Consider the following 57671-nt stretch of genomic DNA (forward strand, 5'->3'; position numbering starts at 1 on the left):
GACTGCGCTATACTCCGATGGCTCCTCGAACTGGACTCGAACCAGTGACCCAATGATTAACAGTCATTTGCTCTACCAACTGAGCTATCGAGGAATTAATCAGATTCATACAGAATAAGGTATTTTGAGATAGTTGGTGGGTCGTACTGGATTCGAACCAGTGACCAATTGATTAAAAGTCAACTGCTCTACCAACTGAGCTAACGACCCAAAAATCACAAAAGGAATAAAAAGATGTTGGTGGGTCGTACTGGATTCGAACCAGTGACCAATTGATTAAAAGTCAACTGCTCTACCAACTGAGCTAACGACCCAACTATCAAGTAATGGGGTGGACGATGGGGCTTGAACCCACGACCGCCGGAATCACAATCCGGAGCTCTACCAACTGAGCTACGCCCACCATTACTAATGGTGATGATAAAATATAATGGTCGGAGTAGAGGGATTCGAACCCCCGACATCCTGCTCCCAAAGCAGGCGCGCTACCAGACTGCGCTATACTCCGATGGCTCCTCGAACTGGACTCGAACCAGTGACCCAATGATTAACAGTCATTTGCTCTACCAACTGAGCTATCGAGGAACTAATATTTTATCTTGCTTACAACAACCATCTTCAGAAGATGGCGGAGGAGGAGAGATTCGAACTCTCGGTAGGCTATTAACCTACGCCAGTTTTCAAGACTGGTGCATTAAACCGCTCTGCCACCCCTCCGTTGCGAGCGAGGTGTATAATACTGATTTGAAATTTCAGTGCAACCTCTTTTTTAAAAAAGTTTAACTTTTTTCACTCACATAGCCCTGATCAGGGGAAGAACGGATCCAAACATTAGAATACCAGTAATAATGTTTGCCCGAATTGTCTGGCATAGTGCAGTTAATACGGCCACGGCCAACACTGAATGGTTTCTCTGCAGTCGCCGTCACTTCTGTATCAGACACCCAATCCAGCTTAGCTTTGCCTTGGCCTGCAACGTAACAGGTTAAGTCTTTCAAACGGTACTTACCTTCTTTAAAGGTCAAACTAATAGAAACAGGCTGATCTGTTGCATAGTCACCGCCAGTCTTTTCGGACAACAAAGGCATTGGCTTAGCATTTAGCTTCGTCTTTAACGTAGATAACTTGGCATAAGCTCCTGAAGCGGGGAAACGAGGCAAATTTTCGAAGTCCGAATCCGCACTCACTACACCAGACTGCTGCCCAAATGCCATTATGCCCCGCTCTTTCATCATGGTTCGAATTTGGCTATTAGATTCGCCATAAGGATAAGCCAACATTTTTGGTGAATGCCCAAGGTTTTTCTCTAGTAAACCTTCAACCGTATCTACTTCGTTTGTCATACGAGACAACCAAGCCTCATCAGACTCACCCTTTTCTTTACGCAACATATAAGGATGACTAATGGTGTGATTAGCAAACACGCCACCAGACTGTTCCATTTCTTTCATTTGCTCCCAAGTTAAGAAGCTACGACTTTTACGTTCAACAGGTTCTGTATTAATAAACACTGTAAAAGGAAAGTTTCTTTCTTTAAGGATTGGAAAGCCTGCTTGGTAAATACTGCGGTAAGCATCATCAAACGAAATCGCGACCGCTTTTTCAGGTAATGGTTTATTGGCTTTTAAATCATCCAACGCAGAACGCAAATCCACAACCTGAAAGCCTGCGCTCTTTAGGTAATCCATTTGCTCGGTAAACTGTTCAGGGGTAACAGAAGTCGATTTAGGTGAACTAGCACTTACATGATGGTATTGCAGAACGGGTAGATAATCCTGAGCTTGAGCCGCAATACTGGCGCTCAACGCCCCCAGTAAAATGCTGTAATGAACCTTTGACAACATGTCATTTCCTCTTTGCTTAATATTTACCCACATTCTACGGACGAACGGACAGCAAGACCAGCCTGATCAAAAAGCAAAACTGTTATGCCCGTTTTACTATGTCACTGCATCTACTCATATTGAAGCCGCCCTCCTACACTCAAGTGACATCAAGGAGTTCGCAGCAAAAGGAATACCTATCTCCACAAGAGGAAGAGTCATGAGTAAATCCGTTTTTTACCAAAATCTTGAGAATCAACTCCAAACACTTAAACAAAAAGGTCTCTATAAAGTAGAGCGCCCGCTTATCACGCCACAAGCCAGCCAAATTACCACCGCTGATAAAACGCCCTTAATCAATCTTTGCGCGAACAACTACCTTGGACTAGCAAATGATAGCCAAGTCACAAAAGCCGCTCATCAAGCACTAGACGAATACGGTTACGGCATGGCTTCCGTACGTTTTATTTGCGGCACACAAAGCATTCATACTCAACTAGAAAAAAGCCTTAGTGACTTCCTGCAAATGGAAGACACTATTTTGTATTCTTCTTGCTTTGATGCTAACGGCGGCTTATTTGAAACCCTATTAAACGAAGAAGATGCTGTCATCAGCGACGCACTCAATCACGCCAGTATCATTGACGGCATTCGTTTGTGTAAGGCAAAGCGCTATCGCTACGCCAACAATGACATGCGAGAGCTAGAAGCTAATCTAAAACAAGCAGATGAAGACGGTGCGAAAACCAAGCTTATTGTGACCGATGGTGTCTTCTCCATGGACGGCATCATTGCTGACCTTAAATCTATCTGCGACCTTGCTGACAAGTACGACGCTTTAGTCATGGTAGATGATTCCCATGCGGTAGGCTTTTTAGGCGAAAACGGCCGCGGCAGTCACGAATATTGTGATGTACTGGGTCGCATCGACATTATCACTGGCACATTGGGTAAAGCCCTTGGTGGAGCGTCTGGCGGCTACACCAGCGCCTCTAAAAGCATTGTCGATTGGTTGCGTCAGCGCTCTCGACCTTATTTGTTTTCTAACTCATTGGCACCAGTCATTACCGCCACCAGCTTGCAAATTATCGAGTCCCTCAAACATGGCGATTCAGCCCGCAAGCAATTAAAAGCCAACAGCCAATACTTCCGTACCCAAATGAATGCTTTAGGTTTTAACCTAGTACCTGGTGATCACCCAATCATTCCTGTTATTTTAGGTGACGCAAAACTCGCACAAGAGATGGCAAATGCGTTATATAAAGAAGGGATATTTGTGACAGGATTTGCCTATCCAGTCGTACCAATGGGGAAAGCCAGAATTCGCACACAGATGTCAGCGTCACTAACAACGGAACAGCTTAATCTCGCCATAGCCGCCTTTACCAAAGTGGGCCGCGAGATGGGTGTCATTGAAGGAAGGATGGAAGGAAATAAATAATGAAAACGCTTGCGAAACTTCACGCCGAAAAAGGCATTTGGATGACAGATGTTCCACATCCAGATTGTGGTCACAATGATGTCGTTATCAAAATAAGTAAAACCGCGATATGCGGGACAGACATGCATATTTATCAGTGGGACGATTGGGCACAAAACACCATTCCAGTGCCGATGACAGTTGGTCATGAGTTTGTTGGAGTGATCACAGAAATCGGCCCAGAAGTCTCTGGTTTCAAAATTGGTGATCGCGTTTCTGGTGAAGGCCACATTACTTGCGGCCATTGCCGTAACTGTCGTGCGGGTCGTCGTCATCTATGCCGAAAAACCCTCGGTGTTGGCGTAAACCGCACCGGCGCGTTTGCCGAGTATTTAGTGATTCCTGCTAGCAACGCGTTCAAAATCCCCGACAATATTAGTGACGATATGGCCGCGATATTCGATCCGTTTGGTAACGCGACTCATACCGCCCTATCGTTTGATTTGATCGGTGAAGACGTTTTGATCACAGGAGCAGGACCAATTGGCGCAATGGCAGCAGCTATTGCTAAACACGTAGGCGCTCGTAATGTAGTGATTACTGATGTGAATGACTTCCGTCTAGATTTAGCGAAAAAGATGGGCGCAACCCGCACAGTCAACGTCAGCCGTGAGTCATTAAAAGACGTCATGAGCGAGATTGGCATGAACGAAGGCTTCGACGTAGGTTTAGAAATGTCTGGCAATGACATGGCCTTCCGTTCGATGCTGGAATGCATGAATCATGGCGGGAAAATTGCCATGTTAGGTATTCCGAGTAAAGACACGCTCATCGATTGGAACCAAGTTATCTTTAAAGGTCTTATCATCAAAGGCATTTATGGCCGAGAAATGTATGAAACTTGGTACAAGATGGTTGCTATGTTGCAGTCTGGCTTAGACATTAGCCCAATCATTACCCATCGTTTTAAAGTCGATGAATTTCAGCAAGGCTTCGACACCATGGGCTCAGGTCTATCAGGAAAAGTCATTTTGGATTGGAATTAAATCCTCTTAGGTTATTGCGTCTAGAAGATGATCGCGTTAGCGTAATTCCTTTAGACGCAAACCGAGCAATCACATGTTAGAAATAGGCATTCAAACACACCCGCTTCCCCATCAAGATGCGCTCTACATCTTGTTACATAGAAACCAAGTATTAATAGAATCCGAAAATCAATTTCTTACGCCTTTTACGCACTTCCAGCCTAACTCTAAAATGAGTGCTGTGTATTGTGGCCAATGGCATGGCCAAGATATCTTCGTGTGTCGTTTTGAATCTATTCCCAAAGGCTTTACTGAAATTGGTCTAAGAGAGTTACTCTTCCTACAAGATCAACACAATTACATTTTGTTAAGTCGAGCACACCAGCTATCTACATGGGATCGTGACCATCAATTTTGTGGCCGCTGCGGCACCGCCATGAGAGAAAAGCACGCCACCGAACACACAAAGATCTGTCCGTCGTGCAATCTGCGTCACTACCCTCGAATCTCCCCCTGCATCATTGTATCGATCCGTAAGGACGATCAAGTACTGCTTGCTCGAGGCCCACAGGCGCCCAAAGACAGATTTAGTAATATCGCTGGTTTTGTCGAAGCTGGCGAGACATTGGAACAAGCGGTAGCAAGAGAAATTAGAGAAGAAGTTGGCATAGAAGTCACCAACATTCGCTACGTAAGTAGCCAGCCATGGTCTTTTCCACATCAATTAATGACAGGTTTTTTTGCTGATTATGCCAGTGGTGAAATTACGCCAGCACCTGGCGAAATAGAAGAAGCTAACTGGTATCAAATCGATAATTTACCGAATATACCAAACAACGCAACCATCTCAGGACAATTGATTAACTTGCATGTAGACCATATAAAAAAAACAAGAGAAGTAAAAACGCTATAGTAACGACTCTCTTACTTTCAAACACGCCAGCAATCAAATGGCGTGTTTGAAAGCAGCCATATTCACCAAATCCCCCTTTATCCCTAGAAATCTTTAGGTAAATACCTATACTAGCCCCCCATCAAGCTCAACCATTCACTTCCCATTAAAATAACACTGAGAACCTCGTGGAAGATTTACTGCATTCAATAGAACAAAAAGTAAAACCATTAATCGGTTTAGGTAAAGTCGCAGACTACATACCCGCGTTGGCCAATGTCGATCCTAATCAATTTGGTATTGCCATCTACAGCAACAACGGCGAGCTTTATCATGCAGGCCAAGCCTATACAGACTTCTCTATCCAGAGTATTTCTAAAGTCTTTAGTTTAACCCTTGCCATCAAACACTATGGCGAAGATATGTGGAAACGCGTTGGACGAGAGCCTTCAGGCAATCCGTTTAATTCATTAGTGCAGCTAGAATACGAAGCCGGTGTACCCCGTAATCCCTTTATCAATGCTGGCGCTCTAGTAATCAGCGACATGAATCAGTCCCGTTTTGCCTCACCGCATTACGCCATGCGAGAGTTCATTCGTCGCTTAGCCGATAACCCGCTATTGAACTCAGACAAAATCGTTGCCAGCTCAGAATACGAGTTTCGTGCGCGCAATGCTTCCATGGCGTATTTGATGAAAGCCTTTGGCAATTTTGAAAACGACGTAGAAGATGTGTTGCATAGTTACTTCGATAACTGTGCCATGCGCATGAACTGTGTGGATTTAGCTAAGGCCTTTAGTTTCCTTGCCAACAAGGGCTACTCACAGCTTAGTGGTGAACAAGTACTTAGTGCGCGAGAAACTACTCAGGTAAACGGTCTACTCGCCACCAGCGGCCTATACGACGAAGCAGGTAACTTTGCTTATCGAGTAGGACTGCCAGGAAAAAGTGGTGTTGGTGGCGGTATTCTTGCCATCGTCCCTAATCGTTTTTCAGTGTGTGTTTGGTCACCCGAACTGAACAAATCGGGCAATTCACTAGCGGGCATGGCAGCGCTTGAAGCACTATCGGAAAGCATCGGCTGGTCAGTGTTTGGTTAAGCTCAAAACCAGAGCAAGAACGCTCACAGCTAAAACAGAAAAGGGCTTCACGAGAAGCCCTTTTTTACATTAGAAGTCTACAGATGGCGTCACGAGCACAGTAGCCATCCTATTAGTCTGTGATGACTTTATAACACGGCACATACGCACTGCCCGGCAACTTCATACGTTGCTGACGAACAAAAGCTTGTAACAAGGCATCCAGTTTCGCTAACAAAGCTTTATCTCCATGAATCTCGAATGGCCCAAACTCTTTGATATACGCCACGCCTTGCGCTTTCACATTACCGGCAACAATAGATGAAAACGCTCGACGTAAATCCGCGGCAAGCAAATGCGTTTCTTGATTAAAATGTAGATTCAGCTCACGAACTTTTTCATGGGTTGGTTCAAACGGATACTGAAACTCTTCTGGAATATGCAGTTTCCAATTGTAGTAAAACGCATCTTGATGGGCTTTACGGTATTGGCGAACTTCTTCCATACCTTGCTTCATGGCGCGAGCCACTTCCACTTCATCTTCAATAATAATGCGGTATTTGTTCTGCGCTTCCGCACCTAGTACATCACCAATGAAGGCATGAATTTGCTCAAAATAATCCGCACTTTCTTTTGGTCCAGTAAACACCAAAGGAAATGGTACATCGGCATTTTTCGGATGTAACAAGATACCCAAAATATACAAAATTTCCTCTGCGGTCCCGGCCCCACCAGGGAAGACCACAATGCCATGCCCAGCACGTACAAAGGCTTCAAGACGCTTCTCTATGTCTGGCATAATCACTAGCTGATTCACGATTGGATTCGGTGATTCAGCGGCTATAATGCCCGGCTCCGTTAAACCTAGGTAAATACCATTTTTGATACGTTGTTTTGCGTGAGCAATGGCAGCGCCTTTCATCGGCCCTTTCATTGCCCCTGGTCCACAACCGGTACAAATATTCAGTTCACGTAAACCTAATTCATGGCCGACACGCTTGGTGTAATCGTACTCGTGACGCGCAATAGAATGGCCGCCCCAACACACAATCATATCTGGATTTTGAATACGTCGAAAAACATTAGCGTTACGTAATAATTCAAACACCACATTGGTTAATTTATCTGAACTCGCGTTTTCTAAACCGCGAGCAAGAATGTATTCGTGCTGAGTAAAAATAATATCTCGCAATACGCTAAACAACATTTCGCGTACGCTGCTAATCATCTTGCCGTCGACAAAAGCACTGCCCGGTGCATTTTTCAGCTGCAGTTTCACGCCTCGTTCTTGTTGTACGATGCGGATTTCAAAATCTTTAAACTCTTCCATGGCTGCTTGCGGATCATCAGAATCACTACCGCAGTTCAAAATAGCCAAAGCACAACGATGAAATAGTTCATGAAGTGGACCTGTTTCTTCTGACAAACGAGAAATCTCATCTTGAGACAACATTTCTAACGAACCTTTCGGTGCGACTAACGCATCAACGCGATCTTCATACTGCATGATCGCCCTCCTTATTGTCATTTTATTAATGTCTTTTAAATTCATTGCTTTTAAATATAGTGGTCGCGCATTCTGGTTTTATCAAGCTTTTACGAAAAACTTAGCAAAAATAGTCAGAATGAAATCAACCATTTAACCCGTCTATTTGGTCAATAAAGCTTGCCATACTACTTATTCATCAGACTTATTCGTAATGCTTGATAGTAATGAGATTTCATTTCAATTAAACGACTGTATGTACGACGAAACTCAAACAACAACGAACCGTTTAAATACAAGTTATCCAAAGGTACGTCAGCGTTCAGTAACAAAACCACCTGATGGTCATAGCACTCATCCACCAAACTAATAAAACGACGCACAGCATCATCATTAACACCTAATGAAACCGCGCGTTCACCAGTTTGCCCTGAGCCAATAGCGCCGTCTTCTGTGCCTCGCGCTTTGATGTGTTCATAAGGTTCGCTGCTTAGTTCTGGAATACCTGTCAGCATTATCAACGGATAAGTTTGCGCTAGCTCAATGTAATCCAGAGACGATCGAGGGCCATCACACAAAGCATAAAAGTCAAACCAAGCAATGTTATCCGCCGATTCAATCACCGCAATAGCTCGACGACAGATTTGCAGCGGCTGTCGGTTGATTTTTCCCTTTGCCAGCTGCTTAAACAAGAGCGACATATCTTGCTCGTGTTTGACAAAATAAATCGGCGTAAATCCTGTATGACGTAATCGATGATCCTCTTCACCGCCAAGATGAATGCTATTTAAATGCGCTTGTAACAAGGCAATAGCTGGCGCGAAGCGTTCTTTTTGCAACTGGTTTTGAAACAAGTTTTCCACCGCAATATTCGATGTTGCCACCAGCATCACACCTTCTTCAAACAAGGCTTCAACCAACCCCCGCAGTAACATAGCATCACCAATGTCAGAGACAAAAAACTCGTCAAAACATAGCACTTGGCATTCTGACGCCAAGCGTTTGGCAATGCCTTTTAAAGGATTTTTCTGACCGCAGGCAAGATTCAACTCTCGGTGTAAACGCGCCATAAAATGATGAAAATGCAGCCTTAACGCCATTCCATCAGGCAAACAGTCATAAAACAAATCCATCAGAAACGTCTTGCCACGACCCACATCGCCCCAAAGATAAACGCCTTTGATTGGCTCTAACACGTCGCTATTTGATAGGTTCGACAGTAACGATTGATAAACACGTTCTAACTCATTTAGCGCAGGCTGCTGACGCTCATCAAACGTCACTTCGTTCTGCTCTAGACGAGTTTGATAGACTTGCAAAGGAGTCATGTACTATTTCCTTGTTTAGTATTGCCTTCTTACTATTGCCTTTTTAATTATGGGGCTTTCAGACTGCGCCTTCAAAACACTTAAATTGAGTGGTCCACAGAATACTGATGAATCGCAATTTTGATCAAATCCAATACAGGTTGCGAAGTAAATTTACGTGGCATAGTAATGGCGTAAAAGTTTTCGAATGCTTGAGGAATGCTTTCATAATCCTGTAGCACTTTCGATTGAATCTCGTCTTTTACCACCACCGGCGGCAATACGGACAAATAACCACTGTCCCTTGCTAACAATCGCAACATCGCCATGTCATCCACTTCGGCCTTGATATCTGGCTGATATTGATGCGTGGCGCAAAAGGATTCAAATGATGAACGAATATCGGTATTGCGTCCCGGCACTACCCATTTTTTATCTTCATAGCCCTGTGGAAAAGGCGTCTCGGGCTTTTCGCCATAAGGCCCAACAATCGCCACAGCTTGTCTAGCGACTAGCTGGTTTCGCCATGTCGTGTCATGACTTTCGCTTAAAATGGCACGATTGGTCAGCGCCAAATCCAACTCGTGGTTAACGAGACCACTGAGCAAATCCGTCATGCCTCTCGAAGCAAGTGAAAAATCCACGTTCTCGCTTTTTAACAAAGGCGCAATAAAGCTTTCGATGAAATTTCTCGATAAATTGCTCTGTACGCCGATGGTAATATGCTGAACCTGCGTCGCACTGTCCTTCTGGATAAACTTTTCTAGCTCTTCGCCGGTATTAAAAATATCTTGCGCATAAGCCAACACCCGACGCCCAACATCGGTCAGTACCAGCTTACGCCCTTGACGAATAAACAATGCCACATCAAGACTCTGTTCAAGCTGCTTGATCTGCGCCGACAGAGCGGACTGAGAGATGTGCAAGGTTTCTGCCGCTTCCGTCAGACTCGGGCTCTTGGCAACCCGCCAAAAATAATACAAATGATGATAATTCAACCGACTCATTGCCTATCATCCTTTAAATACATAACTAAAAGTGAACGTTACATAACAATATATGTATTTTTATTAACAAAATAAAGACTTCATAATCGCCTCAATTTATTAAATCCAATAAACGTAGGTTATGTATGTCCTTAGTCGTGTTAAGTTTCTTACCGATTTTCATTCCCTTTACGCTGTTTTTTGGCGGCTGGTATCTCGGCCGTGAGAAAACCCAATACGTGGCACAAAAAGCGTCTCGATTAAGCTTTGTCTTGCTGATTATCTTTCTCGCCACCTTTCCGGTCAGTTACTTTTTCACTAATGCTTGGCAATCTTCTACTTTGATTCGTCACACAGCACTCAATCAGATCATGCTTGGATTGGTGACTATCATGGGTTGGGTGCTGATCAGCTTCTCGCGAAACTACATGGCAGGACAGGTTAATCTGAATCGTTACTATCGTTGGTTAATGTTTACCTTGGCGTCCGTAGCCATAACAGTGACCACCAACCATTTGGTGATTTTCTGGCTCGGCTGGTTAGGCATTAGTTTGTCACTCAACAACTTATTAACCTTCTACGCGGATCGTCCACGAGCCATTCTCGCCGCCCACAAGAAGTTCATGCTGGCACGCATTGCCGAGCTGTCTTTGTTTGCCGCTTTTGCCTTGCTTTACCAGCAATACGACAGTTTATACATCAACACTATTATCGATACCGCTGTTGCCCAATCTAGCGCCGGATTGGCATTACACTGGCAAGAGCAAGTCACAGCCTGCTTGATCGCACTGGCTGCGTTAATCAAATGTGCCCAGCTTCCTTTCCATGGTTGGTTAATTCAGGTGGTTGAGTCGCCAACACCAGTCAGCGCCTTGTTGCATGCAGGTGTTATCAACTTAGGTGGTTATCTACTGCTTTTGTTCACACCGTTAGTTGCCCAAAGTTCCGTGGCAATCTGGCTATTGTTAATTGTGGCTGGCTTATCGACGCTCGCCAGCGCCTTGATCATGACAACTCGAATCAGCGTCAAAGTTCGCCTTGCTTGGTCTACTTGCGCGCAAATGGGCTTAATGTTGTTGGAATTTGCCTTAGGGTTGTACGAATTAGTCTTGCTGCACTTGCTCGCCCATTCTTTTTACAAAGCCTACTCTTTTCTCAACTCCGGCAACGCGGTGAATGACGCCATTCGATTACGTCTTTCTAGTGCCGCAAAAACCAATACTCAGTCTTCACTGACGAACAAAGCCGTCGTGCCAAATGCACAAACCTGGCTGCTTTCTCTTGGTTTAAGTACCGCGATTGTGGTGATTGTGCGAACTTTATTTGGCTTCGATAGCGCGTTTAGTGCTTGGTGGTTATTCGCTCTCGCACTCACTATTCTTATCGTGCAATGGCGCACGTGCGAGCACTCACCTTCGGTTGTTTACACCTTCATGATGGGCGTGTTTTTGTGTGTGATTTATGCTGCATTAAAATACGCCATGCATTACGCATTACCGACCTATTCAACTCACACGATTCAGGCTTTTTCCCTAGCCGATATCTGGGCGATGGTTTTATTTAGCCTGCTCTTCATCTTAAGTGCGCTGCTGCATTATCAAGTACGCTGGCGCGCAGTTCGTCGCTTATCTATTGCCCTGTTTGCAGGGCTTTATCTGGATGAATGGCTCACACGTCTGGTGCTTAAATTCTGGCCAGTCACCTTACCCGCCAGAGCCAAAGAACAACATCACGCATTAAGCAAAAATAAACCGTCGCTAAAACCTTAGGAGAATCGCATGACTATCAAGGCTACAAATACATTAAGCATGCAACAAAAGGACCTATTGCTCGATGCGACTCGTACTATTGCTCCCCATTGGCCATTGGATAAACTGATCGCGGTCAATCCACTTTGGTCATTGGTTGATAAACCCTTTGATGACATTTCTGATGAATTATCAGCCTTGGCAGGCATCAAAACCTATATGTCTAATGAGACGTATCGCGCTTGGTTTGATGAAGGGAAAATTTCACACCATTGCCTAACCAAAGCTTCTGAACACTATGACCTCAATGAGCAAGACGCCTTACTTGAGCATTTGTCTCAAGCCAATAATTTGCCAGATTCTTGGCGTAATATTGCAGACCTTGCCGATCAACATAGACCCGCTAATAAGATGTCTTGGCACGATGAAATCACCCATCAAGTCAGCCAGTTTTGCGCCGCGCATTACCAGCAGCAAAGCCCAACCTTAAGACAGCAAAACATTAACAACGAGCTCGATCTATACAGCCATTGGTTAGAAGTCACCAATGAAGACAAAGGTCTAAGCATTATCATGGGCGAATCAAAACTCACTGACTTCTTCCATAACTTACCCACTGACAAAGAAGCCTTATTTGCTCTGGCCATCGAAGAATTGGCCTTGGATGATCAAGCGCTACATTTCTACGCACAAGCATTATTGCTCGATATTAATGGCTGGAGCAGTTATCTGGCTTACTTAAATTGGTCCAAAGGCGATAGCAATGAAAACCTTGCGCAAGAAAACCATGTGGAGTCTTTGCTCGCCATAAAAATGGCATGGGAATTGGTTGTTTGGCGTTACTTAAAACACACATCCCAAGCATTACATAGCGCAATAGCTAACAAATGGTCAGAACAAAAAAATGCCATCCCAGCGCTGATTCAAACACATCAAGACGCTTTATTAACATCCAAAACTTGGGCCTTGGCACTGGAATACAGTGAGCAAAAAAGCTTACATCAAACTCTGATCTCTACACCGCCTTCATCTTCTTTAGCAGGCTCAGCAAGACCTGAACTGCAAGCTATATTTTGCATCGACGTTCGTTCAGAAGTATTTAGACGTGCGCTGGAAAAACAATCCGACAAGATTCAAACACTGGGTTTTGCGGGCTTTTTTGGTTTGCCTATCGAATACAAAGCAAAAGACAGCCACTATGTTCGCCCGCAACTTCCCGGCTTATTACAAGCGTCCATAACCGTCACCGAATTGACGAGCGATAAAAATCACGTTCACCACCAGCAAAAAGAAGCCCGTTGGCATCGTTGGGGACACGCCGCGCCAGCATCCTTTTCCATGGTGGAATCCATGGGTTGGTGGTACGCCTTTAAAATGTTCAAGCAAACACTTTTCTCCCAGAGACAAGAACACCCAGCCAATCGTTTAGCGCCAAATACCGACTGGCAATTGACTCAGCATGGCCTTGCACTGACAGATCAAGATAAAGCCAATTTAGCAAAAGGCATTTTAGATACCATCAAGCTAACCACCTATGCGCCTATCATCATGTTAGTCGGTCACGGTAGCCATACCAGCAACAACCTTCATGCTGCCGGATTAGAATGTGGCGCTTGTGGCGGACAAAGTGGCGAGGTCAACGTCAAGGTTTTGGCGTCACTATTGAATGACGACAAAGTGCGCGCCTTGCTCAACGACATGGGCGTCAATATTCCTAGTGACACACGGTTTGTCGCAGCGCTTCATAATACCACCACAGATCAATTGACCTTTTTTGATCAAGTAGAAGGCTCGAAAGACGTCGACAACAAAATGGCTAACGGGTTTAAAGAAACAGGCTGGTTTGAAAAAGCCCAGTTTCTCGCTCAACAAGAACGTGCAACAAAGTTAGATACGGCCTTGCTGAATGCTTCGGACAAACAACGCTCAAAAGCTTTTAGCAAACGTGCCAACGACTGGTCACAAGTTAACCCAGAATGGGGACTTGCTAACAATCATTCTTTTATCATCGCTCCACGCCAGAAGACCCGCCACCTCGATCTTGAAGGACGCAGTTTTCTACACGATTATAATCAACACAATGACTCAGGCTTTAGCATTCTAGAACGTATTCTTACCGCGCCAATGCTGGTGACTCACTGGATCAACATGCAATACAACTTATCGGTGACTGATAACTTCAAATTCGGCTGTGGTAATAAAGTGCTGCACAACGCCGTTGGCGGAAACATTGGCGTATTTGAAGGCAACGGCGGGGACTTGCGCATCGGGCTTTCCATGCAGTCTTTAAACGATGGTCAGAAATGGATGCACACACCGGTTAAACTCGCGGTTTACGTTGCTGCACCAAAAACGGCTATCGAGAAAATCGCCGCAAAGCACAATATTGTTAGACAACTGATCGATAACGGCTGGCTGTATTTGTTTCAATGGGAAGGCGACAAGGTTCAGCGCTTCTACCAACAACAATGGCAAGCACAAGAATAGAAGCTAAGGCTCTTAGTTTCTATTCTTTATATCACTCAAGCCACAGCGGCACGAAGACGTGCCACTGGGCGCTCGTCGATTAAGATATGAATCAATGCCGTAATCAGGGCGATAATACAAGCTGCCCACCAGACAACATCGTAAGAACCTGTTTTATCGTATAAATAACCGCCTAACCAAACGCCGCTGAACGAGCCAAGTTGATGACCTAAAAACACAATACCGTATAATAACCCCATGTAACGCAGGCCAAACATTTGTGCGACCAAGCCAGATGTTGGTGGTACAGTGGCCAACCAAAGCAATCCGGTTACGATAGAAAATACATACACTGACGTGGTGGTCATTGGCAGCGTCATAAACAAGGCAATAGCCAAGGCTCTTAACGCATAAATTATGGTGAGTAATTTTTTCTTCGAATACTTCCCAGCCCAGCTACCAGACAACAAACAGCCAAAAATATTAAATAAACCAATCAGGGCCAAACTGGCTACCGCAACGTCGGGCAAAAAACCTTGATCAGATAAAAACGCTGGCATATGCACAGTGATAAAAGCCAATTGAAAACCACAAACAAAAAAACCAACTACTAAAAGCCAGTAATGAGAGTAAGCACTCGCCTCACGCAAGGCTTCTTTCATGGTTTGCGTCACTTCTATTGTGCTAGCGTTCGCATTCATACCGTCTTTTTCTTGGCGAAATGGGCTCGATAATAACACCATCATCAAGGCACACACCGCCATCAACAATAAGGCGTTGCTCCAACCATAGGAAGCAATAAAGTCTTGAGCAATAGGTATAACCAATAACTGTCCAGCGGACCCTGCCGCACTACCTAAGCCCAAAGCAAAGGAACGTTTTTCAGGGGACACCATGCGTGCCATCGCTGGCAATACCACACCGAATCCCGTCGCCGCGATGCCCATTCCCATCAGTACACCGGCGCCCATATTGAGCCCCAACACACCTTCTGCACCCGATGTCACATACAAACCCAATGCATACAAAGCCGCACCAATGAACAAGGTTTTCAAAGTACCGTAACGATCGGCAAAGGCACCAGCAATCGGCTGAAACAAGCCCCAACATAAGTTTTGTAATGCCAAGGCAAAAGCAAACACTTCGCGCCCATAGCCAAACTCTTGGGAGATCGGCGCCATAAAAAAGCCCATTGATGAACGTAAACCAAAGTTCAACGCCAACAGGAGACAGATAAGACCAATAGAAACACTGAGTAATTTCACGGGACGCGACATGAATGCTTTCCTAACTAAGACAGCTAACTAAGACAGATCACAATGATAGATTGATTTCATAGTATTCATGACTTACTCATAAGTCGAGCAACAAGCCACCTTTTAACTAACCTTTAATGTTAAAAAAATGCCCAACAATCTCATTGCTGGGCATTTTAAAGTGTTGTTAGATTAGTTATTGAATGATTAATCTATAGGGCGATAAAACCCTGTCACTCTATTGGTAAAGGTTAATGTATCTACCAAGGCTTTTAGCTTCGCCACCGTTAAACCGGACTTCAATTGATCCATTTCATCAAGATAGCGGGCATCACCATAAAGTGTTTCGCTTAACTCAAGACGATGTAACAAGGTGGATTCAAAGGCTTTCCCCAAACGGTTCTGCTCAACATCGGCGAAGGCATCCTGTATTTCCTTTGCCCATTCTTCTGTCACTATGTCTGGCAAATCAGACAGCACGGTTTTGGTCATTTCTGCCAAATCGTCTAATCGTGCTGGAGAGCTGGAGTACTGAATACTTAACTCAGCACGGTTGGTATCTTTGTTCAGATCCAAGCCTACCCTGACACTGTAAACACCTTGAACCTCACTACGCAGCCGCTGTTTTAACTCTGCCTCTAAACGCTCACCCAAATAGGTCAACTGAAGCGCTGCAACAGGCGACCAAGGCAAAGATTGATAGGCATACAAACGATATTCGGCTTTCGGTTCCGTATTCAATGACACATCAACAATCGCTTCACCGGCTTGCTGCACAACAGCCTTAGTGTTATCTGTGGAAGCAAGCGGATCACGAGGAATATTGGCCAAATACAAAGCCGCCAAGCGAGTCACATCTACCTCAGGCAAACGAGACACCATAAAATAATGCACTGGCAAGGCGACTTGTTGTTGTCGTGTTTTTTCTATCTTTTCTAACGACAAAGGTGCTAAATGCGGCAAACTCAACGTCGTGTCACTTTTCCCAAAGCGCGCTTGTGCTAAACGTCGTGAAAACACTTCAATCGGACGTACAACATCAATACTGGCGCTTCTTTTTAAGCTTGCCATTATGCTGTCGTAAACATCGATATCGATTTTGGGGGTAACTTGGTTCACATGGTAAACGTTCAGTAATTTATCTAAATTATCACTATCAATTGACCCTCGATACGCAAGGCTTTGCGCCTTCTGTTTAGAGGTTAAAAACACACTATTTTCTTTACGCCATTGTTGAAACTCTTCATCAGTCCAACCATAAACACCGGTGGCATCAGACATTTGCACGGCAATTTGCTCTGCCCAAGTAGAGCCTTGCTTTACGCTATAACCTGCGTCAGAAATCGCGGTGAAGTAAGTTTTATTGTCTATTTCGGATTGATCAATTTGATAACGCTCAGCCAAAACACTCGGGTCTAGCACTGTCAGTTTATCGCCATTTGATAAAGACCAATTTGATACACCCAATTCTGCGTTTCGCGATGTAAGTGCCACCGAGCCACTTTTCGTTACAACAGGCAATGCTTTCACCGCCACTATTTTTTCTTTTTCTAAGGCACCAAGCTGGCGAGATTGCATCTCATCAAACAATGCTTCAACAGATTCCACCGTACCTATATCTACATACTTCCCGCCCACGGCTTGTGTATAAAGAATACGATCTGGCGAAGACAGCCACTGCTTCAAGCGAGCATTTACATCCTCAAGCGAAATCGTCTTAACAAGACGCAATATTTGATCATTACTTTGTTTAGGGTCATGAAGGGATTTGTCAGACGTTACCGCCTCGACCATTTTCACTGACCAAATGGTGCCTCGGCTCTTTGCCGCGTTTTTATTGCGTTTAGCAACATCAACAACCTTTTGATAGATTTGATCAAAATCTTGCTGAAAAAATCCCTGCGTCTCTATTCGTTCAATCTCTTGAATTAAGGTTTCCAACCCTAGAGCGTGATATCCGTCGTCCACATTGACTGAAAAACCTAATATCGCCACATTTGGAGAGACCGTTCCTTTTGTACTCGATAATACCCGTACATGCTCAGGTAATACCTCTCTCTGACGATAAACCTGCTGAGTTAAAAGATTGCGAGCCATGTAATCAATCAAGCCGTCACGACGTGCTTCGTCAGTGCTACCTGCTTCACTTTCAAATCGGTATAAAAAAACCACTCGGTTCACTTTATTACCAGAATCATTAAGCTGACCAATTTTTAGATTCTCATCCAGTACAGGGTCTTTTGGGTGACGCTTTGGAAGCTCTCGCTTACGTTCAGAACCAAAGACACGCTTAATTTGTGCTTCTAATACAGCGGTATCCATAGGTCCAAAAACCACCAACGCCATGTTATTTGGCGCATACCAATGTTGATAAAAAGACTGAAGCTGTGTTGCTGGGGTGTGTTGAATGGTTGCCTGAGTACCAAGCACTGGACGTTCTGGATACAAAGAGCCAACTCTCAGTAAGGCTTTTTTCTCGTCATTAACGCGGGAACGATGGCTCAACTTGCCACGCCATTCCTCTTGAATAATTAAACGCTCTTTATCCAAAGACGAGGCTTTGATTTCGGCATGAAAAGCAATTTGCTGATAAATATCCAACACATTGTTCAATCGATCTGGCGTGGTGTTTTTCAAATTCACCATATAGCGGGTATTTTCGCTGTTGGTCATGGCATTAAAATCACGACCTTGCTTAACCCCCATATCAGTAAAGGCTTTTCGCACGCCATTCGGCAACCCCTTACTTTCGTGGAATACCATGTGTTCCACCATGTGCGCCACGCCTAACTGATTTTCTTCCTCATCAATGGCACCAGAAAGTACGACTAAATTCGCTAATGTCAGCCCTTTTGGCGCGTCTTTTTCTTGTTTTGAATCGAATAAATAATAGCGGAAGCCATTATCCAAAGTCCCCTGCACAACACGCTTATCCCAAGGTAAACCCTTATCATTGGCATATACTGGAGTGACAAAAACAAACAAACAGGTTAATCCCATAACACACAGGATTTTTTGTAAAAAAAGCATAAAACAGCTCACAAAAAAATCATTCAAAAACAGCCATAAACAAATGCTCGACAGAGCATTTGTTTACAAGAAAAGAAAGGAGATAAAAGGAACATCAGCTTAAAACCGCATGCCGACTTCTACACTGGTCGAGCGCCCTAATGTATAAGAATAACTTCCTGAATTAGTAGATTTATCAATGTAATCGTCAAAAACGTTATTTATAGAAAGTTTTAGATAACCTTCAATCTCTTTAAAAATAACTGGCTTCCATTCAAAAGACGTATCTAAAGTAATTAAACTATTAAACTCTAGATCATCATAAATATCATAATTACCGGATAGGTTAGTATAATTATCTCCTGTATCCTGAGCTATTTTACCGCCAGATTCGACATTAATTCGATTAGCCCAAACTAGATTCCAATCTGGAATAGCCGTTGATGTAGAGAATTCTATGCTAAACGGAATATTAAAGTCAGACTTAGGTAATTGTGAGTTATAAATAACATTACCTTTATAATAAATCTGTTTAGAGTTAATTTCATCCTCATAAGATACGTCTGACAACGTATTTGTTTTACTTTCTTGATAACTAATAGAAAATTTACCATCAGTCTTTGTTCCACCGAACTCAAAAGGTTTTCGAGTTTCTATCTTTAAAGAAATAGTATCGGTAGAACTACGACCAAAATTTGAATAGTAATTCAATCCTGATGCAGTCTTAGAACGAGTTACCATGTCACGAGTTTCACGGTTCACATACTTTACAGTAACATCAACATTACCTACTTGCTGAATCACACCCAATACCAGCTCATCAGAGTAAGGTGTATCAAGATCATAATCATAAAAGGAATTATCTGAATAAGAGGTAAAACGGTTAAGTGTACCATTGGTATTATATCGATATGTCGTACGCCAAGAACGCAACTGGCTATTAACCTCATATTGAAAAAAATCTCGTCCGTAATAACGATTTGCCCCAGTGATTAAACGGGTTTCATTGTCACTAAACACATCCCATTGCACATTAAATCGTGGCGAGAAATTTAAATTCCCTAAAGTTGATTCATAATCCGCACGTAATCCTAAGTAATAAGTCCAATCTCCATTTTCAATAGTATCAGATAAGTAAACACCTTCTGAGTGAGATGATTTTTCCAGTTTATTTGCATCGATAATATTAAGAATACGAAGATATTCATCATTATAGTCAATAACACCATCACTATTTGTATCACCGCAGCGACTGATTACACACTGATAGTTTTCACTGACAATTTTGTCTTCTACTTGATAAAACTGTTTTTTTCGATTCAACTCAGCACCAACTCTAAAGGTGTGTTTGAAAGAGCCAACATCAGATGCTTTGTGTAGCCAGTCGAATTTAAGAGTCGTCGTATTCTGTTGCTGATTTATGTTTCCATAACCACCAGTATAAGGCCATCGTCCATTATAATAATCGGCATAATGGTATATGTACTCTGAATCATCAGAAGACAAAGTGTCTCTTGCCTCATCGTAAGAAAATGTCGTTTTTAATATTCCAGAATCTGCGTTATATATAACCTCGGAGCTAATACCTGATGCTTTATGTGATTTTATAAATGCAGAGTCATATGAGGCATTAGTAACTCCATCATGGTAACGATTTGCATAAAGGATAGACACACCAATATCTAAATTTTGATTAGCTTTATAGTCAAATCTAGCCATTAAGTTATCAATAGTATCATCGTAAGAAATGCCTTGTTTTCCATAAACCGTATTACCAATATTTTTCACATAACTTTGATCAAAATTAGAGTTCGCACGTGAAGCAGTAAATGTCATACCAAGCTTGTCTGTAATTCCTTGCGCACCGGTTAATGTATACCTCTGCTTTAAATACTCCGGTGTATACTCTCCTTCTAATGAATCACCATCAGCCATATCACCCGCTAAAGATTCATCAGCGTGCATTTCATCCCACTCATCCTTAGATATCCCATATTTTACTGACAAATAATCTTCGCCATCATATCGCTTTAATTTGGCTGAAATAACACCGCCTAGAAAGCCACCAAATTCGACTGGAATATTAGAGTCATAAACAGTAACTGACTCCACAGCATCAGGATCAATATAATAGCTTTGAGATGAACTGCCGGACAGCATGCTCAAATTACTCGGATTAATCGGATTGGAATAAGTATCTTCGGAGTTTCCAGGATTTAAATCATTATTAGCAGACATCCCATCGATAACAAACGAGTTTTGATAATGTGACTGACCATGAATAGACACCTCATCAGGGCGCATGCTTGCGCTACTTGCTGAAGTGCTCGAAGAACGACTATAACGGACCGCACCATTTCCTCTTAGTAAATCAGTAAGATTTCCAGTCTCTCCAGCCATACTTTCAATTTCACTTGCGTTTAGTGTGCTCGCACCTAAAGTGGTTACAACTTTATCTTCACGAACCAACAAGGGTGACATGGTGATGCCATTCTCACCTTCAGAAACAGACTCAGTATCAATAAGAACGATACTTCTGCCTTCCCCTGCTTCATATGACAAACCTGTACCTATTAACAATAAATCCAGCGCTTGCCCTGCAGAATACTCGCCTTCAAAACCCAAGGTGTTTTTTCCTTTCAGGAGCTCACCATTGCCGCCTAAATACATACCGGATACAGCTGCGAAGGCATTCACTGCCTTTACTAAAGGCCCAGCTGGAACTTTATAATAGTGTGTTTCTACTGCTACCGACTCCGCATACGCTGGCGAAGGAAATACCATACTAGTTACGCCAACAAAAACAGCACCAGCTAAAAGCAATGACGAGGTCATTCGAGCGTTCATTCGTCGCTTAAGCAAACAAGAAAGGGTCATGGAAACTCCGTAATAATAATACTTCTTATTACTATTACCGAACATGAATGAGAAAAGGGACATGACAAAACACTTTTTTTCGAAAAATAGCGTTAAAAGACGTTTACAAGTAAATGTCCGAGAGCACTACGCGGCGGAAATACTCACCCACCAAGACAATGGATGCTTTATACGAATAGGAAAAGATTTAGATAACATAGAAAGCACAAGATCCATATCGTGAATAGGAAAAGTCCCTACAACACGCAAGTCCGCTACACTAGGATCAAGATTAATATGGCCATAGTGATAGCGACCTATTTCCGCCATAAAATTTGCTAGCGGCATATCTTCAACAATTAATAATCCATTACGCCAAGACTCATAAAGCAAAGAAGCTGGCTGTGTATCAGCCATAGCATGAGAACTAAAAATCACCTCTTCCCCAGCATGAAGCGCCCTAGATAACTGTGAACCAAAAGGTGCAAGAGAAACCGCTCCTTCATAAACCGCTAGCACAGTTTGTTTATCCGATAGCTGGCGTACACAAAAACGAGTTTTGTCTACACCAGAGCGTATAACGCCATGAGCACAGGAAACAGAAAAAGCGCGGCTGTCAGAAGAAGCTTTAGTTTGTACCAAGATTTCTCCCGTCACGAGGGACAAATCTCGATAATCACGGCCATAGGATCGATTCATTGCACTATTGGTATTCAGCCAGGCCTTAGTGCCATCCTCTAAATCGTAAGCCGACACCTGTCCAACTTGAGTATGAAAATCAGCCATCCAAGCTGACGCTATTCTTGGCAATGGTGTTTCGCTCCAGCCAATCCAGCCTAATGCAGCTACACCAGTTACTCCTAGCACACCTTTCATCAACTGACGACGATTCATTGAACTGCTACTCATTGACCTGCTATTCATTGAACTAGTAGTGTCTAAAACATAGCGTGCCGACTGTTGGGATCCATTATCTTGAAAAGAGGAAAACATAGCGCCAACTGATTCAACTTGCAGCCATGCTTGCCGGTGTGCCTCATCTTCATTTAACCACTGCTGCCAAGCCAGCTGATCGGCTTCTGCAACGGGTTTATCAGCCAGCACAGCAAACCATTCGGCAGCTGCTTCTAAATGAACATAATTTGAAGGTTGGGAAGATGCCATAAAATCTAAAGAGACCGATCGGATTTAAACAAAAGACACTGCAACATCGCCTGTGCCATATAGCGCTTCACCATGCGCTCTGATACGGACAAACGCTCGGCAATTTCTCGGTAGGTCAAACCATGGAGCTGAGACAAAATAAGCGTATTTGCCACTTTTTTAGGTAACTTAGCGATCATCGCATCTAGTTCGCAAAGCAATTCAATCATAGAGGCTGAATGTTCTGCTGAAGGAACAAACTCTTCTTCGATATGTGCTAACGACTCCAACCAAGCCTGCTCAACCTGCTTTCGTCGCCAATGATCAATGTACAGGCCTTTGGCAATCGTACTCAAAAAGGCTCTCGCTTCGCCCATGTTAGAAAAGTATTTCGGTCTTTTAAGCAATCGCACAAAAGTATCTTGTGCAATATCTGCTGCCAATTCATGACAACCAAGGCGGCTACGAATCCATCCAGTGAGCCATGAGCTATGCTCAGCATAAAGCTCACCAACCTGTTGAGATTTTTGACGCTCAGGATTCATTGAACCGTTCAACCTCATTTCAATCAAAATATATTTTAGAAGCAGAAAAGTACAATAAATGAGAATGAATATCAATAAATGAAAAATATTTAAACATCAAACTAAAGACTATTATAAAGAATCATCTCTAGTTTGATGTAAGCAATACTTTAAAAAGAGACTACAAAGTAGTAAAAGCACCACCTTTTGCTAAAGCTTGTTGATAAGCTGGCACCGCTTCTACTTGCTTGATAAAACGAGCAATATTCGGAAACTCGGACAAGTTCATTCGAGTGCTCGACGCTTGCAATGGAAAACTCATCTGAATATCTGCAGCGCTTAATTCCTCACCGACAAACCATGTATGCTCACCCAGAGTTTTTTCAATAAACTGCATTTGAGGATTTATGCGCGGCATAATGAATTTTTCTTGGATTTTACTCGTTAATGCTTTTGCGATCGGCTTAATAAAGAAAGGCATCGGACTTTGTGGCACCTTCATCATCACCAACTTCATCACTAGCAAAGGCATCAAAGAACCTTCAGCAAAATGCAGCCAATAACGGTAATCCAATAACGCTTTGCCATCCGTCGGCCTCAGACGCTTTTCCGTATCATATTGATCTAACAAATATTCAATAATCGCTCCAGACTCAGCCACGGTTAAATCACCATCAGTAATTACTGGAGATTTACCCAGCGGATGCACTTTTTTCAAAGATTCAGGGCCAGAAGCGGTTTCAGGATCACGCTTGTATTCCACAATCTCATACTCAAGCCCAAGCTCTTCCAACAACCATAAAATACGCTGAGAGCGGGAATTCTCTAAGTGATGAACCGTAATCATATAATCTCCTTATTGTCTTATCAGGAACGAATATTATTAACTTTTACACTACAAGCTATACGCAATAAAGCAGAAAAGAGATGACTAGCTAAAAATAAAAACGTCAGTAGAAAATAAGAGCGCTTATGAAAGACTAAATAGTAAAGGCCACAAAAATCAAAAAAAGGCTTCCCAGTGGAAGCCTTTTTATAGATAAAATAAACTACACTCGATAATTTAATGACGAAAATGCTATTTTTCCAGCTTTTACGGCAGAAGCAACACACTCTTAGCAACAGCTTGAGTACGAGGCACAAAGGTATCCAACAAACAAAGCTCGCCATCAGTATGCATTTTTGCGCCTACGGGTCCTGTTCCACATAAGGTCGGAACGCCCATCGACGAGGTAAAACCAGCATCCGAACAACCACCAGTGAATTCCCCTTCTACGGTGAACCCCAGTGACTCTGCTTGTTTTTGATAGTGCGCCAATAAGACATCGCTCATGCTTGATTCAAAAGGATGGAACGCCGATATCAATCGCACAGAAGCGGTCACACCATTCAGTCTAGGCGTATCAACAATAGCCTGAATGGCGTCTATAGCATCGACCATTTGTTCTTTGGTGATATAGCGTAAATCCAATTTGGCGGTGGCATCTGAAGCCACAGTATTGGAAGACATACCACCGCTAATTAAACCAACATTGGTCGTTACACCGGTTTCGTAATTAGTCAACGCATGCAGCTCAGTGATGATCAGAGCCAAGCCACCAATTGCGCTGGCTCCATCGGCGTGGTTTACGCCAGAGTGAGCGGCTTTGCCTTTGACTAAAATTTCAAAGCTCGCACCGCCTTTTCGGGCCGACACAACATTGCCACTGATACGACCAGGTTCGGCATTGAATACGGCTTTTGCGCCCTTAACCATTTGCTGAATAACGTGTCGACCTTCTGGCGAGCCAATTTCTTCATCACCAGTGAACAAGCCAACAACGGGATGAGGCAATTCGGTGAGATCAGAGTTATTCAACAGATACTGCAAACCTCTTAAAACGAAGCAATTCAATACCAAGCCAGATTTCATGTCAGCTACGCCAGGCCCAAACGCCGTCATGCCGTCACGAGTAAAACCTCGCGTTGCCGTCGTTCCTTTGGGAAAAACTGTGTCCCTATGTCCCATAAGATAAATAGCAGGCTGTGCGTCTTTTTTATCAAATCCAGAAGCAATACGTGCTTCCAATACATCGCCAGAGCTAGCAGACTTATGCCATCGACATTCGATACCATCGGCTTCTAACCAAGACGCCATCAGCTTTCCTGCCGCATCAACGCCATCTTTGTCATAGCTGTTCGAGTCGGTATCGACTAATTTCTGTAGACATTGGATCATCTCGTCTTCTTGTGTTGCCAACCAGTCACAGAGTAAATCCGCATAAGGTGCGAGTGCGCTGTTGCTTACCTTTTTTGCTGTCGATAATGTCATTTTGCTCTCCTTAACGTTTGGCCTGAATTGATGAGCCTTGTTCGGATAAATCCCAAAAAAGTCCCGTCATTATCTGTAAGGCTTCACGACACACTGGCGCTAGAACGTGTTCATTTGGCGCATGTTGACTGCACGCTGGGTACGAATGCGGCACCCAAACGGTAGGTAAATTAAGAATATTGGCAAACACATCATTTGGCAGCGAGCCACCTAAATTAGGCAGTAACACAGGTTTCTTACCGGTAGTTTGAGCAAGCGACCCCAAAGCCCAATCCACCCAAGGGTCTTCAGGATCAAGACGCGTTGCCTCCATGATATGACCACTATCAGTGACTTCAACATCGCTGAAACCATGACGATCAAGATGGTCACGAATATGTTTTAAAAAGTTTTGGCTGTCGCTTTCTACCACAAAACGCAACTGACAATGAGCGCTAGCGTAACCGGGAATAGCATTTACAGGCATATCTGGATTACCAGTTTTGCACGCCAACATTTCCAAAGTGTTCCACGCAAACACACGCTCAGCAGGGGTTAAATCTGGCTCGCCCCAATTAGGATCAATGGCCGGGCTATTTGCACCCTCACCCACGGGAATGTCTTTTAAAGCAGCACGAACCGATTCAGGCAAGCGCGCAGGCAACAAGCCTTTGACAAGAATCTTACCTTTGGCATCCACCATGGAAGCCCAAGCATGGGCCAAGCGCGTACCAGCGTTGCTCAATAAGCCTCCCCAATTACCTGAATGATGGGCACCATCGCGCAACAGAACTTTTAAATCGAAACTAAATCCTCCTCGAGAACCGAGGAAAATTGTCGGGTGCTCAGCACTTAACCTTGGACCATCGGACGCAATAAACAAATCTGCCGCTAGTTCCTCTTTATGCAGTTCACAAAGCTCAGCCAATCCGGGTGAACCTGCTTCTTCGCCCATTTCTAAAATCACTTTAACGTTAAAGCCTAGCTTGCCTTCTTTCGCATCAATAACCTGTTTCAATGCAGCAAAATTGATAGTGTGCTGACCTTTATTATCCGCCGTTCCACGTCCATACCAACGGTCGCCATCTACCACTACTTTCCATGGCGATAATCCAGCTTTCCATTGATCGTCATAACCGCGCACGACGTCGCCATGACCATAGGTCAGCAACGTCAGTTGGGTTGGATCTTCGATTCGTTCGGCAATCAGAAATGGCCAAGAGCCCGGCTGTTTTGCTTCGGTAACTGGATTGGTAACAATACGTGATTGAAAGCCCAATGAAGCAAGTTCGGGCATAATAATGTCTTGCAAATAAGCATGTAATTGATCAAAGGCATCGTGGTTCTGGCTTTCACTGTGAACGCTAACACGTTGCTCTAAGGCAGTAAAAAAGGCACCGGAATCAAAGTAAGACTCCGCACCTTGAATGGTGGATTGACGACTCATGTTCTCTCCTTAAGTAAAATAAAAAGCAGGCTAAAGTGGCCCTTAAAAAATGAAAAAATTACGAAGCCTTATCCCATGTACTAGAGTCCAACACTTCAGGCAAACCTAGAGCGGGCTCTGGTGTTAAAACGGAAGACAACAAAGCTTGTGTATAAGGATGTTGTGCATTTTGAAAGATTTGTTCTCGGGTGCCCTGCTCGACAATTTTCCCGCGATACATCACTGCAACTCGATCCACCAAATGCTCAACCACACCAAGGTTATGACTGATAAATAAGTACGTCAGTCCTAGCTCTTTTTTCAGATCCATCAATAAGTTAAGAATTTGTGCCTGAACAGACACATCTAGCGCCGAAGTCGGCTCATCGCACACCAAAATGCTAGGTTTTAGAATCAAGGCTCGGGCAATAGCAACACGTTGACGCTGACCACCTGACAATTGCCCCGGATAATTTTTTAATAACCGCTCAGGCAAACCCACCAAATCGCTGATGTCTTTCACGGCTTTTTGCTGGCTTTTAGCATCGCCAATTTTATGCAGCTGCAATGGCAAACGAATAATTTGCTCAATAGTTTTACGTGGATTCAAAGAGGAATATGGGTCTTGAAAAATCGGTTGAAGCTGACGAGACATCGATAAACGAGAACTTGATCCTCTCGCCTTATCATTAATCAATACGTCGCCATTAGTAGGCTCTAATAAACCTAGAATCATTTTCGCCAAAGTACTTTTCCCGCAGCCTGATTCGCCAACCAAACCCAAGGTTTCACCGGGACGAATACGTAACGAAATGCCGTCTACTGCTTTCAGTAATGTAGGCTCTTTGAAAGCCCCATTTTTTAGATAAAAATGGCGCGACAAATTTGATAACTCCAAAGCATATTCTGACATTACACCGCCTCCCGAAATGACGACGCTGTAGCAATAGAACAACGTACTTGATGATCTTCTGAACCTAGGTGATTTTCTAAGCTAGGCGAACGGTAACAACACTCTCCAATAGAGACGCTACAACGGTTTTCAAAAGCACAACCTTTTAGTTCACCAATCAGACTCGGAACCACGCCCGGAATAGACTCCAAATGACTACCAGGTAAGGTTTTACCAGGAACAGGAATACAGTTGAGCAACCCTTTGGTATAAGGATGCTGTGGATCAGAAAACAAATCTTGCGCAGAAGCCGTTTCTACTACTTGTCCGGCATACATCACCGCTACACGATCGGCAATGCGTGCGACCACACCAAGGTCATGAGTGATAAAAATAACGGCGGTGCCAAATTCCTGCTGAAGTTCACGAATTAAACGTAATATCTGTGCTTGAATCGTCACATCTAGTGCCGTGGTTGGTTCATCCGCGATGATCAAGTCTGGCTCGCACATCAGCGCCATGGCGATCATCACTCGTTGACGCAAACCACCAGACAATTGATGTGGATACTGATCTAAACGCTTTTCTGGATACGGCACACCAGCGCACTCCAATAAATACACTGCGCGTTTTTTGGCTTCGTCTTTACTCACTTTTTTGTGCTTGATAATGCCTTCGCAAAGTTGATTACCTAACGTATAAGAAGGATTAAGAGAGGTCATCGGCTCTTGAAAAATCATCGACATACGCATGCCGCGCACTTGATTGCGCTCTTTTTTCGATAAGGATAATAAATCCATACCGTCAAATTGCATTGCGTCGGCGGTCACTTCAGCTCGCTTCGGCAATAGGCCCATCAGCGCCATAGAAGTCATGGATTTACCACAACCAGATTCCCCTACGATGCAGAGCATTTCACCTTTATTTACATGTAAATCGATACCACGCACCGCTCGCAAATCGCCATTTGGCGTTGGCAGACTGACTTGTAAATTTTTCACGTCGAGTATTCGTTTCATGATGTCTCCTCTGGCCTCAGTTCCGGCCTTCTGGTGCGTTCATATCACGCAAACCGTCACCCACTAAATTAATCGCCAATACCAACACCATCAGCGCAATACCGGGAATAGCAATGACCCAAGTTTTAAAAAACATGTACGCTTTGCCTTCCGAGATCATTAATCCCCAGGATGGCATTGGCGGCTGAACACCCAATCCTAAAAAGGACAAGGTCGCTTCTAGCAAGATTGCATGTGCCATTTCCAAGGTCATAACTACAATCAACGCGCTTAAAATATTAGGTAATAATTCCCGCACTAGGATGTAAGTTGTTGAAGCACCTAGTACTTTGGCCGAAGCTATGAATTCAGCATCCCGCAATTGCTGAGTCGTGGAGCGCGCCACCACCGCAAATCTATCCCACAACAACAACCCCAATAAGATGATAACCATTTGCAAGGAGCCACCTACCAAAGCAGACATAGCTAAAGCCACAAGAACAACAGGCATAGCCAAACGCGTGGTAATGATGTAGCTGATTACTGCATCGACTCGGCCACCAAAATAGCCAGCCAGAACACCCAAAGTCGTACCAATTAGCCCAGAAATAAGTGCTGCGGACAAACCAATCGTCAGCGAAATCCGCGCCCCGTAAAGCAAGCGACTTAGGTAATCTCGGCCTAATTTATCGGTGCCAAAGATATGCTCCCAAGAACCTTTTTCGTGCCAAACAGGTGGGATCATGCGCTGAGAAATATTTTGTAAATAAGGATCATGAGGTGCCAACCAAGGCGCTAATATCGCCAGCACCACAATCAGACCAAGAATAATTGAGCCCATTAACAAACCACGGTGACCCAAGAAGCGATTCATCATTCGGCGCCACTCAGGAACCACTGGCAAAAAAGTATTTGCGCTAGGAGCGGTTGAAACAGTAGAAGTAGAATCAGACATAGTAGACACCTCAGCGAACACGCAAACGTGGATCAAGCATGGCGTTGATCACATCTGCTAGAAAAGTTAACAGGATATAAAACACCGCAATAATCAACACCACGGCTTGCACCACTGGATAGTCATTACGGGTGATCGCATCCCACGCGAGCTGCCCCAAACCTTTTAAAGAAAACACCGATTCGATAACCACCGAGCCGCCTAACATAAAACCCAGTTCAACCGCCGCCAAGGCCACAACAGGAATCACCGCATTGCGCAAAGCGTGTTTAAAGATGACAGAAGATTCATTCAAACCTTTAGAACGAGCGGTACGAATGTAGTCAGAATTCAATACTTCAAGCATGCCTGTACGCGTTAAGCGCATCATGGCTGGCATGGCGTAATAGCCCAAAGCGATAGCAGGTAAAACAAAGTGCTGCCATGTCTCATTACCGCCAGCAGGTAACCAATGCAAGTTAACCGCAAACACCACAATCAGAGTTAAACCAAACCAAAAGCTCGGCATAGCTTGACCAATAACCGCGATGGTCAACGCCAAGCGATCGATCCAAGTATCTTGCTTAATAGCAGCAATCACACCAAGAGGGATGGCAATTACCGTTGCTAATCCTAATGCTAAACCACCTAGTGTCAGAGTTACCGGTAAACGATCACTAATCAGTGACATTACGGTATCTTGAAAATAATAAGAGCGACCAAAATCCAATTGAACAGCTGACCATAGCCAATCAAAGTATTGATAAACCATCGGCTTATCCAAACCAAAATCGATTCTGATTTGCTCCACCTGTTCAGCGGTAGACTCAGGTCCAGCAATCGAAATAGCCAAATCACCAGACAAATGCAGCAACATAAAGCTCACGATAGACACAGTGATTGCCACACTCAACGCCACCAGTAATCGACGAAATATAAATACCAACATAAAAAACCTCACAACCGCCTTTGTGACTTTGAACCTTTGTACCCTTTATCACTAGGCACAGGAGCAAAGGTTCAAACTAGCGACGCTTACCACAAAGTAGTAAGCGTCTTACTAATTACTTCCAGCTTGATTCTACGAAGCGCGGTAACTCATCAGGGTAAGGTGTGAAGTTCAACTCTTTACTGAAGGCGTAATTACTTGAATAAGAAAACATTGGCGCCCAATAAGCCTCTTCAGTAATTTTCTTAATCGCTTCACTGTAATTCTTTTTACGAATTTCAGGGTCAACGTTGGTATCCGCTGCATTGACTAAAGCGATCACCTCTTTGTCATGGTTCATGTCATCCGCGCCACCATTAAAATAAACGCTGGTCATGGCGGAAGCATCGTTCACAGAATAAGAACCCCATGTTTGGAAAGCCAAGGGAACGTTTCCTGAACGCTGCTCTTTGCGCAATGCTGCATAGGTCAACATGTGCATTTTAGCGGTGATACCAACTGCTCGAAGGTTACCTAGAACAGCCTCAGCTAAATCCATATCTCGGTAAGCATAAAAATCAGTTTGGAAACCATTTGGGTAGCCAGCTTCTGCAAGCAAGGCTTTCGCTTTGGTTGGGTTATAGTCGAATTTTTTCGCAGCGGACACATCACAACCAAACTGGGAAGGGAAACACGGCGTATAAATGGCACGACTGCCGCCACGAACTAATTCATTTGCTAGCGCATCACGATTAATCGCGTAGTTCACTGCCTCACGAACTAGCTTATTGTGGAATGGCGAATCTTTTAGAGCTTCGCTGCTGGTATCCATTGCCAAATAGCCAACTCGCATAGTTTCGGAACTAATTACTTCCAAATTTGGCATCATTTTCATTTCATCCGCCTGATCGGACGGTACACGCCATGTCCAATCCACACCGCCGGTCATCAGCTGAGCAAGGCGAGCATCAGGATCAGGAATGACTTTGAATTGAATTTTTCCGATTGCAGGTTTTTTAATCGGACCACCGTCAAAGTAGCCTTCATAACGTTCTAGGTTCGCGCCTTCACCACTCAGTACTTCAGTGATTTTATAAGGGCCTGTACCAATAGGTGCTTTGGCATAGCCTTCAATGCCAACCGACTTAAAATATTTTTCAGGATAGATAGGCGTTGGGCCAGACAAGTATTCCAATGCTGCGGGGAAAGGTTGCTTTAGTACCAAACGTACAGTGTATTCATCTACTTGCTCAGCATGATCGATCCAATCGACGTTTTGACGCGTGACGATTTTAGACTCAGGAGACGTAACATAATTAAAGGTGAAAGCCACATCCGCCGCGCTGAAAGCATCACCATTTTGGAAAGTGACGCCCTTACGTAAAGTAAAAAGCAAATGCGTTGGATCTTCCCATTTCCAGCTGGTCGCTAACAAAGGCTGATATTCGCCGGTTTCCATATCTCGATGAATCAACGTATCCCAAGCAAGATGAGACAGGATAATACCTTCCCTCACATTGTTGTGATAAGGACTGACGTTTTCCGGCTCAAGCCCTACAGCGTACACCAAGGTGTCATTTGCCTTATTCGCTAATGCTGGCGCTGTCACACCAACCAAAGAGCAAGCGATAAGAGCACTGACCAGCGTTCGACGTGGAGCGCGGTCTAATACTTGACGTCGAGAAAAATGGTTATGACTGAGTTTTTTCATCGTTTCGTTCCTTTTACATTTTTTTAATGTGATATTCATGCAGTGCAACTTTCATTTTTCATTCACATTATGCAAAAAATACCATTGCCACAATTAAAAAAAATGCAAAGAATCGTTGCCAAAAAAGCATGGCTATGGCGAAATGATAAAAAATATAAAATCTAATAAAAATCGCCAACGTTCGTTAAAATGCAGGAAAAACACGATGGAAGCCGCATTAAGATTACAAGATACCGCGCTACGCTATTTTTTAGAGGTCGCAAGATATGGATCGATAAGCGAAGCTTCTTTGCACTTAAATGTGGCAGCAAGCGCAATTAGCAGGCAGATAAATAATCTAGAAGATATTCTCAGTACAACCTTATTTGAGCGCCGCCCTCGAGGGATGGAATTGAGTGCAGCAGGTGAAATGCTCGCGGTTTACGCTCGTAAAAACGCACTAGAATCGGACAGAATTGTATCGGAAATTGCCGCTTTGGAAGGTCTTAATCGAGGCCATGTGAAAATTTCTTGCTCGGAAGGTTTTGCAATGGAATTCTTGCCTCGTAACATTGCAAGTTTTCGAGAACAACATGAAGGCATTCATTTTCAGATCAATGTCAGCTCGCCTGGGGAAGTATCACGACGCGTTAGCCATGGCGATGCCGACATAGGAGTGACCTTAAGTTTATCTCCAGCCAAAGATATTCAAGTCGCCTACCGACAACCTTCTCCGATCCTCGCTGTGGTAAATCCAAATCACCCATTGGCTAACAAAAAAAACGTCTCCCTAGCCCAATTACAGCCATATCCAATAGCCCTACCGGAAGAAAGCACCACTGTCAGACAGCTGTTTGATATCTGCTGTAGCCGTTTAAATTTGTTATTCGATCCTGTTTTAGTATCCAACAATATGGCGACTTTAAACCGCTTTACGACTTATGACGGCGGTATTCATCTTGCGGGTGAAATTTCCATACGTCATCAACTGGCCAGTAGCGAATTGGTCGCTATCCCGATTCGAGATAGGGGGATGGACATCCGCAACATTGAAGTACAAACCCTATCAGGACGAACCTTGCCCGCTGCAGTGAGAGTATTCTTAGATTATATGATCGAAAAAATGCAGAATGAAAAAAGCATCTAAGACATAGACTCAGCACTACTTTCAATTTTTAAGATATAAAAAAAGAGCCAAAGACGACCTTTGGCTCAATTCATCAAAACAATAATGCTGTGCCTTTTTTCTAGAAACCTCTACCCTTTTCCAAGAGAGCCTTACCTTTCTGATAATAGGCTTTTCTTTCTTCTTCTGGCACCATGTCGCCGCCAGTTGCCCACATAATATGTGTCGCTTGCGACATTTTTTCTTCGATTTGGTGAGCCGTTAGGTAATCATGCCCTTCGGTTAAAATTCGCAGCACACCACTTGCACCAGCGGCGCCAGACGGCTCTACAGGAATACCTTCAGCATCCACCAGCATGGCTAAATGGCGATACATATTGTCATCAGATACGGTATAAACACCGCTGAGCAGTGAATCCATCATTGGGCCAACAAAAGCAGAAGGTCGGCCAACGGCTAAACCATCGGCACAGGTTTGATTATCGATACCCAGTTCTTGTACAGAAATGCCGTTATGCAAAGCCGTTTCCATTCCTAACACCATACAAGGAGAATGCGTCGGTTCTGCAAAAAAACAATGCACATGATCACCAAACACCTGTTTCAGGCCAAAGGTAATACCGCCAGGCGCGCCGCCGACACCACAAGGCAAGTAGACAAACAAAGGATGATCTTTATCGACGACAATACCCTGCTCGACCAGCTGCTTTTGCAATTGTAATGCCGCCACGCTGTAGCCTAAAAACAATGACTTAGAATCTTCATCATCGATAAAATACGCCGTATCCTTTTGCATGGCTTCCTGTCGACCTTGTTCCACTGCCACCCCATAATCAGCAGTATGTTCAACGACATTGACGCCTTTGCTTCTTAGCAAGGCTTTTTTCCATTCACGGGCATCAGACGACATGTGAACCGTGACATCAAAGCCCAATTTGGCGCTCATAATGCCAATGCTTAAGCCAAGATTTCCGGTTGAACCGACAACTATTTGATGCTTTGAAAATAACTCTCGAAAATGCTCTAAATCACAAGCCCGATAATCGTCACTGGTTTTTAATAAGCCATTTGCTAGCGCCAAACGCTCGGCATGCAATAAGACTTCATAAATACCACCACGAGCTTTAATAGAGCCAGCAATCGGTAATTGATTGTCGCACTTCACCCATAAACGGCCGGGGATTTCTAGATTCAGCGAATCCGACAAAGCTCGCTGCATAGCAGGAATGGCCTTTAACTCAGATTCGATGATGCCGTTAGTAACCGCCGTTTCGGAAAACACTTGAGCAAGATAAGGCGCAAAACGCGTGAGTCGATCAGAGGCATCTAGCATGTCTGACATTTGCAGAGACAGCTTAGATTGCACTTCATCAAACTGCATTTTTTTCGGATTAAACCAAGTGATTTCCTGCAACGCAATGAGCGACTGCACAACAGGGGTAGAAATATAGTCGGTCACTTAAATACTCCATGAAAGCTTTCGATAAATTAAAATCCCATAAAACCGTCTGTATTTTTCAACGCTGGCAAACGAGACAACATGGCGATATCGACTCTGGGGCGCGCGAGATCAGGTGTTTTTTCTAACAAGGCTTCTAACGATTTGGCAAACGCCAAGGTGGATAAATCGTCACCTCGTCGACCAATAATTTGCAAACCAAATGGCATGTTGTTTTTGTCTCGGCCCACTGGCAGAGTCACAGACGGATGACCTGTTAAAGTCGATGCGTACGCCATAGAAAGCCAGTGATAATAGCTTTGTGTCGGCTTGCCATCAATCTGCTCTGGGTAAAGTTCATGCCAATCTCGTGGGCTAATCGTCGTGGTTGGCGCCAAAATAAAATCATACTCATCAAAAAACAGCTGCCACGCACGATACATCACGCTTTGTTTGTTTAGCGCACTGACTACATCTAATGCGCTGTATGACTCGCCTTCTTCAATATTCATCAAAATATTTGGCCCCATTTGATCTGGGTATTTGTGGGACAAATCGCGGTGATGACCAGAAAAGTTAAGCGCTCTTAACACAGCAAAAATATGATCGGCGTTGTCGCAATTAGGATGCGCATTGTCACATTGGGCGAATACAGAACCAAACTTGTCGATTTTTTCTTGGAAGGATTCTTTGATCAAATTTTCCGTCATGGCAAAGCCAAAGTCGTTGGTAAAAGCCACTTTAGCGCTACTCAGATCAAAGTCCGGTAAGTGACGATAAGCATCGGCATTGTGTTGCCCAACGCCCTCCACCACAGAGACCCAAGGATCACGACGATCAGAGCGAATCATCTGCGATAACATCAAGCCAACATCTTCGACTGAACGAGCCATCGGCCCATTGGTTGGTAGAGGAATTAAGCCGATAGGCCGACTATGTCCAGGCACCACGCCTGGAGAAGGACGAAAGCCAACTACGCCACAAAAGGCCGCTGGATTACGCAAGCTGCCGCCAGTATCCGATCCGGTTGCTAATGGCGTCATGCCACAAGCCAAAGCCACCGCCGAGCCGCCAGAAGATCCGGCCGCCGAACGAGTCACATCAAACGGGTTCGCCGTCGCACCATAAACAGCATTGCGTGTATTGCCACCCGCACTCCATTCCGGATTATTGGCTTTGCCCAGCGGCAAAGCGCCTGCTTGGCGTAACTGCGCAACCATTGGGTCATCGGATGTAGCCATATTATCTTTGTAAATAGTACTGCCGAATGTCGTTGGGAACCCCGTTAGGTCAACCATGTCTTTCACGCTCAATGGCAAACCATGCAGCACACCCAAGGGCTCACCTTTATCGATGGCTTTTTGAGCTCGCTTAGCTTGAGCCATTAGATCGTCTGGGTCACAAGCAACAATCGCATTCACCGCATGATTCACTGCATTCATTCGCGTAATACAGCTTTGCGCCAACTCCATAACAGACAATGACTTTTGCGCCATCAATCGGCGCGCTTCGGCTGCATTTAGATCACAAGCTTCCATCCATACCTTCTTAGTGAGTTATTCACATCTTAATTAAATTAAAACGATGTTAAGCCTCAAAAAGGCATCGAAAAAGCGGAATAATTCGAAGGTATCCATGCATTTTAGGCAAAGCAAGTGGCCTCCTTAAAATAATAAAACACTCTCGATAACTTCTTGCCCATGCGTCTAAACCTAGCTAGCTCCAATCGCTTAATTTTCCATGTGCTTTCTTAAGCATCCTTAAGGAAAGTGCTTTTCTTAAGCCTCTAAGAGGCTTCAATAAAATTAAAAATAGAAGATAAGCACATGATATTAAAAGGTTTATTAATTACTAATCACGTGGAAAACTTTTTTATTATTATTAATAAAATACTTTTTCGACGTAAGTTTTTCTTAATTCTAAGTCTCTAATCTGAAGCTATACAAATTGAGGTGTTTTCCACTATGCAGCATTCAGATTCATTACAGACCAACAAAGAGCGAACCATTGTCGCCACCCCAACCATGCCCTATGAGTTTGTTGCTGCTAATGCAGACGGTTACGCTCGACGGGATTTAGAAACTTTTGTCAAAGACGGTTTTGCGAAAAAATACCAAGCGGATGTGAACACTTTCATGCCGATTCTGCTTGGTATTAAAGCACAAGGTTTAAGAGCAGTGATGGGCGTTCGTCGCGGCACTCAGCCATTATTTGTCGAACAATATTTACCTGTTTCAATCACCGAGAGCTTAGAAAAACACGGCATCTGGACCGAACGCACCAGTGTTGCAGAGTTAGGTAATCTCTATAGTCAAAACCAGCGTTTTACCTTGCCCTTATTAATGACGGTAGTGATGGGTCTATACCTTTCCGAGGTGAGCTACTTAGTTTTTGCCGGTACAGATAAGGTGCGCCAGCTACTGGGAAAACTAAAACTGCCACTTACCTTTTTAGCCGATGCAAACCCTAACTTGCTAAAAAATGACGGCACTCAATGGGGCAGTTATTACGACAACAACCCCAAAGTAATGTTTTTGGACGTGAAAAAAGCAGTCGCACTAGCACTGCAGCAACCTGAACTAGAAGCCTTAATGGATCTTGTTCAAGCAAATTTCCAACACCTATTGCAGCAGCTAAGGAACGCATAATGTGGTATTTCTCTTCACCAGAATGGGCAAATAAAATCGCCCTAGTACAACAAGACAAACAGCTAACCTATCAAGCGCTAGCCAATGCTGTGACCGCTCGTAAAAACTGGCTGATAGAGCAACAAGTGTCTCGGGTTGCCGTCGCCATGGATAACACCATTGAATGGGTATTGTTTGACCTAGCATGCCAAGACGCAGAGCTTTGTTGCGTGCCAGTACCGAGCTTTTTCAGCCCTCAACAAACGGCTCACTTGCTTAATGAAAGCAGCATCGAATTGATGCTAACACAAGACAACAATAGTCCCAGTAACAGGAACAGCCCAGCTAACAATGATGCGACGGATAGCCCGTTTGCAGGTGTTTATGCCACTCGTTTAACGGTACAACATGAGCCCAAAATTCCAGCTGGGACGAATAAAATCACCTTTACATCTGGCACCACAGGCAGTCCGAAAGGCGTCTGTTTGAGCAACGAAGCACAATTAAATGTCGCGCACTCTCTTGCTGATGCAGTAGCGCTACAAGACGTTCGCCATTTGTGTTTATTACCTTTGGCGACTTTGTTAGAAAATATCGCGGGTATTTATGCACCTCTTTTAGTTGGCGGCACCATTATTTTAGCAAGCCAAGAAGAACGTGGTTTTAGTGGCAGCCGTTTGGCTCAACCGCAACAATTACTAGCACTGATCAGCCAGCAACAACCAACCAGTTTGATTTTAGTACCAGAGCTGCTTTCGCTGTTTGTTGGTGCCTGTCAGCAAGGTTGGAAGCCTCCACAGTCCTTAAGATTTATAGCTGTTGGCGGCGGAAAAGTCGCTGCAGGTTTAGTGCAAAAAGCACACGTTCTTGGTTTACCTGTTTATCAAGGTTATGGCTTGTCTGAATGCGCGTCTGTGGTGTCATTAAATACACCTATGCAAGAAGACCAAGCCTCTGCCGGAGCCGTGTTGCCCCATAATCAATTACATATTGAGCAAGGAGAATTAGTAATCACTGGCAACCTTTTCCTTGGTTACCTAAATCAACCAGAAAGCTTTTATCCACAAGAAGTACGCACTGGAGATTTAGTCAGCTTAACAAACGGTTTTCTGAACATTGATGGGCGCCAGAAGAACATCATCATTAACTCTTTTGGTCGCAACTTGTCACCAGAATGGGTAGAAGCCGAACTCATGGCAACGGGTTATTTCCGCGAAGCATTGGTGTTTGGTGAAGCAAAACCTTATTGCGGCGCATTACTCAGCCCTGCAGCAGCGCACATAACCGAAGAGCAAATTCAACAAGTGGTTTCCATGGTGAATCAACACTTGCCAGATTACGCTCGTATTGGCACTTGGCTTCCACTAGCGCAGCCATTGATGAGCATTCCAGGCATGGTCACCGCTACAGGAAAACCGATTCGCGATAAAATTTTGGCGCATTTTGCCGACCAAATTGAACCCTTATACCAAGACACTTTTTTACAATTAAACACCGCATTTGGAGAATCACTATGACACTTTATCAACGCCTACAACAAGAAACCCTAGCCGAAAGACAATACTTGGTGACATCACCTATTATTCAGCGCTGTTTCCATGGCCAAATTACTTTAGAAAACTACATCGATTTTTTGACTCAGGCTTATCATCACGTCAAACACACAGTGCCATTATTGATGGCTGTGGGTAGTCGTTTATCGGAAGAAAAAGAATGGCTACGGGAAGCTGTTGGCGAATACATTGAAGAAGAAATGGGCCATCAAGAATGGATCCTAAACGACATCGCAGCCTGTGGTGCGGACAAAGAAACCGTACGCAGAAGCCTGCCAGCAGCGGCAACAGAATTGATGGTAGCGTACGCCTACGACGCAGTAAATCGTATCAATCCATTGCGTTTTTTCGGCATGGTTTTCGTGCTTGAAGGCACCAGCATTGCCTTAGCTGATAACGCTGCAGAACAAATCAAAAACAAACTCGACTTACCTGCGAATGCCTTTAGCTACTTGCGTTCACATGGCTCATTGGATCAAGAACACATCGTCTTCTTTGAAAACCTGATGAATAAAATCACTGACAAAAACGAACAAGATCAGATCATTCACAGTGCAAAAATGTTTTTCAAACTTTACGCCAATATTTTCCGCGAGCTAGACAGTACAGCAGCTCAAGCCGACGCGGCATAGGAGAAGCATGATGCAATGGCAACAACAAACCTGTTTATTAACTGGCGCGACGGGCGGCATAGGTCAAGCAATCGCGAAAGCCTTAGCCAACAAAGGGGTAAGCTTGATACTGCAAGGTCGAAGTGAATCTCGCTTGCAACAACTTAGCGATTCTTTGACTGGCGAACATAAGATACTCGTGGCGGACATCACCACAATACAAGGCCGTGAAAAAATCTGCCGCATGGCTGAATTGAACGCAATCAGTATGTTGATTAATAACGCAGGCGTTGGGCAGTTCTCTTTACTGGAAGAGACAGAAGAAGCCGTCATTGTAGACACCTTAGAAATCAACTTATTAGCACCAATTCTACTTATTCAAGAATTACTGCCTTTGTTGCAAAAAGCCGATCAACAGCAACCAGCACCGTCATACGTGATCAATGTTGGCTCAGCGTTTGGCAGCATAGGTTTCGCTGGACAATCGATTTACTGCGCCAGCAAATTTGGTCTACGAGGTTTTACTGAAGCCTTGTACCGTGAATTAGCAGATACGAATGTTCATATTAGTTACTTTGCGCCACGAGCAACCGCCACCAGCATTAACAGCGATCAAGCAATGGCGATGAACAAAGCCTTGGGCAATAGCGTAGATTCACCAGAAAGCGTTGCTAACGCCCTTATTCAACAACTTGAAAAAGGTCACGCCAGACTGTTTGTCGGTTTTCCTGAAAAGCTCTTTGTCAAAATCAACGGTGCTTTTCCACATATTGTGGACAAAGCTCTGTTTAAAAAACTTCCGATTATTAAACGCTTTCTACGTCGTGAAAAAGACGTCGAGCAAACAGCACAAGAGGTATTATCATGAAATCATTTATTACTGCTAGCCTACTCACTCTCGGCTTAGTTTCCTCTACTTGGGCCGCTGGCACCTCTAGTTTGTTAGAGATTCAACAGCGTTGGGCGCAAATTAACTATCAAATGGAAGACGATGCCAAAGAAGCAGCGTTTAACGACCTTGCGATCAAAGCGCAGGAACTGGTTAATGCAGAACCGAATAATCCAGACGATCTGATTTGGCTTGGTATTATTCAATCGAGCACTGCGGGTGCAAAAGGCGGATTAGGTGCGTTATCTTTAGCGAAAGCGGCGAAAAAGTCATTCGAAGACGCTATTACGATTAATCCTAGTGCTTTATCGGGTTCCGCAATGACAAGCTTAGGCGTGCTTTATCATAAAGTACCAGGTTGGCCGATTGGCTTTGGTAGCGACAAAAAGGCCAAAGAATTACTGGTGCAGTCTTACAAACTGAACCCTACAAGCATCGACAGTAACTACTTCCTTGCAGAGTTTTTATACGACGATGGTGACTATGAAGGAGCGAAACAACACCTAGAAAAAGCCCAAAAAGCCGCTCCTAGACCAACTCGCCCTATCGCAGACATAGGTCGCCACAAAGAAGTGGATGCTTTGATGGAAAAAGTAAATCAGAAGCTATAACACAAACCAAAAAGCACAAATAAAACCACAGTAAAATCATCACAGCCAATATTCCATCTAATACTGGAATGTTGGCTGTTTAGTTTTTTGCCTTGTGCTATTTACACCGTTAGCGCGGCATAAGGCGATGTGGTTTCCCGATGTTGAAAGGATAAGATCAGTGGATTTTTAATCACGCCTTCATCGATGTTTATCGCGCGACGAATGGTTTCGTTTTGCTGCCAATGCTCGCGGCCTTCTAAGACGTTTTCTAAGTAGACAATCAAGGCCGCTGAAATGGAGCGCGTAGCGCTTTCCCACAGGTAGCTTGGCGTATGATCGACGGCGTAATAGTCGATGGTGTTGTACTGAAACATTGGCTCTTGGAAGCTGGTCGGCTTTGCAAAGAAAAAGCCCATGCCTTCGTCACAGCTGACGTCGATGATTAAACAATTTGGTTTCAACGATGCCGCTTCGGATTCGATAATAAAATTGGTCGGATGATCTGTTTCTTGGAAAGTACCATTCACGATAATATCCGTTTCACCAATCAGCTCAGTCAAAGGACGAATCGTGCCGTCGTGTTCAACCACCACCATGCGCGCTTCACCTTTTTCTCCTTCGCGTACTTTTACATAATGACAATCAAGTACTTCTTCACGTACTTCATGATCTGGTCGCTGAATACAAATGGTGATATCACGAAATCCGTGGGCTTTAAGCGCATAAATCGCACCGCGACTTACTGCTCCAAAGCTAAAAATAACCACTTTACGCTGGTTGCCATAATGTCCGTCGATGCCTTTTAACTGCAAGGCATGAATCACCGCACAATAACCGGCCATTTCATTGTTTTTATAAAAGGTATGACGACCAACTTGTCCCGTTGGAGACCAGACAAACATGTCTTCGAAAGCAATCAAGGTGAGCTTGCGATCCAGTGCCGCTTGGGTAATCTCCCGTTGTTGCACGCAATGAACATAACCCCACAAAATGCCGCCTTCGCGTAATTCTTCTAAATCGGCCAATACCGGTTTGGCTATAATTACCGCACCAATGTCGGCAAGTATTTCATGACGTGTGGCAATGCCGCCAGTTTGTGCTGCAATCTCGTCGTCAGAAATATTAAACGCTGATCCGTAGCCTTCTTCAAAAATTAAGCGATGACGAAGATATTCAGGAATGCGAGCTAAATGCTCCGGATGGATAGGATAACGTCGCTCATCTGTTTTTCTAGATGTACCGATCACGCCAAAAGTTAGTTGACTCATACTGTTTCCTTTTTAATAAAGAATTTAATAAAAATATAAACTTGTTTGAGTTCACAAACGCGTGATCAACCACGCCAATAAACTGGTTTAGATCTGTTAAATGTCGTTAGAATTATTATTAATACTGCTGATGTATAAAAGATACGAAGTGGTCTGAGAGGGACATCCAATCTTGCAAAAGTAGACATCCATTACGGGGTGTGGATCAGTGCGAAGACAGGTCATGGTAACACCAAAGCCTATCAATAACTGGCTTAACCTGACATTACCAACAAAAAAGGTGGCACAATGTGCCACCAAGGGAGATTTTCTTTATGCTGCGAATAGATGCCCGAACTGATCTCGCAATAGATTTTTCTGTACTTTGCCCATCGTATTTCTTGGCAACTCCTCGATAACAACAAACTTCTTCGGTTGCTTAAAACGCGCCAAAGTCTGAGCAATATTTTTCTCTATCGACTCTAAATCTAGCGTCACACCTGATTTTGCAATTAAAACGGCAACAACCGTTTCACCAAAATCTGCATGTGGCACACCAATCACGGCACTCTCTAATACACCTTCTTCTTCGTCGAGCAATAACTCCAACTCTTTTGGATAAATATTGTAGCCGCCAGAGATAATGAGGTCTTTATTACGTCCGACGATATGAACATAGCCATCTTTATCGATAAGTCCTAGGTCTCCTGTAATAAAGAAACCATCTTCACGCAGCTCTTCAGCCGTTTTTTCTGGCATTTGCCAATAGCCTTTAAAGACATTAGGTCCACGTACCTCAATTTGGCCAATTTCACCCTGAGGTAACGTTTCGCCAGTATCCATATCAGTAATTTTCACCTCGGTTCCCGGTAGAGGAAGACCAACAGTACCTGCACGACGCTCCCCGTCATAAGGATTAGAGGTATTCATATTGGTTTCCGTCATGCCATAACGTTCCAAAATGCGATGCCCAGTTCGTTCTTCAAACTCAACATGAGTATCGGCTAACAAAGGCGCGCTACCAGAAATAAACAAACGCATAGGCTGCGCAAGTTCTTTGGTAAAACGAGGATCACTCAATAAACGTGTGTAAAAAGTTGGAACCCCCATCATAACCGTCGCCTGGGGCATCAAATTCAACATGATATCAAGATCAAACTTTGGCAAGAAGATGATTTTACTACCTGCAGTCAATGACACGTTTGTCGCAACAAACAAACCATGAGTATGGAAAATAGGAAGTGCGTGGAGCAGAACATCTTGCTCGGTAAAACGCCATTCATCGGCAAGTGCTTGAGAGTTGGATAACAAGTTACCATGAGTCAACATCGCACCTTTTGAACGCCCAGTCGTACCTGAGGTATAAAGGAAAGAAGCCAAGTCATCCTCTTCACGAGGTACCGTATCAAACACTGTAGGCATAGTTTGAGCTAATACAGAAAACTCACCGGAACCATCTTCGTTTAGCGTTTTTAATATAGCGCCACAAGCGGCGGCCACAGGTTGCAATGCGGCGGCTTGTTTCTCGTCACAAAGTAGCACTTTCGCGCGACTGTCTTCGACAAAGTAAGATACTTCATCCGCGGTATAAGCCGTATTCAATGGCAAGAAAACAACACCGGCTTGTGCACAGGCTGCATACACAGCTAAGGCTTGGGGAGACTTAGCAATTTGTACCGCTAGACAATCATCAGGCTGCAAACCTAACTGAACCAATGTATGGGCGTATTGCGAGGCCAATTCAAGAAACTCATTATGAGTCATAGTAGAGCCATCAGGCTGCTGCAAAAAAACGCTTGTTTTGCCTTTGTGCTTACCAAATAAGCGATCGTATAGTGGATTTGTCATTGTTATTCTCCTTTTTTTCTAGTCGCGATAGAAGCACTTAACGCATGTACCGCATCCGATGCCACTACTTTTTGTTCCGTGACGAACTGTTCGTGATTTTTGGAAACCTGAGTTAGGTCGTATAAATAATTTACCATGGCTCCGTTTGACTGTTTCAAGCCGTTTGACGAAACGTCTGCATCGGCATGCACCGCTTGAATCATCGCGCCATTACCGAGGTGAAAACGCGTAACAGGATCTAAAGGTTTACCATCAGGACGCTTAGCATTCAGCAGATAATAAGCAGCTAAAGCTTGGTCTTTCCCCTTCCCTAAAGACCCCATTCCAGCGCTATTAGCCCACTTAGCCAAACCTGGAATAGGTGACAGGGTCACAAAGGTATTTAGATTATCCAAGTCTCTAGCAAGGTTTGCAGCAACTTGTTTGATGAGGAAATTACCAAACGATATTCCCGCTAATCCAGGCTGGCAGTTAGAAATAGAATAGAAAACTGCGGTGTCAGCTTCGTCAGCTTCAATTATTTCTCGATCGGTCGTCAACAAAGATTGTATGGAGCTCGCAGTGCCTTTGGTTAAAGCGACCTCAACAAAAATTAATGGGTCGTCCGCCATAGAAGGATGAAAAAATCCATAACAACGACGATCTGAAGGCTTTAAACGTTGGCGTAAATCATCCCAGCTATCGATGGCGTGCACCGCTTCATAAGCTATGATTTTTTCCAAAATACTGGCAGGACTGTCCCAATTAATTGGGCGTAGCACCAAAAAGCCACGATTAAACCAGGAAGTGAATAGATGGTTAAAATCTACGTCTAAAATCCCTAATGAGGCATCTTCTTTAGTGGCTTTTAATAAGTCTTCACGCATTTTCACCAATTTTGGCGTAGCGCCAGGAACTTGATTAAAGCGACGAATAAGCTCTTGTCGTCTTGGCTCACAAGCAGAGGCAAAGGCCTTATAAGTCTGCTTGCTTGGTTGCTTTTGATATTCCGTCAAAGCGGTAATCACTTCATCAGTAACCACTTCTAAACCGTGAGTCATAAATTCAAATAATTCACGTTTTTCATCGCTGGACATTTGATCATAACGATCGAGGATATTTCTCGCTAATGCGCCACCAGATACTTCACCATGACGAGTAAGTAAATCCTGACACATGGCTTTTACTGTTCGATTATCCTCTTCATTCGATCGAGCTTTGCGATAACGACGATCAAAAACAGAAGAAAACAGTTCTGTAAAAAAATTCATATAATTAGCTCTCGTTATTTTTATTCGATTCCATTCTTATAAGATTCACCGTCACCATTGACGAAGTGAAGCTTAAGGATACTAATCTTTATGAAGACACCTAAAAAGAAGAGTTTTGAGATAATATCCTTGCCATTTAAGCAAAGCAAACAAACGTATCTTTATGATTCATTGAAACAATATTCAATTAAACTAAGCTATTTTTCTGCTGACAAGAACTGACATTAAGCGATGATAAGGTTACGCTGTTGCCCATTACTCAGGAAGATCAACGCATGACAGAACCTTTTAAAAACCTCTTCAATCACAATGTTATTAACGAGATAGCGAAACATTTTCAGCGCCATTGGAAAGACTTCGATAAACAAGGTTTTGTTGACGCGGCATGCGATCAACTTGAAGAGTTAGAACTAAAGGCCCGCTCACAACAAATCACCGCAGCCATGAGTCGTTATTTGCCGGATGATTTCGAACACGCAGGGCAAATTATACTCGCAGCCTTGGCACCAGAATCAAAAGAAACGGCACCAGAAGCAAAAGAAAAACCAGCAACTGAGAGTGACGGTATTTCTGGCTGGGCGATTATGCCAATGGGCGATTACGTGGGGATGCATGGCCTTGCGCATCATGATCTATCCATGATTTTGTTAAATGCCATGACGCGTCGTTTTACCTCCGAATTTAGCATTCGTTTTTTCTTATTGGCCTTTCCAGAAGAAACGCTTAATACCCTTAAAAACTGGCTCAAAGATGACAACAAGCATGTACGACGTTTAATTTCAGAAGGTACTCGACCACGCTTGCCTTGGGCCATGCAGTTACCGAGTTTTATTCAGAATCCAACACCCGTAATTGAGTTACTTGAAACGCTTAAAGACGATCCAGAAGAATACGTACGTCGCTCAGTTGCGAATAATCTCAACGACATTGCCAAGGATCACCCTGACCTTGTAGCAGATATCGCCAAAAAATGGATGCAAGGCGCGGATATAAACCGTCAGAAGCTGATTCGCCATGCCTGTAGAACCTTATTAAAACAAGGTAACCAGAAGGCACTAGAAGTATTCGGTTATGGCAAACCAAAGTTAGGCAGTATTAAGTTGGAAATCCATGAAGAACAGGTGAAATTGAACGGCAATTTGGAATTTTCACTGTTAGTCGAATCAACCAACGAGGGAGATCAAAGCTTAATGATCGATTACGTCATTCATCACCAAAAGAAGAATGGTAAAACAACACCCAAGGTATTTAAGTGGAAGAAAGCCACTTTACTGGCTGGAAAAAGTCTATCCATGAGTAAGAAACACCCTTTCAAAGCCATCACCACCCGAGTGTATTATGACGGCCTGCATGAGGTAGAGATTCTTGTTAATGGTCAATCCATTGCCAAAAATAGTTTCTTTTTATCAATAGACTAACCAACGACTACTCGATTACGTCCTGCGCCTTTAGCCTCATACAGTAAAATATCGGCGCGTTTTACAATCCGAGTCTGATCATCAAAATCTTGGTAATCGGTCACTCCCAAGCTAATGGTGAATGGAGGCATACCATTTTCATTCAGATGGTCAATCTTCTTGCGTAGCTGCTCTGCCAATACACCTGCATCTTTGAGGTTAGTATCTCTTAGTAATATGGCAAATTCTTCACCACCAATTCTAAACAATACATCGGTTTCACGCAGGCGTTTTCGCAACGTGTTAACCAGTAATTTGAGCACATTATCTCCGACATCATGGCCAAAGCCGTCGTTGATTTTTTTGAAATGATCGACATCTAACAAGATTAAACTAAAATGATGGCCACGATTCGCCAGCGCAAGTTCATCTTTAATTTGCTCGTCCCATTTGTGGCGATTAAACGTACCAGTCAACTTATCTCGTGTTGCTAGCTCAATCAACTGAGTTTCGACTTTATGTCGATTGCTCATTTCTTTCGAAAACTGCCCTACTAATGCCTTTAAGTCTGTTTCTAATTCGTCAAGTTCATCTAAGCCTTTGTAGCTTAGCGAGGTATTGTCATGTTCGATAACAATTGAACGATGCAATGACTCTATCTGCCCACGTAGTGACCAAATTCGTTTACGAAAAGTAATGATGATATATAAGGTTAGATAAGTACCAATACCAAAAGCAGATACACCCAAAATAGCATTCATAATCACAAAATGACGTTCTTGACTTTCAACCGTTGCCGAAACATTCATGGTTAATTGGTCAATTTTTCTGAGCATCTCATCAGCCTGAGCATCTAAATCTTTATCCTGCTGTTCTAATATTTGCCAAGATGTTGAAAACCCTTGTTTGTCCTGCTCTAGAAAATCATCTACAAGACGATCAAAGCTCATTCGATGTTGGTGCAGAAGGTTAATTTGTTCAATTAAAGCTTTATGATCCAGTAATTTAATTCTTACGCTACCGAAACCAAGCCCAGTGTGTAGTATTTCCGTAGACTTATCTAACTGAGCGGCAAGCTGTTCGCTAAATTCATCAAAACCTTTTACGCTTTTCGCTTGCATGGATTTATTAGCAAAAAAAGCATCACCTTGTTGACGAATACTCTCCATCAATAAATGCTGTTTAAGCTGCAGCATTTCGATGTCAGCCATTACTTCAGAGAGCGGCACATCAATTTCTGCTACCTCATGCATTTCTTTATAGATACGCTGAGATTGGTAAGCAGAATAAAAAATCACGACAAATAAAAATGACAAAAGAATAAACGACAAACTGCTAATTTTTCGCGTCATAGATATATTTAACCAATTAAACATATAAAGCTTCTTGATAAATGTTGCATAAATAAGGCTAAAAGTTAGCCGATCATAACTCGATTTCGTCCAGCACCTTTGGCCTCATAGAGTAAGATATCGGCGCGTTTTACGATACGACTCTGATCATCAAAATCTTGATAATCAGTCACGCCTAAACTGATGGTAAATGGCGGCATGCCATCTTCATTCAAAGTTTCAATCTTCTTGCGTAACTGTTCAGCCAATACTCCAGCATCTTCACAATTTGTATCTCTTAGTAATACTGCAAATTCCTCACCACCGATTCTGAACAACATGTCTGTTTCACGTAGACGTTTTCGCAAGGTATTAACCAGTAATTTGAGTACGTTATCACCAAAGTCATGCCCATAGGCATCGTTGATTTTCTTGAAATGATCAACATCTAACAAGATCAAACTAAAATGATGACCGCGATTGGCAAGCGCCAGTTCATCTTTGATTTGTTCGTCCCATTTATGACGATTAAACGCACCAGTTAGCTTGTCTCGTGTGGCTAACTCAATCAGCTGAGTTTCAACTTCGTCACGATTATCTTTTTCCAACGAGAAACGCGCCATCAGAATCTTTAAGTCTTTTTCCAACTGATCCAATTCATCAGAACCTTTATTATGTATTGCATCGTTACTTTCATCAGGAGAAATAGAACGATGCAAAGACTCTATCTGACCACGCAACGAACCCACTTTCTGACGAAAAGACAAAATCGTATAAAGGGTTAAATAGCCGCCAATGGCAAAGGCTGATAAACCCAATATTGCATTCACAACCATAAAATCACGTTCTTGTTTTTCTACTGTCGCGGCGACCTTCATCGTGAGTTGGTCAATATTCACAAGCAACTCATCGGCTTGAGAATCTAATAAATTATCTTGTTTTTCTAGCTCATCCCAAGATACCGAATAGTGCTCTTCGCCTTTGTTCAAAAACCGAGAGAACAAACTTTCGAAACCTACTCTATGGCTATGTAACACACTAATCTGCTGAATCAAGGATTGATGTTCTTCTACTTTGATACGAATGCTGCCGAATGTCATGCCTGTATGAAGTATGCTAATACTCTTATCAAGCTGTGCAGATAGCAGCTGACTAAACTCATCAAAGCCTTTGACACTTTTGGTCTGTGATACTTCATCAGCAAAAAAAGCATCGCCTTGTAGACGAATTCCCTCCATCAATAAATGCTGTTTAAGCTGCAAAATTTCTATATCAGCAATGACTTCGGAAAGTGGAATATCAATCTCCGCAACTTCTTGCATTTCTTTGTAGATTTTTTGTGTCTGATACGTTGAATAAAGAATCACCACAAAGAGAAACGATAAGAGAACAAAAGACAGGCTGCTTATTTTTCGTGTCATAGAGACATTTAACCAATTAAACATAGAGGGTTCTTGATAAGTGTTGTACAACTAAAGCTAGGATATAAGGCATAAAAATCAATCCAAACAATGAACTTAAATATTAACATAGTTAGATACTGTAAAAGTTAGGATATAAAACCTAAGTTTTTGAAAGGGCTTAACTACTTTAGTGTTTAAAAGTGATCATAAAACACTTTTTTGATGACGACATGCACGATCTGTTATGTAAAAATCAGGAAATAGCACAACTAAACAGGTTAACTTTAAGCAAGGTCGATCTATAAAATATTTATCAATAATGAAACAACAATAAGACCAATGGATGAACACATTCAAAATGCGCTATCTGACTATTGTAAAACTACTTACTCTTCTGACTTTTTTTGCTCAAAACAGTGCTTTTGCAGAGAAACAAGCGACCATTATTTTTGATGCTGAAATGTCGACAATTAACGATGCAAAAAATGGCAGCTATGCTCAGTTAGCAACTCTTATTGATGATTATAGAGAAAAAAGTACCAGTACGTTTTTCATTTTCGGTGGCGAAAGCTTAGGACCAAGCATGCTATCCTCTATGGACAGGGGCGCCCATATTATTGATGTACTTAATAGCCTCGAACCTAATGCTATGGGAGTTTCAAAACGGGAATTTAGCTATCAAGAAGATGAACTGATATTACGTACCTATGAAGCCGCTTTTCCAATAGTATCAAGCAACTTATATGATCCTATCTCCAAGCAATCACCAGAAGGCATTGAAGCCTATACTTTGCTAAAACAAGGTGAGGTGAAACTAGGGTTCATTTCCATACTAGACCCAGTCGTTACCGAAAAGTACCCAACAAAAAGACTAGTAATTACACCGCCACTAGAAGCAGTCTTGGAAATAGCTAAATTACTTAGGAAGCAAAATGTAGATTTAATTGTTTTACATTACTCCACTTTTTCTCCTGTTATTAACCAACTATTGGGACAAGGCATCATTGATCTTGCTCTTTTTGAGGATCAAAATTTCCACTCTAATACTTATTCAAATTCCCCACGACATCCAAATAATCTTGTGCTGGCAAAAAAGAGTGACGCTGCGGTTATTCAACTTACCTGGCAACCAGATCACCCTCACGATAGTTTGGTCATCGAAGAGATCAGTGTTGATCTAACTTCTCTTCCTGCAAAACCTAAAGTATTGCAGTTGGAAGAAGAATACGATAATAGACTCAACTCATTATTAAACGAAGTAATAGGTAAAACCGACACACAAATTAATTTACAACGAAAAGTACTGCGTACTTCTGAAAACGGCTTTGCCAATTTGGTTACAGATACATTAAAAGATTTTACCGATGCTCAAATTGCTCTTATAAATAGCGGTACATTACGAAGTGAAAAAATACTCCAAGCAGGGTCACCTCTTACAGTAAGAGACATTCGCGCCATGCTACCCTATCGCAATACCCTCCAGTTAATAGAAGCAACCGGGCAACAAATAATGGACGCACTAGAGCATGGTCTCAGCAAATTAGAATCACAAAGTGGCCAGTTTTTACAAGTCGCTGGAATTAAAGTAACTTATGACTCGTCACGCCCCATAGGCAAACGCCTGATTTCTGTTAAATTAAACAAACAACCGCTACAACCAAAACAAATCTATAAAGTTGTCTCGCTCGACTATCTAATAAATGGTGGCGATGGATTTACTATGTTTAAAAACAGCAAAGCACTGACTTATAAACAAACCAACAGCTTAACCCTATCAGACATCATGAGCGTTGAAATTCACCAGAAAAAAGTCATTGCGCCTAAAATTGATGGTCGATTAAAAAATCTAGCGGTAGAAAATTAAACATGAACAACAAACCGCTATTTCCCCCTATTTCAAAGACAAGTAACAATCGGCGATTAAGCTTAGTAAAACAACTGGGCATATTACTAGTTATCGGTTTATTGCTTTTTGTTAGCGTTGGGTATGTATTGCAAACTAGGTTAGAGCAAACTCAATCCATACTTAATGACTTAACTCTCAATACTATTCCAGCGATGAATAATGCCACTAGAAGCGCGTTAAAATCAGGTGAATTGATGTCTGCACTTGAGTCCTTAACCTCCGCAACAACACCGGCAGAAAGAAGAATTGCCGAATTAGAGGTAACAGAAAAGCTCAAAGCACTAGAAAAAGAAACCAGCAAAATAACCGATAACCAAACTGTCATTATGTTGCTCAAAACCTCTCAGGAAGAAACCGAGCACCTCAACGTCTTAATTGATCAGAAACTAGACCTAGCCTATAAAATAAAAGTTAACTTGAAAAAAATATGGGATCTGAAAATTGAAGCAGATCAAATAAACCCACCCACTAATATCTTGCCATTGGAGCAAACGTATTTTATGCAATGGCAGATTGCTTTATTACAAACACTCTCATTTGCCTATAAAATAGAAAACACTGAACGATTAAGCGATTTACAAGAAATACATCGTTTACTCGAACTCAACTTACAGAACATGGATGTGGTTTCGACAAACCTTGCTGCCCCATTAAAAAAACAAGTTGAACAGATTAATACTGATCTTAGATGCATCCTTTCAGATCCTGAAAATCTTGCAGAACAACAGGCAAATTATCTTCGAATTATCGGTAGAACTCGCGGGCGCGAGCATTTCATCCATAATATGATCAGCGACTACAGCAACATAACAAACCAACAGTCCCTTGTTGAATATAATAATTTAAACGGCAAAATAGCCTCACTGGCACAAGGGATGACGACACAGAAAATATGGTTCATTTGTGGTTTTATTTTATTATCCACAATGATCATTGCGACATTAGGACTTTATAGTTATGCGGTTAAGCGCTTACGAACCTTAACTCAAAAAATTAACCTAATGACCAAAGGCTCACACAACCTTCCTTCAAATAGGGATGAGATTGATGAGTTATTTCAGGCTTTTGATGAGTTCTCAAACACGATTAATACGCAAACACGCCGCTTGGAGAGCCTGTCTCTCACAGACAGTTTGACCAATATAGCTAACAGACGGGCGTTTGATCAGCGCTTGTTAGTTGAACTGTCATCAGACAAAAGTAGCAGGTACGACCTGTCCATCCTGCTAATAGATGTCGACTATTTTAAACAATATAATGACACATATGGACATATTAGCGGTGATGAAGCATTACAGAAAATTGCCTCGTCACTAGAAAGTATAATTAACAAAGAAACCGATTTGCTCGCTCGCTATGGCGGAGAAGAGTTTGTTGTCATCCTTCCAAATAAAAGCGCAAAACAAGCGGAAGAAATTGCCCAGCAAATGAAACAGGTAATTGAGTTAATAAACATAGAGCATAAAACAAGCAAAATAGCAGATGCCATCACGGTAAGTATAGGTATTGTAACTAAAGTAAAAAATGGAAAAACTGACACCGACACGTTAATGAAAAATGCTGATATTGCACTTTACCATTCAAAAGCCCAAGGTCGGAATCAAGCAACGCATATTGATGATATTAACTGAATTTAAACTAAGTACAGATACACTTTAGTATCTGTACTTAACAACGCTCATAGATAAAATTCTATACTGCGGCAGGCTTACCAATACGTTTTAGTAGCGTCACAATCACCGCTAGAGCACAAACACCTAGAATAGCACCAGTGAAACCGACACTCCCCAAGCCAACAAATTGAATGACCTGATTACCAATCAAAGCACCCGCACCGATACCCAAATTTATAATGCCAGAATACAAAGACATAATAATATCAGCGGCAGTATCGTCTACTTTCAGCACTCGTATCTGCATGCTCAAGCCAATAATCATCAGCGACGCACCCCACAACAAAACGCTGGTAATCAGCAAAGAGCCACTTGGTGCGACAAAGTACAAAGCACTCATACACAATGATGCGATGACGACACTAGAAACTAACATCAAAGTATTCGCTCTTTCACCAAAGTAGCTAAACAGTACACTTCCAACAATCCCCGCCATACCAAACAGCAATAATACCAACGTGGTGAATTGACCACTGGCTGAACCGATCTCTTTTAAGAAGGGCTCTATGTAGCTGTAAGCCGTGTAATGAGCAGAAAAAATTACGAAGATAAACAAATACATGCCTAGCAATACTTTATTACGAAGCACTTCTGGTACCTTACTAAGAGAACCCGAAAACAAACTAGGTAAATTAGGTAGCAAACGGTACATGGCTAACATGATAATTAATGCGATGACCGCAATAACAGCAAAAGTGGCTCGCCATCCTAAAAGCTGACCAATGATACGACCCGCTGGCACACCAAGCACCATCGCCAGACCTGTTCCCGTTGCCAGTACACTCAGCGCAAAGGTATGTTTTCCTTGCGGAGCAACACGAATTGCAATGGAAGCGGTAATCGACCAAAACACCGCATGAGCAAAAGCGATCCCAATACGGCTCACCAACAAAGTCGTAAAATTCCACGCCACTACCGTCAAAATATGGCTGGCAATAAACAAGGCAAACAGACCTAGCAATAACGTCTTACGCTCTAGCTTACGCGTCAACAACATCATTGGCAGCGACATAAGTGCCACAATCCACGCATATACAGTCAGCATCCAACCAACCTGTGCAGGCGGAATCGAAAAGCTTTGCGCAATATCCGACAACAACCCCACAGGAACAAATTCTGTGGTGTTAAAAATAAAAGCACTGAAGCCCAGCACAAAAACGCGCAAGTATTGAACACGGCGAGAAGCCGTATCCTCAGTAGAAGGAATTGATATCATGATGACCTGCAGGAATGAGAGCGACAAGAAAGACCGCTATTGTCCACTTTTTTAAGCATAACGGAATAGTGAAATATGGATGTTTATTGATAGTTATCTTAATGCTAGCTCTGATCAATTTAGAAAGTCTAAACATCCCCTTCTCCCTTACCAAATAATTTTTCTTTAAGAAGAATTACTTTGATTTTTTATGGAAAATGCCATACAAACTACGCACCAAAATAACGCAAAAAACAGCACCAAGATCACGCGAGATAATCTATCAACGTTGAAGGAACCGACATGAACAATTTATCCGTAAAAGCGAAATTCATCACCCTCATTTTATCTATCATCATTATATTTTTGGTGGCATTAAGTTTAATAAAAGCAAAAAGTACAGAATTAGCAACTCGCTTTGACCGATTCTATGAAGAAAACCACAATGTTTCGCTCAATTTAGAACGAGTGAAAGAAGCACAGGTTAATATCGTCCTCAATGTCAGAGGTTTACAGATTGCTTATCTACTATCACTCGACCAGCAAATCCCAGGTTATCTAGAAGCTATTTCTAAGAGCTACAACACAACACCGTCTCTTATTAATGAACTTAACAAAGGTCTTTCAGATAAATCCGACGAATCTAGAAAGCTGCAAACACTGCTTAATAATTTTCAAAGTAAAACAAAAGCTTTCGTCAGCGCGATGGAAAATTCAACCGATAACAAAGCGCCCTTCCCAGTGTTTTCTGCTTTTATCGGCTCATACAATGACCTGATGACATACTTCGCGCTTCTAACAGACAAGACAAACGCCGAAGTCATTGAAGCAAAAAAACAAACGGAAAGTCTTGTTGCAGAAATTGAAATCGGCTTTTGGATTTCTATCGTAATCGCACTGATTATTTCCATCACGCTTAGCTACTTGATATCCAACAACATAGTACGTGGTATTTTGGCAGTTCGTAACGCAGCACAGAATATGGCGCAAGGCCACCTCAATAAGCCGGTTCAAGTGTCAGGAAGTGATGAAATTGCAGAACTTGGTAATGCCATTAATACCTCTGCTCAAAATCTACGCTCTGTCATTGCTGGTGTTCTTAGTTCGGTAAACAAAGTAAATGAAAATAGCCAAGAAGTATTAAAGGTAAACCAAGAGGTAAGCGAATATTCTGTTCACATTATGGACAACACCACTCAAGTGGTTGTGGCACTAGATCAGATGTCCGCTAATAACCGCACCATTGCTGACAACACTCAACAATCAGCCGACGCCGCCAATAACATTCGCACTGTGGCACAAAACAGTTTAACCACAGCAAACGGTACCTTAGACGCAATAAACCAGCTGGTTGGCTCCTTAAAAGAAACAGGAACTGTTGTTACTCAACTACGCCAAGAAACAACCAATATAGAAACCATCTTAGATGTTATTCGTAGTATTGCAGAGCAAACCAATTTACTTGCCCTGAACGCTGCGATAGAAGCAGCTCGTGCAGGCGAACAAGGCCGAGGATTCGCCGTTGTTGCAGACGAAGTTCGAACTCTAGCGCAACGTTCACAAGATAGCGTAAATGAGATTGAAACACTTTTGGCTCAACTTAGTACTGCCAGTGGGCAGGCCGTCAACCGTATGGAAGTCAGCTTAAAATTAGTGGAATCGTCAAAAGACCAAGTCGAAAAAACCAACGAGCTTACTGGTAATATTCTAGCTGGCATTGAGCGAGTTTCAGAGCAAGCTCAACATATTGCTAAATCCATAGAAGAGCAAACGCAAGTATCTGAAGACATCACCAAGAAAATGCACTCTGTGCAAAGCTTAACAAAACAAAGTGCAGAAATGGCCAAACGTTCAGGTCTTAACATGGCTCAAAGCAGTGTCGACGTGCAGCAGCAATTAAGTTTCTTCAAGCTTTAATACTAACCATTTTAATCCTCCATGCGCCTATCCATTTATTAAATGGTTAGGCGCTTTTCATGGCTGTAACTTCTACCTTTCTTTGTTACGACAACACCACAAGATCCGAACATAGGTTCTTAAAATTCCTACATTTTTTTACAGAATTCCCCCCTCACCTATGAGACGATGTTGATTAATAAATAAACCGCTATGAGTACCAATGACGCCTTCTATTTTATATTTTTCACCTCAACTAGCATCATGGAAGACGCAACTAGACACACTATTATTGACTTGTGGACAAGCCGTCGAATGGCAAGCTGTACAAAGTATTGATCAGTCACCTGTTCTATCTGTCGTATTACTTGCAGAAAAAGATATAAAAGCATCTGATTGGCCTCTTTTAGCATCCAGAAAGACCATAGTTATCGTTGACGAATGGAGCTTAGAACGTAGCGTTACATGGATACAAAGAGGAGCAGCAAACTGTTTTGCACGTGATGACGAACATCTCGCTGCATGGATAATATCCGAGTTATCGCAATTCACCTTAAGTCGCTCCCATAGCGATGAAGATGACGTGTTACAAGTCATCATAGATGCGATTCCCGTACCTATTTTTTTCAAAGACCATTTACATATTTATCGAGGCTGCAACACAGCATTTTGTCAATCCCTTGGTTTTTCTCGTGAAAAAGTCATTGGTCATTCTGTATATGATGTAGCGCCAAAACACCTCGCAGACACTTATTATGAAGCAGACCGTAAGTTATTGGCCAAAGGCGGCACGCAGTGTTATGAGGCGGAAGTACGATTTTCCGACGGTTCCCTCCATGAAATGGAGTTCAATAAAGCCGTTTTCACTAAATCAAATGGTCAAGCCTTAGGACAGGTTGGCGTCATGCTAGACGTTACCGAACGCAACCAATTAATCCGACAGCTAGATAAAGCTACTCGCACAGACCCCTTAACAGGCACGTCAAATCGTAGAGAATTTAATCTCATCATTCATGATGAATTCAACAAACGAAAACACTCGGAACAAACGCTCAGTTTAATGACATTGGACGTGGATTTTTTTAAGAAAATTAACGACAGATTTGGTCATGGTGGAGGCGATCAAGCACTGCAATTAATCGCTAACTGGTTACAAAGCCAATTACGCTCCTCAGACACATTGTTTCGTGTTGGTGGCGAAGAGTTTTATATTTTAATGCGAGATACCGATATACAAAACGCACTAAAAACCGCAGAGAGATTATGTAAAGGCATGGCGACTCATACCTTCTTAATCAATCAACAATCAGTACACATTACACTGTCTGCAGGTGTTATTGAATTAGCTCCAACTACAGACCTAGAAAGCGCTCTCGATATGGTAGACAAGGCATTGTACGAAGCAAAATCAGACGGTAGAAATTGTGTTTGTCCGGTATTTCAGTAATACATAGAAAATTTATTAAAAACACAACCTTAAACGGGAACGATTTCCATTCCCGTCTGTCTA

The 57671-nt window shown here is 43.0% G+C and carries 42 protein-coding genes and 7 tRNA genes; 17 read left to right on the top strand and 32 right to left on the bottom strand.

Annotated elements, in window-relative coordinates:
- Positions 1-18: 18 nt before the first annotated feature.
- The 8 genes from BUA59_RS12575 to BUA59_RS12610 all read right to left on the bottom strand — a co-directional run bounded on the left by BUA59_RS12575 (position 19) and on the right by BUA59_RS12610 (position 1844).
- Positions 19-94 (bottom strand) — tRNA-Asn (locus BUA59_RS12575).
- A gap of 40 nt (positions 95-134) precedes the next feature.
- Positions 135-210, bottom strand: a tRNA-Lys gene (locus BUA59_RS12580).
- 28 nt (positions 211-238) lie between these two features.
- Positions 239-314 (bottom strand) — tRNA-Lys (locus tag BUA59_RS12585).
- A 13-nt stretch (positions 315-327) separates the two neighbouring features.
- A tRNA-His gene (locus BUA59_RS12590) sits at positions 328-403 on the bottom strand.
- Positions 404-431: 28 nt separating this feature from the next.
- Positions 432-508: transfer RNA gene (locus tag BUA59_RS12595), tRNA-Pro, on the bottom strand.
- Between the two features lies 1 nt (position 509).
- Positions 510-585, bottom strand: a tRNA-Asn gene (locus tag BUA59_RS12600).
- A 41-nt stretch (positions 586-626) separates the two neighbouring features.
- Positions 627-717 (bottom strand) — tRNA-Ser (locus BUA59_RS12605).
- Between the two features lie 62 nt (positions 718-779).
- A complete protein-coding gene (locus tag BUA59_RS12610) occupies positions 780-1844 on the bottom strand; it encodes a polysaccharide deacetylase family protein (protein WP_072840058.1) in 1065 nt (354 codons plus the stop codon).
- Positions 1845-2043: 199 nt separating this feature from the next.
- Here BUA59_RS12610 and BUA59_RS12615 point away from each other — a divergent pair, with 199 nt between their 5' ends.
- The 4 genes from BUA59_RS12615 to glsB all read left to right on the top strand — a co-directional run bounded on the left by BUA59_RS12615 (position 2044) and on the right by glsB (position 6260).
- Complete coding sequence (locus BUA59_RS12615) at positions 2044-3264, top strand: glycine C-acetyltransferase (protein ID WP_072840059.1); 1221 nt, start codon at positions 2044-2046, stop codon at positions 3262-3264.
- Positions 3264-4289 (top strand): L-threonine 3-dehydrogenase, encoded by a 1026-nt coding sequence (gene tdh / locus BUA59_RS12620; protein ID WP_072840060.1) that lies wholly within the window; start codon positions 3264-3266, stop codon positions 4287-4289. Before BUA59_RS12615 ends, tdh begins: the two co-directional genes overlap by 1 nt.
- A 73-nt stretch (positions 4290-4362) precedes the next feature.
- Positions 4363-5181, top strand: a complete 819-nt coding sequence (nudC, locus tag BUA59_RS12625) for an NAD(+) diphosphatase (RefSeq protein ID WP_072840061.1) — start codon at positions 4363-4365, stop codon at positions 5179-5181.
- A gap of 167 nt (positions 5182-5348) precedes the next feature.
- Positions 5349-6260, top strand: a complete 912-nt coding sequence (glsB, locus tag BUA59_RS12630; RefSeq protein WP_072840062.1) for a glutaminase B — start codon at positions 5349-5351, stop codon at positions 6258-6260.
- A gap of 112 nt (positions 6261-6372) precedes the next feature.
- Here glsB and ppnN read toward each other — a convergent pair whose 3' ends face one another.
- From ppnN to BUA59_RS12645, 3 genes are all read right to left on the bottom strand, one after another.
- Positions 6373-7746, bottom strand: coding sequence for a nucleotide 5'-monophosphate nucleosidase PpnN (ppnN, locus tag BUA59_RS12635; protein ID WP_072840063.1), 1374 nt, complete (start codon positions 7744-7746; stop codon positions 6373-6375).
- Positions 7747-7913: 167 nt separating this feature from the next.
- Positions 7914-9053, bottom strand: coding sequence for a cell division protein ZapE (gene zapE / locus BUA59_RS12640; RefSeq protein ID WP_072840064.1), 1140 nt, complete (start codon positions 9051-9053; stop codon positions 7914-7916).
- An 80-nt stretch (positions 9054-9133) separates the two neighbouring features.
- Positions 9134-10039: a LysR family transcriptional regulator gene (locus BUA59_RS12645; RefSeq protein ID WP_072840065.1), complete on the bottom strand. Its 906-nt coding sequence runs from the start codon at positions 10037-10039 to the stop codon at positions 9134-9136.
- 125 nt (positions 10040-10164) lie between these two features.
- On the opposite strand from BUA59_RS12645, the gene BUA59_RS12650 reads away from it, so the two are divergent.
- Together BUA59_RS12650 and BUA59_RS12655 are read left to right on the top strand one after the other, a co-directional pair.
- Entirely contained in the window at positions 10165-11787 is a 1623-nt protein-coding gene (locus tag BUA59_RS12650; RefSeq protein WP_072840066.1) for an NADH-quinone oxidoreductase subunit L, read from the top strand.
- Positions 11788-11796: 9 nt separating this feature from the next.
- Positions 11797-14253 carry a DUF2309 domain-containing protein gene (locus BUA59_RS12655; protein ID WP_072840067.1) on the top strand — a complete coding sequence of 819 codons (2457 nt, stop codon included), beginning with the start codon at positions 11797-11799 and terminating at the stop codon, positions 14251-14253.
- 35 nt (positions 14254-14288) lie between these two features.
- Here BUA59_RS12655 and BUA59_RS12660 read toward each other — a convergent pair whose 3' ends face one another.
- The 13 genes from BUA59_RS12660 to BUA59_RS12720 form a co-directional block, all read right to left on the bottom strand.
- Positions 14289-15509, bottom strand: coding sequence for an MFS transporter (locus BUA59_RS12660; protein ID WP_072840068.1), 1221 nt, complete (start codon positions 15507-15509; stop codon positions 14289-14291).
- A 186-nt stretch (positions 15510-15695) separates the two neighbouring features.
- The gene (locus tag BUA59_RS12665) at positions 15696-18518 is read right to left on the bottom strand and encodes a M16 family metallopeptidase (protein WP_072840069.1); all 2823 of its coding nucleotides are present in this window, start codon (positions 18516-18518) and stop codon (positions 15696-15698) included.
- A gap of 99 nt (positions 18519-18617) precedes the next feature.
- On the bottom strand, positions 18618-21374 hold the full coding sequence (locus tag BUA59_RS12670) for a TonB-dependent receptor (RefSeq protein ID WP_072840070.1): 2757 nt from the start codon (positions 21372-21374) through the stop codon (positions 18618-18620).
- Positions 21375-21500: 126 nt separating this feature from the next.
- The gene (locus BUA59_RS12675; RefSeq protein ID WP_072840071.1) at positions 21501-22517 is read right to left on the bottom strand and encodes a FecR domain-containing protein; all 1017 of its coding nucleotides are present in this window, start codon (positions 22515-22517) and stop codon (positions 21501-21503) included.
- 5 nt (positions 22518-22522) lie between these two features.
- Positions 22523-23041: a sigma-70 family RNA polymerase sigma factor gene (locus tag BUA59_RS12680; RefSeq protein WP_072840072.1), complete on the bottom strand. Its 519-nt coding sequence runs from the start codon at positions 23039-23041 to the stop codon at positions 22523-22525.
- 160 nt (positions 23042-23201) lie between these two features.
- Positions 23202-23867, bottom strand: a complete 666-nt coding sequence (locus BUA59_RS12685; protein WP_072840073.1) for a glutathione S-transferase — start codon at positions 23865-23867, stop codon at positions 23202-23204.
- Positions 23868-24113: 246 nt separating this feature from the next.
- A complete protein-coding gene (locus tag BUA59_RS12690) occupies positions 24114-25331 on the bottom strand; it encodes a M20 family metallopeptidase (protein WP_084122427.1) in 1218 nt (405 codons plus the stop codon).
- A 10-nt stretch (positions 25332-25341) separates the two neighbouring features.
- The gene (locus BUA59_RS12695) at positions 25342-26757 is read right to left on the bottom strand and encodes a M20 family metallopeptidase (protein WP_072840074.1); all 1416 of its coding nucleotides are present in this window, start codon (positions 26755-26757) and stop codon (positions 25342-25344) included.
- 58 nt (positions 26758-26815) lie between these two features.
- Positions 26816-27649, bottom strand: a complete 834-nt coding sequence (locus BUA59_RS12700) for an ATP-binding cassette domain-containing protein (protein ID WP_072840075.1) — start codon at positions 27647-27649, stop codon at positions 26816-26818.
- On the bottom strand, positions 27649-28647 hold the full coding sequence (locus tag BUA59_RS12705; RefSeq protein ID WP_072840076.1) for an ABC transporter ATP-binding protein: 999 nt from the start codon (positions 28645-28647) through the stop codon (positions 27649-27651). Before BUA59_RS12705 ends, BUA59_RS12700 begins: the two co-directional genes overlap by 1 nt.
- Before the next feature lie 16 nt (positions 28648-28663).
- Positions 28664-29581, bottom strand: coding sequence for an ABC transporter permease (locus BUA59_RS12710; protein ID WP_072840077.1), 918 nt, complete (start codon positions 29579-29581; stop codon positions 28664-28666).
- 10 nt (positions 29582-29591) lie between these two features.
- Complete coding sequence (locus BUA59_RS12715) at positions 29592-30509, bottom strand: ABC transporter permease (protein WP_072840078.1); 918 nt, start codon at positions 30507-30509, stop codon at positions 29592-29594.
- Between the two features lie 115 nt (positions 30510-30624).
- Positions 30625-32199, bottom strand: a complete 1575-nt coding sequence (locus BUA59_RS12720) for an ABC transporter substrate-binding protein (protein ID WP_139248881.1) — start codon at positions 32197-32199, stop codon at positions 30625-30627.
- Between the two features lie 205 nt (positions 32200-32404).
- Between BUA59_RS12720 and BUA59_RS12725 the strand changes: the two genes are divergently transcribed.
- Positions 32405-33325, top strand: coding sequence for a LysR family transcriptional regulator (locus tag BUA59_RS12725; RefSeq protein WP_072840079.1), 921 nt, complete (start codon positions 32405-32407; stop codon positions 33323-33325).
- Between the two features lie 100 nt (positions 33326-33425).
- Here the strand turns inward: BUA59_RS12725 and BUA59_RS12730 are convergent, their stop codons facing one another.
- Together BUA59_RS12730 and BUA59_RS12735 are read right to left on the bottom strand one after the other, a co-directional pair.
- Positions 33426-34763, bottom strand: a complete 1338-nt coding sequence (locus BUA59_RS12730) for a D-serine ammonia-lyase (protein ID WP_072840080.1) — start codon at positions 34761-34763, stop codon at positions 33426-33428.
- A gap of 29 nt (positions 34764-34792) precedes the next feature.
- A complete protein-coding gene (locus BUA59_RS12735) occupies positions 34793-36280 on the bottom strand; it encodes an amidase (RefSeq protein ID WP_072840081.1) in 1488 nt (495 codons plus the stop codon).
- 426 nt (positions 36281-36706) lie between these two features.
- Here BUA59_RS12735 and BUA59_RS12740 point away from each other — a divergent pair, with 426 nt between their 5' ends.
- From BUA59_RS12740 to BUA59_RS12760, 5 genes are read left to right on the top strand one after another with little or no spacing between them, the layout of a single operon-like run.
- Positions 36707-37390, top strand: coding sequence for a thermostable hemolysin (locus BUA59_RS12740; protein WP_072840082.1), 684 nt, complete (start codon positions 36707-36709; stop codon positions 37388-37390).
- Positions 37390-38886, top strand: a complete 1497-nt coding sequence (locus BUA59_RS12745; RefSeq protein WP_072840083.1) for an AMP-binding protein — start codon at positions 37390-37392, stop codon at positions 38884-38886. The genes BUA59_RS12740 and BUA59_RS12745 overlap by 1 nt, the downstream gene beginning before the upstream one ends.
- Positions 38883-39554 (top strand): iron-containing redox enzyme family protein, encoded by a 672-nt coding sequence (locus tag BUA59_RS12750; RefSeq protein ID WP_072840084.1) that lies wholly within the window; start codon positions 38883-38885, stop codon positions 39552-39554. Before BUA59_RS12745 ends, BUA59_RS12750 begins: the two co-directional genes overlap by 4 nt.
- A 7-nt stretch (positions 39555-39561) precedes the next feature.
- The gene (locus tag BUA59_RS12755) at positions 39562-40401 is read left to right on the top strand and encodes an SDR family oxidoreductase (protein ID WP_084122430.1); all 840 of its coding nucleotides are present in this window, start codon (positions 39562-39564) and stop codon (positions 40399-40401) included.
- The gene (locus BUA59_RS12760) at positions 40398-41033 is read left to right on the top strand and encodes a tetratricopeptide repeat protein (protein ID WP_012071496.1); all 636 of its coding nucleotides are present in this window, start codon (positions 40398-40400) and stop codon (positions 41031-41033) included. The genes BUA59_RS12755 and BUA59_RS12760 overlap by 4 nt, the downstream gene beginning before the upstream one ends.
- A gap of 101 nt (positions 41034-41134) precedes the next feature.
- On the opposite strand, the gene BUA59_RS12765 is transcribed toward BUA59_RS12760, so the two are convergent.
- The 3 genes from BUA59_RS12765 to BUA59_RS12775 form a co-directional block, all read right to left on the bottom strand.
- Positions 41135-42283 (bottom strand): N(5)-(carboxyethyl)ornithine synthase, encoded by a 1149-nt coding sequence (locus BUA59_RS12765; RefSeq protein ID WP_072840086.1) that lies wholly within the window; start codon positions 42281-42283, stop codon positions 41135-41137.
- A 312-nt stretch (positions 42284-42595) separates the two neighbouring features.
- Positions 42596-44110 (bottom strand): malonate--CoA ligase, encoded by a 1515-nt coding sequence (locus tag BUA59_RS12770; RefSeq protein ID WP_072840087.1) that lies wholly within the window; start codon positions 44108-44110, stop codon positions 42596-42598.
- Positions 44111-44112: 2 nt separating this feature from the next.
- Positions 44113-45360 (bottom strand): malonyl-CoA decarboxylase, encoded by a 1248-nt coding sequence (locus BUA59_RS12775; RefSeq protein ID WP_072840088.1) that lies wholly within the window; start codon positions 45358-45360, stop codon positions 44113-44115.
- 275 nt (positions 45361-45635) lie between these two features.
- Between BUA59_RS12775 and BUA59_RS12780 the strand changes: the two genes are divergently transcribed.
- The gene (locus tag BUA59_RS12780) at positions 45636-46778 is read left to right on the top strand and encodes a DNA alkylation repair protein (protein WP_072840089.1); all 1143 of its coding nucleotides are present in this window, start codon (positions 45636-45638) and stop codon (positions 46776-46778) included.
- On the opposite strand, the gene BUA59_RS12785 is transcribed toward BUA59_RS12780, so the two are convergent.
- Together BUA59_RS12785 and BUA59_RS12790 are read right to left on the bottom strand one after the other, a co-directional pair.
- Entirely contained in the window at positions 46775-48133 is a 1359-nt protein-coding gene (locus BUA59_RS12785) for a GGDEF domain-containing protein (protein WP_072840090.1), read from the bottom strand. The genes BUA59_RS12780 and BUA59_RS12785 overlap by 4 nt on opposite strands.
- Positions 48134-48174: 41 nt before the next feature.
- Positions 48175-49533: a GGDEF domain-containing protein gene (locus BUA59_RS12790; RefSeq protein WP_072840091.1), complete on the bottom strand. Its 1359-nt coding sequence runs from the start codon at positions 49531-49533 to the stop codon at positions 48175-48177.
- Positions 49534-49834: 301 nt separating this feature from the next.
- Here BUA59_RS12790 and BUA59_RS12795 point away from each other — a divergent pair, with 301 nt between their 5' ends.
- Both BUA59_RS12795 and BUA59_RS12800 read left to right on the top strand, forming a co-directional pair.
- On the top strand, positions 49835-51355 hold the full coding sequence (locus tag BUA59_RS12795) for a bifunctional metallophosphatase/5'-nucleotidase (RefSeq protein WP_072840092.1): 1521 nt from the start codon (positions 49835-49837) through the stop codon (positions 51353-51355).
- A gap of 2 nt (positions 51356-51357) precedes the next feature.
- Positions 51358-53028: a GGDEF domain-containing protein gene (locus BUA59_RS12800; protein WP_072840093.1), complete on the top strand. Its 1671-nt coding sequence runs from the start codon at positions 51358-51360 to the stop codon at positions 53026-53028.
- 61 nt (positions 53029-53089) lie between these two features.
- Here the strand turns inward: BUA59_RS12800 and BUA59_RS12805 are convergent, their stop codons facing one another.
- Complete coding sequence (locus BUA59_RS12805) at positions 53090-54286, bottom strand: sugar transporter (protein ID WP_072840094.1); 1197 nt, start codon at positions 54284-54286, stop codon at positions 53090-53092.
- 282 nt (positions 54287-54568) lie between these two features.
- Here BUA59_RS12805 and BUA59_RS12810 point away from each other — a divergent pair, with 282 nt between their 5' ends.
- Together BUA59_RS12810 and BUA59_RS12815 are read left to right on the top strand one after the other, a co-directional pair.
- Complete coding sequence (locus BUA59_RS12810; RefSeq protein ID WP_072840095.1) at positions 54569-56182, top strand: methyl-accepting chemotaxis protein; 1614 nt, start codon at positions 54569-54571, stop codon at positions 56180-56182.
- A gap of 202 nt (positions 56183-56384) precedes the next feature.
- Positions 56385-57608: a sensor domain-containing diguanylate cyclase gene (locus BUA59_RS12815; RefSeq protein ID WP_072840096.1), complete on the top strand. Its 1224-nt coding sequence runs from the start codon at positions 56385-56387 to the stop codon at positions 57606-57608.
- Positions 57609-57671 lie beyond the last annotated feature (63 nt).

The sequence above is a fragment of the Marinomonas polaris DSM 16579 genome, assembly GCF_900129155.1.
Classification (GTDB): domain Bacteria; phylum Pseudomonadota; class Gammaproteobacteria; order Pseudomonadales; family Marinomonadaceae; genus Marinomonas; species Marinomonas polaris.

Bases quoted from the DNA above. Each gene is read 5' to 3' on its own strand.
- BUA59_RS12610 (WP_072840058.1), bottom strand. From the start codon at position 1,844: ATGTTGTCAAAGGTTCATTACAGCATTTTACTGGGGGCGTTGAGCGCC.
- BUA59_RS12615 (WP_072840059.1), top strand. From the start codon at position 2,044: ATGAGTAAATCCGTTTTTTACCAAAATCTTGAGAATCAACTCCAAACA.
- tdh (WP_072840060.1), top strand. From the start codon at position 3,264: ATGAAAACGCTTGCGAAACTTCACGCCGAAAAAGGCATTTGGATGACA.
- nudC (WP_072840061.1), top strand. From the start codon at position 4,363: ATGTTAGAAATAGGCATTCAAACACACCCGCTTCCCCATCAAGATGCG.
- ppnN (WP_072840063.1), bottom strand. From the start codon at position 7,746: ATGCAGTATGAAGATCGCGTTGATGCGTTAGTCGCACCGAAAGGTTCG.
- zapE (WP_072840064.1), bottom strand. From the start codon at position 9,053: ATGACTCCTTTGCAAGTCTATCAAACTCGTCTAGAGCAGAACGAAGTG.
- BUA59_RS12645 (WP_072840065.1), bottom strand. From the start codon at position 10,039: ATGAGTCGGTTGAATTATCATCATTTGTATTATTTTTGGCGGGTTGCC.
- BUA59_RS12650 (WP_072840066.1), top strand. From the start codon at position 10,165: ATGTCCTTAGTCGTGTTAAGTTTCTTACCGATTTTCATTCCCTTTACG.
- BUA59_RS12655 (WP_072840067.1), top strand. From the start codon at position 11,797: ATGACTATCAAGGCTACAAATACATTAAGCATGCAACAAAAGGACCTA.
- BUA59_RS12660 (WP_072840068.1), bottom strand. From the start codon at position 15,509: ATGTCGCGTCCCGTGAAATTACTCAGTGTTTCTATTGGTCTTATCTGT.
- BUA59_RS12665 (WP_072840069.1), bottom strand. From the start codon at position 18,518: ATGCTTTTTTTACAAAAAATCCTGTGTGTTATGGGATTAACCTGTTTG.
- BUA59_RS12670 (WP_072840070.1), bottom strand. From the start codon at position 21,374: ATGACCCTTTCTTGTTTGCTTAAGCGACGAATGAACGCTCGAATGACC.
- BUA59_RS12675 (WP_072840071.1), bottom strand. From the start codon at position 22,517: ATGGCATCTTCCCAACCTTCAAATTATGTTCATTTAGAAGCAGCTGCC.
- BUA59_RS12680 (WP_072840072.1), bottom strand. From the start codon at position 23,041: ATGAATCCTGAGCGTCAAAAATCTCAACAGGTTGGTGAGCTTTATGCT.
- BUA59_RS12685 (WP_072840073.1), bottom strand. From the start codon at position 23,867: ATGATTACGGTTCATCACTTAGAGAATTCCCGCTCTCAGCGTATTTTA.
- BUA59_RS12690 (WP_084122427.1), bottom strand. From the start codon at position 25,331: ATGACATTATCGACAGCAAAAAAGGTAAGCAACAGCGCACTCGCACCT.
- BUA59_RS12695 (WP_072840074.1), bottom strand. From the start codon at position 26,757: ATGAGTCGTCAATCCACCATTCAAGGTGCGGAGTCTTACTTTGATTCC.
- BUA59_RS12700 (WP_072840075.1), bottom strand. From the start codon at position 27,649: ATGTCAGAATATGCTTTGGAGTTATCAAATTTGTCGCGCCATTTTTAT.
- BUA59_RS12705 (WP_072840076.1), bottom strand. From the start codon at position 28,647: ATGAAACGAATACTCGACGTGAAAAATTTACAAGTCAGTCTGCCAACG.
- BUA59_RS12710 (WP_072840077.1), bottom strand. From the start codon at position 29,581: ATGTCTGATTCTACTTCTACTGTTTCAACCGCTCCTAGCGCAAATACT.
- BUA59_RS12715 (WP_072840078.1), bottom strand. From the start codon at position 30,509: ATGTTGGTATTTATATTTCGTCGATTACTGGTGGCGTTGAGTGTGGCA.
- BUA59_RS12720 (WP_139248881.1), bottom strand. From the start codon at position 32,199: ATGAAAAAACTCAGTCATAACCATTTTTCTCGACGTCAAGTATTAGAC.
- BUA59_RS12725 (WP_072840079.1), top strand. From the start codon at position 32,405: ATGGAAGCCGCATTAAGATTACAAGATACCGCGCTACGCTATTTTTTA.
- BUA59_RS12735 (WP_072840081.1), bottom strand. From the start codon at position 36,280: ATGGAAGCTTGTGATCTAAATGCAGCCGAAGCGCGCCGATTGATGGCG.
- BUA59_RS12740 (WP_072840082.1), top strand. From the start codon at position 36,707: ATGCAGCATTCAGATTCATTACAGACCAACAAAGAGCGAACCATTGTC.
- BUA59_RS12745 (WP_072840083.1), top strand. From the start codon at position 37,390: ATGTGGTATTTCTCTTCACCAGAATGGGCAAATAAAATCGCCCTAGTA.
- BUA59_RS12750 (WP_072840084.1), top strand. From the start codon at position 38,883: ATGACACTTTATCAACGCCTACAACAAGAAACCCTAGCCGAAAGACAA.
- BUA59_RS12755 (WP_084122430.1), top strand. From the start codon at position 39,562: ATGATGCAATGGCAACAACAAACCTGTTTATTAACTGGCGCGACGGGC.
- BUA59_RS12760 (WP_012071496.1), top strand. From the start codon at position 40,398: ATGAAATCATTTATTACTGCTAGCCTACTCACTCTCGGCTTAGTTTCC.
- BUA59_RS12765 (WP_072840086.1), bottom strand. From the start codon at position 42,283: ATGAGTCAACTAACTTTTGGCGTGATCGGTACATCTAGAAAAACAGAT.
- BUA59_RS12770 (WP_072840087.1), bottom strand. From the start codon at position 44,110: ATGACAAATCCACTATACGATCGCTTATTTGGTAAGCACAAAGGCAAA.
- BUA59_RS12775 (WP_072840088.1), bottom strand. From the start codon at position 45,360: ATGAATTTTTTTACAGAACTGTTTTCTTCTGTTTTTGATCGTCGTTAT.
- BUA59_RS12780 (WP_072840089.1), top strand. From the start codon at position 45,636: ATGACAGAACCTTTTAAAAACCTCTTCAATCACAATGTTATTAACGAG.
- BUA59_RS12785 (WP_072840090.1), bottom strand. From the start codon at position 48,133: ATGTTTAATTGGTTAAATATATCTATGACGCGAAAAATTAGCAGTTTG.
- BUA59_RS12790 (WP_072840091.1), bottom strand. From the start codon at position 49,533: ATGTTTAATTGGTTAAATGTCTCTATGACACGAAAAATAAGCAGCCTG.
- BUA59_RS12795 (WP_072840092.1), top strand. From the start codon at position 49,835: ATGAACACATTCAAAATGCGCTATCTGACTATTGTAAAACTACTTACT.
- BUA59_RS12800 (WP_072840093.1), top strand. From the start codon at position 51,358: ATGAACAACAAACCGCTATTTCCCCCTATTTCAAAGACAAGTAACAAT.
- BUA59_RS12805 (WP_072840094.1), bottom strand. From the start codon at position 54,286: ATGATATCAATTCCTTCTACTGAGGATACGGCTTCTCGCCGTGTTCAA.
- BUA59_RS12810 (WP_072840095.1), top strand. From the start codon at position 54,569: ATGAACAATTTATCCGTAAAAGCGAAATTCATCACCCTCATTTTATCT.
- BUA59_RS12815 (WP_072840096.1), top strand. From the start codon at position 56,385: ATGACGCCTTCTATTTTATATTTTTCACCTCAACTAGCATCATGGAAG.